A 56515-nucleotide genomic window follows, 5' to 3' on the forward strand; every position below is an offset into this window, starting at 1 on the left:
CAACCAGTCAAAACTGGCACAAAAACAAACCACACCCCCTAAACGGGAAAAAGAGAGCATGGCAAAAACAAAAACAACAAACAAAAACCACCAAACACACTATTGAGTTCTCAAACAACACACCCGTAAAACAGGCAACCCTGCCACTGTACTCCACGCGGTCAGAGACGTCAAACCCCGTCCGCCGATTGAAAACCGGGGCCGGTGGGCTTCTTACGTAAGACTACGCCTTCTCGGACGGGAGTCCCAAACCGGGTTCGACAAACTGACCCGACCTACACGACGCGTTCGATCTCGGCACCCAGGCTGACCAGGTTCTCCACGAAAAGCGGGTAACCCCGGTCGATGTGGAAGACGTCGTGCACCTCCGTGTCGCCGTCGGCGACCAGGCCGGCCAGCACCAGGCCCGCCCCCGCCCGGATGTCTGAGGACCACACCGGGGCGCTGGACAACTGCGGAAGGCCCCTGACCACCGCGTGATGGCCATCGGTCCTGGCGTCGGCCCCCAACCGGATCATCTCCTCGACGAACCGGAACCGCGCCTCGAAGACGTTCTCGGTGATCATCGAGGTGCCGTCGGCGATCGAGGCCAAGGCGATGGCCATCGGCTGCAAGTCGGTCGGGAACCCGGGAAACGGCAGGGTGGCGACGTTGATCGCCTTCGGCCGTTCGTACTGCACGACACGGAAGCCGTCGTCGGTCTGCGTGACGGTGGCCCCTGCGTCGTGCAGCTTGTGCAGCACCAACTGGAGGTGCTGCGGGTCGACACCGGTGACCGAGATGTCGCCTCGGGTCATCGCCGCGGCAATGCCCCACGTGGACGCAACGATCCGGTCGCCGATCACCCGGTGCTCCGTGGGATGAAGCCGATCGACACCGGTAATCGTCATCGTCGACGAGCCCGCGCCCTCGATCTGAGCTCCCATCTGGTTCAGCATCGTGCACAGGTCCACGACGTCCGGTTCGCGTGCGGCGTTGTGGATCGTGGTGACACCCTCGGCGACCACCGCCGCCATCAAGATGTTCTCGGTCGCACCCACCGACGGAAACTCGAGCTGAATCTCGGCGCCGCGCAGGTGATCTGCTTCGGCGACCACGCAGCCGTGCTCGATGTTGCAGCGGGCACCGAGCTGTCGCAGACCCGCCTGGTGCATGTCCAGTGGCCGCGACCCGATCGCGTCGCCACCGGGCAGCGCGACCTTCGCCCGCTTGCAGCGCCCGACCAACGGGCCCAGCACGCACACAGAGGCCCGGAACTGCCTGACCGCGGCGAAATCGGCGTCGTATTTGGGTTCGTCGGGCGATGTGATGCGAACCGTGCCGCCATCCAGTTCGACGTTGGCGCCCAGCCCGCGAAGCACCTCCGCCATCAGCGGAACGTCCAGAATGTCGGGGCAATTGGTGATCGTGCTGGTGCCCTCGGCCAACAGCGTCGCCGCCATCAGCTTCAGCACACTGTTCTTGGCTCCCCCGACGGCAACTTCGCCCGACAACCGGTTTCCACCGGTCACCACGAATCGCTCGCTCACGCCGGTTAGTTTAGTCAGCGGCGGGGGCAGTGTCCGAATCCTCGGCCAGGCTGCCCGGTACCGTTTGACCATGGCTGTACACCTGACTCGGATATATACCCGGACCGGTGACGACGGGACCACGGGGTTGAGCGATTTCAGCCGGGTTTCGAAGAACGATGCGCGGCTCGCGGCGTACGCCGACTGTGACGAAACCAACGCTGCCATCGGAGTTGCCGTCTCATTGGGTCACCCCGACGAGCACATGCTCAAGGTGCTGCGGCAGATTCAGAACGACCTGTTCGATGCCGGCGCCGACCTGTCTACCCCGGTCGTCGAGAAGCCCGAGCATCCGCCACTGCGAATCAGTCAGAGCTACATCGACAGGCTGGAGGCGTGGTGCGACGAGTTCAACGAGCCGCTTCCGGCACTGAATTCTTTTGTGCTGCCCGGCGGTACACCGCTGTCGGCCTTGCTGCATGTCGCCAGGACTGTCGCGCGGCGAGCCGAGCGGTCGGCTTGGCTGGCGATCGAGGCTCATCCCGACAGCGTCAGCGTATTGCCCGCGAAGTACCTCAATCGGCTCTCCGATCTGCTGTTCATTCTCGGCAGAGTCGCCAATCCCGGCGGCGACGTTTTGTGGCAACCGGGCGGATGAGCGCTTGCGCGAAGACCAATGGCGCGATGAGCGCTTGCGCGAAGACCAATGGCGCGATGAGCGCTTGCGCGAAGACCGTTTATTCAGTCCCGCTTCGCCTCATGCGGACCTGCGCCGTGCTCGCGACGACGGTCGCGACTCCAGCCAGGATTGGAACGCGGTCAGTGCGCCGCGGTCCAGCGCCACCTCGTAGCCGCGCTTGCGCTCTGGGCTGGTGTCACGCAGTTCGAGGATGACGATCTGGTCGGTCATGATGTCGAATTCGTCGCCACGAGGCGACCTCCGCGACACGATCTCGAGGCCTCGACGACTCAACCTGCGATCGGGCCACCACCGAAGGCTGGACAGTCGGTAGAAGCCGGCTTCGCCACCGCGGTAACGCATTACGCCGTGTCGCCACCCCTGGCCGCCGACGGCCGGGAAGTCGCGCAGGATAGCTGCGGTACCCCCGACCTGCCGCAGTTTCCAGAGTCGGTAAGTCAGGGCGATGACGACGAGCAGCAGCACGCCCACCAGCGCGACCATGATCAGCATGGACGCGCTCATCAGTCGCCCTAGTCGATCTGGCCCAGGGCGCGCAGCCTCGCACGGCCTCTGGCGGCGGTCGCTTCGTCCTCGGACTCGGAGTCGCGCTTGGCAGCGTCCGCGTCGATTTCCGACTCCAGTTCGGCGGACTCGGCGAGCACGATGACGCCTCCCTCGGTCACCGACATGAAACCGCCGTCGACGGCGATGCGCAGATCGTCCTCGCCCTCGCGCTCGACCCGCACCATGGCGTCATCGACGAGCTGCGCCACCAACGGAATGTGGTGGGGCAGGATGCCGATCTCTCCCGACGTGGTACGCGTGAACAGAAACGTGGCCTTCCCAGACCAGATTTCGCGTTCGACCGCGACAATGTCGACGTCCAGTTCAGCCATTTCTATTCGCTCTTGTCTTCGCCATCGTCCTTGGCGTCGTCATCCTTCTTGTCGCCTTCGGACTCATCCGACTGAGCCGGGGCGCCGTCGCTAGCGCTGTCGTCCATCTTGGCGCCCAGACTTTCCGCTTTCTTCTGCAGATCTTCCAGGCCACCGATCAGGAAGAAGGCCTGCTCCGGGAGATGGTCGAAATCGCCCTTCGCGAGCTTGTCGAACGCCTCGATGGTCTCCTTGAGCGGCACCGTCGAGCCGGGCTGGCCGGTGAACTGCTCGGCGGCCATCATGTTCTGGGACAGGAAGCGCTCGATGCGACGGGCGCGTTGCACCAGCTGCTTGTCCTCCTCGGCCAATTCGTCGATACCCAGAATCGCGATGATGTCCTGAAGGTCCTTGTAGCGCTGCAGGATTCGGATGACTTCCTGCGCGACCCGGTAGTGCTCGTCGCCGACAACGCTGGGGTCCAGAATCGTCGAGGACGACGCCAGCGGGTCCACCGCGGGGAAGATGCCCTTGGAGAACACGGCGCGGCTGAGCTCGGTGGTGGCGTCCAGGTGAGCGAAGGTCGTCGCCGGCGCCGGGTCGGTGTAGTCGTCGGCGGGCACGTACACGGCCTGCATCGAGGTGATGGAGTGGCCGCGGGTCGACGTGATGCGCTCCTGCAGCTCGCCCATCTCGTCGGCCAGCGTGGGCTGGTAACCCACCGCCGACGGCATGCGGCCCAGCAGCGTGGAAACCTCGGAGCCAGCCTGGGTGAACCGGAAGATGTTGTCGATGAACAGAAGCACGTCCTGCTCCTGCTCGTCGCGGAAGTACTCCGCCATCGTCAACGCCGAAAGCGCCACCCGCATACGGGTGCCGGGCGGCTCGTCCATCTGGCCGAACACCAGCGCGGTGTCCTTGAGCACGTCGGCGTCGGCAAGCTCGACCCAGAGGTCGTTGCCCTCACGGGTGCGCTCCCCCACACCGGCGAACACCGACGTACCGCCGAAGTTGCGCGCGATGCGGTTGATCATCTCCTGGATCAACACGGTCTTGCCGACGCCGGCGCCGCCGAACAGGGCGATCTTGCCGCCGCGGACATAAGGCGTGAGCAGGTCGACGACCTTCAGCCCGGTCTCCAACATCTCCGTGCGGGGTTCCAGCTGATCGAAAGGCGGCGGCTTGCGGTGGATCGACCACTTGTCGAAGTCCTTGCCGTAACCGGGCTCGTCGAGGCAGTCACCGAGCGCGTTGAACACGTGACCCTTGACGCCGTCGCCGACGGGTACCGAAATGGAGGCACCGGTGTCGATAACTTCCTCGCCGCGCACCAGGCCGTCGGTTGGCTGCAGGGAGATGCAGCGCACGAGGTTGTCCCCGAGGTGCTGGGCGACCTCCAGCGTCAGGGTCTTCGCGAGGTCCTTGTAGTCGATCTGTGCGTGCAGCGCGTTGAACAACTCGGGCACAGAACCGCGCGGGAACTCGACGTCGACGACGGGGCCGGTGACGCGCACGACGCGGCCCGCGGCATCGGTGCCGGTCTTCTTTTCTTTTTTCTCAACAGCAGCAGTCATTCGTCTCTTCGCTTCCTACGGGCTACTTCTTGGCGGCGTCCGCGAGCGCGTTCGCGCCACCGACGATTTCGCTGATTTCCTGAGTGATCTGGGACTGCCGTTCGCGGTTGGCCATCAAGGTCAGGTCCTTGATGAGATCGTCGGCATTGTCTGTCGCCGACTTCATCGCCCGGCGTCGGGATGCCGACTCGGATGCCGCCGCCTCGAGTAGGGAGGCGAAGATCCGGGTGGCGACATACCGCGGCAGTAGGTTGCCGAACAGGGTTTCCGCGTCCGGTTCGAAGGAGAACAGAGTGTGCGGACCGGTGTCCTCGTCGCTGTACTCGACCACCATCGGCGCGATCCGGCGGGCGATCGCCGACTGCGACAACATGGACTTGAACTCGGTGAACACGATGTGCAGTTCGTCGACGCCGAGGATGTTGTCAGCGCCGGGATCGTCACCCTCGTCGTCGATGCCTGCCGTGAAGGCGTCGACCAATGTCGAGGCGATCTCCTGCGCGTTCTCGTATGTGGGCCGCTCGGAGAAGCCGGTCCACGAATCTGTCACAGTCCAGTTGCGGAAGCTGTAGTAACCGAGGGCTTTTCGCCCCACGACGTATAGGACGGGTTCCTTGCCCTCCTCACGCAGCAGAGAGAACAGTTCCTCCGACCGCCGGAATATGTTGGCGTTGTACGCGCCGCACAACCCACGGTCCGACGTCACCACCAGCACGGCTGCCCGCCGGGGATTCTCTCGTGCGACCAGCAACGGGTGATCCAGTGCGCTGGCGCTCGCGAGTTCGGTGAGCATGTTGGTGATCTCACGGTCGTATGGCCGAGCCGCTTGGACTCGGGCCTGTGCCTTGGCGATACGCGAGGTCGCGATCAGCTCCTGAGCCTTGGTGATCTTCTTGATCGACCCGGCGGAGCGGATGCGGCCGCGTAGTTCGCGCAGTGTGGCTGCCACGGTTCGTCCAGCCCTACTTCTTCTTTGGCTTCGGCTTTTTGACCTTCACCGATTCTTTTTCGACGTCTGCTTCGTCCATTGCTTCGGCATGCTCGTCGGGAACGACCGAGCTGCCGTCGGTGGTGTCGAATCCCTTCTTGAAATCGTTCACCACTTTCTCGAGCTTCTCTTCGAGCTCCTCGGAGAGCTTCTTGCTCTCCCGAATCTCTTTGAGGATGTCTTCGTGCGAGCCCTTCACGTGCTCGAGGAACTCCCGCTCGAACTTCTGAACATCCTCAACCGGCACCGTATCGAGGTGGCCCCTGGTACCAAGGAAGATCGCGACGACCTGTTCCTCGACGGGCATCGGGCTGTTCTGCGGCTGCTTGAGCAACTCGACCAGCCGGGCGCCGCGATCGAGCTGTTTCTTCGATGTTTCGTCGAGGTCAGATGCGAACGCCGCGAACGACTCGAGCTCGCGGTACTGCGAGAGATCCAGTCGCAGTGAGCCGGCAACCTCTTTCATGGCCTTGATCTGAGCGGCACCGCCGACACGCGACACCGAAACGCCGACGTTGATCGCAGGCCGCACACCCTGGTTGAACAGGTCGGTCTCCAGGAAGCACTGGCCGTCGGTGATCGAGATGACGTTGGTCGGGATGTAGGCCGAGATGTCGTTGGCCTTGGTCTCGATGATCGGCAGACCGGTCAGCGAGCCGCCGCCGAGCTCGTCGGACAGCTTGGCGCAGCGTTCCAGCAGCCGGGAGTGCAGATAGAAGACGTCACCCGGGTACGCCTCGCGGCCCGGCGGGCGGCGCAGCAGCAGCGAGATGGCGCGATAAGCCTCCGCCTGCTTGGTCAGGTCGTCGAACACGATCAGCACGTGCTTGCCGTCGTACATCCAGTGCTGCGCAATGGACGAACCCGTGTACGGCGCAAGCCATTTGAAGCCGGCGGAGTCGGACGCCGGTGAAGCGACGATGGTGGTGTATTCCATCGCGCCACCCTCTTCGAGGGTCTGCCGCACGCTCGCGATCGTGGTGCCCTTCTGGCCGATCGCCACGTACACGCAGCGGACCTGCTGATCGGGATCGCCAGTCTCCCAGTTCTGGCGCTGATTGAGGATCGTGTCCACGCACACCGCGGTCTTGCCGGTCTTGCGGTCGCCGATGATTAGCTGGCGCTGGCCGCGACCGATGGGGGTCTGCGAGTCGATCGCCTTGATGCCTGTCTGCAACGGCTCACTGACGCCTTGGCGCTGCACCACCGACGGCGCCTGCAGTTCCAGGGCGCGTCGCTCGGTGTTTTCCACGTCACCGCGGCCGTCGATCGGCTGACCCAGCGGGTTGACCACGCGTCCGAGGAAGGCGTCGCCGACGGGTACCGACAGCACCTCGCCGGTGCGCTTGACCTGCTGGCCCTGCTCGATCTTCTCGAAGTCGCCGAGAATCACCGCGCCGATGTCGTGCTCGTCGAGGTTGAGCGCGACACCGAGCACACCGCCAGGGAACTCCAGCAGTTCCTGCGTCATCACCGACGGGAGGCCTTCGACGTGCGCGATGCCGTCGCCGGCGTCGATGACAGTGCCGATTTCCTCACGCTCGGTTTCGGCTTCGAAACCGGCGACGTACTCCTCGACGGCGCTCTGGATCTCGTCCGCTGAGATCGTCAACTCTGCCATGGCTTTTCGTCTTCCTACTTCGTGTGTGGGTCTGGTGTTTTCGGGGTCATTCGGGCAAGTGGGTTTCGGCGGACGCCAGCTTTGACGCCAGCGTTCCGTCGATCACCTCGTCGCCCACGGCGATCTTGAGGCCGCCGAGCAGCGCCGGGTCGATGTCCAGCTGAAGCGATACCGGATGACCGTAGATGCGGGTGAGCAACTCGATCAGTCGGTTACTTTGAGCGTCGCTGAGCTCGGTTGCGGCACTCACGTGTGCGACGACCTCGCCACGTCGGGACACCGCCAGATTCGCCAATTCGCGGACGGCGTCATCAGCGCGCTCGCCGTGCAGCAGTTCGATCGTCTGGCGGAGCAGATCTGCGGTGTTCTTGCTTGCCCTGCGCGCAAGCACGTTGTTCAACAGGCTGATTCGGCCGTCCAGCGGGGAGGTGTACTCGCTGAGCAGCGTGATCAGCCTTGGCTCGGAGTCGAGGATGCGACTGAACCTGAACAGCTGGTCCTCCACGTCCTCGATCTGGCCGTCGCTTTCGGCGCGCACCACTAAGGCAAGCCTGGCGATGTGTTGGACTCCGCGCGTCAAGTCCGAGGAGGACGACCAGCGCTGCGACACAGCGGTCTTGAGTATGTCGAGCGCGGAATCGGAGACCTTGCCTGACAGCAGTCGCTCAACCAGGTGGACTCTGGCGACGGAATCCGCGGAGGGGTCCGCGAGATGCCTGCCCAGAACCGGCTCGCGGCGCAGCAGTTTCACCGTCGAGGCCAGATCGTCGGACAACTTGGTCAGGCCGTCGGCGTCGAGGTCGGCGGCGACTCCGTCGAACTGTTCGACGACTGTCGCCACTGATGCGCGACTTGCGGCGCGCAGCTTCGCTGTGGCGGCGTCCTGGAAGACCGTGCTCGACGGCGCCATTTCATCCAACTCGTCGAGGAAGCGGCCAACCGTCCCGGCTTGCTCCCCCGGATCGGAAACGAAGTCGCGCACCATATCGCCTGCGCGATGCACGGACTCGGCGCCGAGACTCTGCCGAAGCTCACGGATGAGCTGCTGGCGCAACAGCTGAACCTGTTGCCCACCTTGGGTTTTGATGCGTTCGAGCTCAGAATCGGCGTGGGCGCGCAACTGCTCTGCGATCTTCTCGGCGTCGTGGCGGGCCTCCTCGATCACCTTCGCCGCCTCGGCCTTGGCCTCTTCCAGCGCCTTGGCATGCTCCTTGTCGGCGTCGGCGACCTTCTTCTCCGCGTCGGCGTGGTCGGCGAGCTGCGTGCGTACGGTCTCCTGTTGGTTCTTCATCATGGTGCGGACCGGCGGCACCACGTATTTCCAGAGTAGGAACACGATGACCGCGAATCCGATGAGCTGTCCGATGAAGGTCGACATTGACCGCTACCGCCCCTGTCCTGTTGCCGCCGGCACCGTGCGGCTCGTTACTTCGACACCGAGAACGCGGCTCGCGAGCTGCGACGCCAGCGCCTCGACCGAGGTCTGGAGATCTGCCGTCACCGCACGCGATTGCTCCGTCAGCTCCTCGGTCGCCTGCTGGAGCACAGACGAAACTTCGGCGTTGGCGCGGGCCTTCGCCTCGTCGACGATCTTGCGGCCGTCAGCGCGGGCTTGCTCGCGGACATTGGTCGCCTCACGGCGTGCCGTACCCATCACCTTCAGGTAGTCGGCGTCTGCGGCTGCCCGAAGCTGCGCGGCGTGCCGGTTGTCCTCGTTTGTCTTCTGCACCATCGCTTCGCGTTCGCGCAGCACCTTCGAGATGGGCGGCACGACCCACTTGGCGATCACGCCGAGCACGATCAAGAAGATCAGCAACACGAAGAAGAACGTGCCGTTCGGGATCAGGAAGTTACTCTGCCCGCCTTCTTCGGCCGCGAGGATCCTTACGTTGACGTCACCCATGACGCGAATTAGGCAACCGGGGTGGCGAACACGAACAGCGCCATGAACGCCAGGTTGATGAAGTACGCCGCCTCAACCAGACCGACCGTGATGAAGAACGGAGTGAACAGTCGGCCCTGGGCTTCTGGCTGGCGTGCGATGCCGGCGATCAACGCGTTACCCGCGATGCCGTCACCGATACCGGCGCCGATTGCACCACCGGCCATGATCAGTCCACCGCCAATGAGCGCGCCAGCAGCGATAGTGGGATCCATTCTTATCCTCCTTGATAACTGGTAGGTGTCCTACCAGGACGTGGGTCGAGCATGGTGTCGGTACTAGTCATGGTGTTCTTCATCGTGGAGTTCCATTGACTGGCTGAAGTACAGGATCGTCAACAGCGCGAAGATGAACGCTTGGATGGCACCGACGAACAAGTCGAAGCTCTTCCAGATCGCGTTGGGGGCCCACATGATCCACGGCGGGAACAGTGCGATCAGTGCGACCAGGATGCCGCCTGCGAAGATGTTGCCGAAAAGTCGGAGCGACAACGAGATCGGCTTTGCGATCTCCTCGACGAGGTTGATCGGCGCCATCAGCGCGACGTGGCCCTTGAGCAGCGCGATCGGATGGCCGAGTGGACCGCGCCGCCAGATGCCTGCCGCGTGGTAGCAGATGAACACGAACAGAGCCAGCGCCAGCACGAAGTTGATGTCGGACGCAGGCGGCTTGAGCAGTTCGTGGATCGCGCCGTCGCTGGTTGTGTACTGCACCGGCAGCACCGAGAGCCAGTTGGCGACGAGGATGAACACGAACAGCGTTACGGCAAGTGGAAGCACGAACGGCGCGATCTTCATGCCGATCGCTGCCTCGATCTGGTTGCGCAGCTGAACCGTGATCGCCTCCCAGAACAGCTGTACACCGTTGGGCACGCCGGTCGAAGTCACCTTGGCGCGCAAGAAGAATGCGAGCCCGAGCACGATCACCGCGGCGATCGCGGTCGCCAGCACCGTGTCGGTGTTCACCGTGAGCCCGAACCAGTTGGCCTCCGTGTGGTGGCCGACCTGAATGCCGGATTCAGCGGCAAGGATCGTCTCGGTCACTGCTCTCCTGCCTCCCCTTCGAGTCCATCACCGGCACCGGCCCGCAGCTTCTTCATGACGGGCAGCGCCGTGGAAATCACAAGCAATACTTGGAAAAGAGCCATGCCGAACACCACGCCGAGGCCCTGCGGGCGGAAGACGAACGCGATCGTCAGCCCGATCACCGTCATCGCCAGCAACCGGGTAGCGGAATTGACCGCCATCTTGCGCTTCAGCGGATGGTCTGCAGCGGTGATCGACTCCACCGAGCGCTGCACCAGAATCGCGTTGAGCAAACCGAGTCCGAGGCCGATGCCGAAGAAAACTCCGACCATGGGATAGCCCAGCAGAGCCGCCGCCAGCGTCACAAGGCCGGCGAATCCGACGCACACGGCGAGCAGCCGTAATGGCCGGAAAGCAACGGACGGAAACACCAACGGCGCGTCTTGCGCTGGCGTCGTCACGGCGTCACCTCAATCCCGCAGTCACGAGGGCTATCCCATTGATTCTGTGCGTGGCGCACCGAGCGTATCGGAGTGCGCGGGACGCGCTGGAATCACCCAAGGGGTAGCTCCCTTTGTCGGTCGTTTTTCCGTGCCGATCGGCGATGAGCCGGGCGGCGCGGGGGCCGGCAACCCGCGAGGTTTTTCGGGTTCTACCAGCACCGTACCACACAGCAAGCAGCCAGAAATCAGCTTCTACTACTTTTCGTCGTACAACCCGCCATAGGTCTCTTCGCGTCGTCTCAGGAGCGGAATCAACGTCACGACGATCGCCACAAGAATCGCCGCCAGCATCACCCCGCCGGTGTAGCGGGGGTCGAAGAAGATCGTGCTCGCCGCGCCCAACGCGACGATGCCCACCCACAGGTAGATCAGCAGCACCACCCTCCGGTGGGAATGGCCGATCTGCAGAAGTCGGTGGTGCAGATGCATCTTGTCTGGGCTGAACGGGCTGCGGCCGGCGCGGGTCCGCCGGACGATGGCCAGCAACATGTCCAGTGCAGGCACGAACATGACCGCTACCACCAACAGGAACGGCGACAGCAGAGCGAACACGTCGCGCGCGCCATACGCGCTCTGCGAAATCGGTCCGGCCGCCGTCGTGGACGCCGCGCCGAGCATCAGCCCGATCAGCATCGAGCCGGAGTCTCCCATGAATATTCGCGCGCGGTGGAAGTTGTGCGGCAGGAAGCCCAGACAGGCGCCCGCCAGCACTACCGAGATCACCGCGGGCGGGTAGAACAACACGTCGCCGCCGTGGTCGCGCAGCAGTCCGATGGAGAACATCGTGATGGCCAGCGCGGTGATCAGACCCAGGCCCGCGGCCAGGCCGTCGAGGCCGTCGACGAAGTTCATCGCGTTGACGATCGCGACCGTCAGCGCCAGCGTCAGCAGGATCGACGACACCTGGTCGAGCACGATGGTGCCGACGCCGCCGAACGGGATGTACAGCACGCTCCAAGCCACGCCCATCGTGACGAGCACACTTGCCGCGGTGATCTGGCCTGCGAACTTCGTCAGCGCATCAAGGCCCCACTTGTCGTCGATCAGGCCGATTGCCATGATCAGCCCGCCTGCAACGACGGTGGCGGGCAGGCCCGAGGAGTAGACGAAGCCGCGGGTCAGTGCGGGCAGCTGCGAGGCGAGCAACACCGCGGCCAGCACGCCGATGTACATCGCAAGGCCGCCCATTCGCGGCGTCGGCTTCAGGTGCACGTCACGTTCTCTGGGATAGGCCACGGCGCCGACCCGAGTGGCCAGCACGCGGACCGCGCCCGTCGCGAAGTAGGTGATGATCGCCGCGGTGAATCCGACAAGCGCCAGCTCGCGCAGCGGGACGCCCGCGCCTCGATCGGAGAGCGCAAGCAGCCCACTGGCCACGACATGCACTTCGCCCACCACTGGATGAACCGTACTTGACGAACTTGAGAGTGCCGGGTTGCGCGTCAGGTCACGGGCGCGAGGCTATCGGCGTCGACACCAAGTACTTCCGCGATCGCGTCGGCAGTCACCGGCCCCGGTCGGAGGACGCGGGGTTGTTCTCCGGTGAGGTCGACGATCGTGGAGGCCGCCTGCTGTTCGGACGGTCCGCCATCGAGGTAGACCGCGACGAGATCGCCGAGTTGGTCGCGGGCATCTTGCGCGCTGATCGCCGCGGGCCGCCCGGAGATGTTCGCGCTCGACACCGCCATCGGACCGACTTCGCGCAGCACTTCGATCGCGACCGGATGCAACGGCATCCGCAGCATCACGGTGCCCGCGGCATCACCGAGATCCCATTGCAGCGACGGTGCCTGCTGGACGACGAGGCTCAACGCGCCGGGCCAGAACGCACGAATGAGCTCGCGCGCGGCATCCGGCACGGCGTACACCAGGCCCTCGATCGTGTGCCAAGACCCGACAAGGACGGGCACGGGCATGTTGCGGCCGCGCCCCTTCGCTGAGAGCAGCGCGGCCACCGCCGTGCTGTCGAAGGCGTCGGCGCCGACCCCGTAGACGGTGTCGGTGGGCAGCACGACCAGCCGCCCGCCCTTGACCGCGCTGACGGCCGAAGCGATTCCGGTCGCGCGCGCATCGGCGTCGGAGCAGTCGAACAGTTCGGCCATGGTTCTACCCTCGTCCAGACCGCGTCGCCGTGACGAAGCGGGGTCGACCCGCCAGGTCCCGGTTCGCCGTCACGTCGATAAAGCGGCCCGCCATCGTGAAAGCTTCGACGGTAAGCGCCGATGTGGTGTCGTCGTGCTCGACAGCACATCGGCCGCCGGGTTTGAGCCAGCGGCCCGCCAACTCGGCGATCGCTTTGATTACTACCATCCCGTCCGGGCCACCGAACAGCGCGTGCGGCGGATCATGTTGCGCGACTTCGGGTTCTAGCATCGCGCCGTCGGGAATGTAGGGCGGGTTGGCGACCAGCAGGTCGACCTGTCCATCGAGTTCCGGTAGCTGGGTGTTGTCGGCGACGTCTGCTCGCACCAATTCGACAGGAGAGCCGGCGACGTTTCGGTACGCGTAATCCAACGCTTCGTCGGAGTCGTCGACGGCGATGACGCGTGCGTCGGGCCAGAACTTCGAAAGGGCGAGCGCCATTGCACCGGTGCCTGTGCACAGATCGACGAGCAGAGGTCGCGGCGGAAGGGGTTGCGCCGACGCCCATTCCAGCAGACCCTCCGTCTCCGGTCGCGGGATGAACACCCCGGGACCAACAGCAACGGTCACCGGACCGAGAGCGGCGGAACCGACAATGTGCTGCAACGGAATTCGTTGCGCTCGCGTGGCGACCAGATCGGCGTAACGGCCGCAGAAGTCGTCGTCGATCTCACCGAGCACCGACAACCGCCCCCAACTCGTGCCTGCGGCGTACGCGGCAAGTTCCTCGGCGTCGGACCGCGGGGATCCGACTCCCGCCTCGGCGAGGGCGGCGGCTGCATGCTCGATCTCGCGTCGCAGCCTCGCGGTCGGGGTCATGCCTGCTGCAGCCGCGACTGCTTGTCGGCGGCTGCAAGCGCGTCGAACAACGCGTCCATGTCACCGTCGAGGACCTGGTCGAGGTTGTGCGCCTTGTAGTTGATCCGGTGGTCGGCGATGCGGTTCTCCGGGTAGTTGTACGTCCGGATCCGTTCGCTGCGGTCGACCGTGCGGATCTGGCTGGCCCGGTCGGCCGACGCGTCGGCCTGCGCCTGTTCTTCGGCGAGTGCCTGCAGCCGGGCGGCCAGCACGTGCATGGCGCGGATCTTGTTCTGCAGCTGGCTGCGTTCGTTCTGGCAGGTGACGACGATTCCGGTGGGTAAGTGGGTGATGCGGACCGCCGAGTCGGTGGTATTGACGCCCTGACCGCCCTTGCCCGACGACCGGTACACGTCGATGCGCAGATCGGACTCGTCGATCTGGACCGCCTCGACCTCTTCGGGCTCCGGATAGACCAGAACACCCGCCGCGGAGGTGTGCACGCGTCCCTGTGACTCAGTGACAGGGACGCGCTGCACCCGGTGCACGCCGCCCTCGAACTTCAGCCGCGACCAGACACCGTCGGCGGAATCGCCCTTGCTTCTGATCGACAGGGTGGCGTCCTTGTAGCCGCCCAGATCAGAGGTCGTCTCACCGAGCATCGTCACCGTCCAGCCGTGCCGCTCGGCATAGCGGATGTACATGCGGGCGAGATCGGCGGCGAACAATGCGGATTCTTCGCCACCCTCGCCAGACTTCACCTCCAGCACGATGTCGTCCGCGTCGTGCGGATCGCGCGGGGCGAGCAGGTCGGTCAGATGGGTGTCGAGCTCGTCGACGGTCGTGGTGAGCTCATCCACTTCGGCCGCGAAGGAGTCATCGTCGGCCGCCAGTTCGCGGGCGGCCTCAAGGTCCCCGCGGGCCGCCTCCAGCTTGCGATGGGTCGACACAATCGGCGCCAACTGGGCGAATCGCCTGCCGACCTTGCGGGCCTTGTTCGCGTCCGAGTGCAGGTCGGGATCGGAGAGCTGACGCTCGAGGTCGGCGTGCTCGGCCAGGATGGCGTCGATGGCCGGCGCTTTGTCCGTCATCGCCCTCCTCGCGTTGTCCTTAGCGCACTCCGGCAGTTTTTTCGCATAACGCGAAGCGACGCCCGGCCTGCGCGTTGTGCGACAGATCGGGCGTCGTTCGGTCAGCTAGCTGTCGGCAGCCTTGTCGGCGCCGCTGGCCTTGCGCTTGCCGTAGCGCTTCTCGAAGCGGGCCACCCGGCCGCCGCTGTCGAGAATCTTCTGCTTGCCCGTGTAGAACGGGTGGCACTGCGAGCAGACCTCGACGTGGATCTGTCCGGTCTTCTTGGTGCTGCGCGTGGTGAACGTGTTACCGCAGCCGCAGTGCACGGTCGTCTCGCTGTAGTCAGGGTGAATGCCCGATTTCATGGTGTCCTCTTCATTCGTTGGCCGCCGGGTCGCCCTTGCCGTACCTGGAGCTTTGAGCGTGAACCGGAACCGAAGGTCAGCGGTCCATTATGCCAGGTCAACCGCCAGTAGCCTAAACGCGCCGACCGGGACGGCTATTCCACGGGCAAACCGGCCCGACGACCGGACAACGTCATGACGATGTCCTGGATGGGCCCGCGCACCACGTCACCGTCGCCGACGCTGAAATCGGCGTCCGTCGCGGCGAACGTGAGGTTCGGGAACCGCCTGCGCGCATTGAACGGAAAGCCCATCGTCCACAGCCGCTCGGCCGCGATCACCGCGGCGGGAACGGGCATCGTCCGCGGAATGCCGAGGGGCACCGCGATGTCCTGCCCGTGCACCAGCACGTCGACAAGGGGATCAGCCACCGCCGTGCCGGGCGGCCTGCGGCGACCGCCGACCATTGCCCGCATCGCCGCGGTGATCTCCTCGGGTCTGCGGTGGTCTTCGCGTGCCATCCGCAGCGTCAACGCGTTGAACCGAAACCCTGACCGCATGAGCTCGAATGTGACCCGCGTCCAGTTGGTCGTCGACTGGGTGACGTGGGCGGCCGCCTGCCGCACCGTCCATCCCTGGCACAACGACGGCGTCTCCCACTGTTCGGGGGTCAGGGTGTCGAGGAGGTCGGCGAGGTCGGCGCGCTGCTCGTCGATGTGGGCCCAGATCTGCGCGTCGTCCATGTCTGTCCGCCCTCCATTTTAGTAAGCCTTCCTGACGAATATAGACAGGGATCCGTACTAATTCAACCTATAATCGATGAATGGGCGACGAACCGACCTCCGCGCTGCTGATGTTCGTCGCGCACCGCGCCGCCGAAGCCCGGGTCTTCGAAGCTGTGCGGGCGGCCGGCTTCGACGACCTGACCCTCGCCCAGAGCCGCATCGGCCAGCGGCTCAACCGCGAGGGCATCCGCGTCACCGACATCGCCGAGCAGGCCGGCGTGACCAAGCAGACCGCCGGCGCGCTCGTCGACGAACTGGAAGCCACCGGCTACGTCACGCGCAGACCCGATCCGGCCGACGCGCGCGCCCGCCTCGTTGTGCTCACCGATCGAGGCGAGAAGCTCTGCGCCGTAGCGGCCGCCGAGATCGCGAAGGTCGAGGCCGAATGGAAAGCCCATCTGGGCACCAAGGCCTACGACGAATTGCGTGCGGCGCTGGTGTCCCTGCGCGAGGTCACCGATCCGTATCGCTGACCGTCACGCTTCCACAGCAGACCACCCGGCGGTGTTGTGCCGTAGGAGACCAACTCCCGCTTCAGGATCTTGTTGGTCGCCGTCGACGGCAGATCCTCGGCGATCCAGACATAGCGCGGCCAGGCCTTCGGCGACAGGTCTGCCTGGGCGGCGAGGAACTCTTCGAGCGCATCGGGGGTCAGCGTCGCGCCCTCGCGCAGCACGATGGCCGCCATCACCTGATCGCCGACGGCCTCATCGGGCACCGGATACACCGCGACGCGGCTGACCTCGGGAAGCCGGATGAGTATGCGCTCGATCGGTGCGGCGGCGAGGTTTTCACCATCGACACGCATCCAGTCGGCCGTGCGGCCTGCGAAGTAGATCCAGCCGTCGGCGTCGCGGTAGGCCAGGTCTCCCGACCAGTACATGCCGTGGCGCAGCCGGTGGTCGGTGGCGCCGTCGTCCTTGTAATAGCCGCGGAAGAGCCCGCCGCCGCTGGTGTTCACCAGCTCCCCCACCGCCGCCTCGCGGTTGATCAGATCGCCGCTGTCGTCGAACCTCGCGATCTCGCACTCCTGCAATGTGTCTGGGTCGTAGATCGCGACTCCTGGAAACCCCTTGCCGAGGGAGCCCTCCGGGCAGCCGTCGTCGCGCGTGATGATGACGGCGTTCTCGGTGGATCCGAAGCCGTCCCAGACCGTGCAGTCGAAGCGACGGGCGAACTCGGCGATGTCCCGATCGCTGGCCTCGTTGCCGAACGCGACGCGCAGCGGGTTGTCGTGGTCGTCGGGCTTTTCGGGGGTGGACAGGACGTAGGCGAGCGGCTTGCCGACGTAGTTCATGAACGTGACGCCATAGCGTCGGACATCGTCGAGGAATCGTGATACCGAGAAGACCGCGGGCACTATGGCCGCGCCGGTGACCATCGCAACACCCCAGCCGGCGTAGATGGAGTTCGAATGGAACAACGGCATCGACACGTAGCAGACGTCAGATGTGCCGACTGAATACCGTTCTGCCAGTGAGCTTCCCGCGAAGATCGGCATCATGTGTTGCACCTGCACGGCCTTCGGGTCGCCGCTGGTTCCCGAGGTGAAGATCATCACGAAGGTGTCGTCTGGGCCGACCTCGCGGTGCGGCGTCAACTCTTTCGGTTCGGTGGTGAGCGAGGCCCACTCCGCACTGGAGGTGTCCAGCAACCGGACACCTGGCAGGTCGAGTCCGTCGAGCAGATGACGATGCGCGGCGTCGGTGATCAGGATTTGACAGTCGACGAGGGCGATGTCGCGGGCCAGGCCTTCGCCCCTTCGGGTGTTGTTGATGCAGCACAGGACATAGCCGCCGAGTGCGGCGGCCGCCATGGCCGTCAACATCTCCGGGCCGTTGGCCAGCAGGACGCCGACGTGCATGGGCCGGTCGGGGTCGGCGATATCGATGAGCGCGGCGGCCTGGGCGCGTGCCTCGGCGACGTGCTCGCGCCACGTCCACGTGCGGTCGCCGTATTTGATCGCGATGGCGTCCTGCTCGGAACGCTCACGAAACAACTGCTGGAGTGTGTCCGCCATGGCTCACCTCGGTCCGTCGCGCTGAGTGAACAGATTTGCGAATCTGTCTACCATCCCCGGTGTGGCCGGATCTGGCCGCGTTCTGGCGGCGTGGCGATACGCGATGCCCGGTCGCAAGACCGACCCGGCACAGACGGTTTCCTAGTCGTTGTCCATCGAGCCCGGCGTGGTCTTGGAGACCTGCACCAGGAACTCGTAGTTGGTCTTCGTCTTGCGCAGCTGGCTCATCAGCAGATCGATGGCCTGGTGGGAATCCAGCCCCGACAGCACCCGGCGCAGCTTGTGCACGACCGCGAATTCGTCCGTCGAGAGCAGCAGCTCGTCCTTGCGTGTACCAGACGGGTTGACGTCGACGGCCGGGAACACGCGGCGCTCGGAGATCTTGCGGTCGAGCTTGAGCTCGGCGTTACCCGTGCCCTTGAACTCCTCGAAGATCACCGTGTCGCCGGTCGACCCGGTCTCGACCATCGCGGTTGCGATGATCGTCAGCGAACCGCCATGTTCGATGTTGCGCGCGGCGCCGAGGAACCGCTTGGGGGGATACAGCGCGGTCGAGTCGACACCACCGGACAGGATGCGACCCGACGCAGGCGACGCGTTGTTGTACGCGCGGCCGAGGCGGGTGATCGAGTCGAGCAGCACGATGACGTCCTTGCCCTGTTCGACAAGGCGCTTGGCCCGTTCAATGGCCAACTCGGCGGCCTGAGTGTGATCCGACGGCGGCCGATCGAACGTGGAGGCGATGACCTCACCCTTCACCGAGCGCTGCATGTCGGTGACCTCCTCGGGCCGCTCGTCGACGAGGACGACCATGAGGTGGCATTCCGGGTTGTTCTGGGTGACCCCGTTGGCGATGTCCTGCAGGATCGTGGTCTTACCCGCCTTGGGCGGCGACACGATCAGCGCACGCTGGCCTTTACCGATCGGCATGATCAGGTCGATCACGCGGGTGGTCAACCGGTCCGGAGTGGTCTCGAGGCGCAGCCGCTGGTTCGGATACAGCGGGGTCAGCTTGGTGAAGTCCGGACGGTTCCTGGCGTCCTCGACGGGGCCGCCGTTGACGGTGTCGAGCCGGACCAGCGGGTTGAACTTCTGCCGTTGGTTGGGCTGTTCTCCGTCCTTGGGAACACGGACCGCGCCGGTGATGGCGTCGCCACGGCGCAGACCGTTCTTGCGCACCATGTTCATCGACACGTAGACGTCGTTCGGTCCCGCGAGGTAACCCGAGGTGCGGACGAACGCATAGTTGTCGAGCACGTCGAGAATGCCTGCGACGGGCTGGACGACATCGTCCTCGCGCAGTTCGGTCTCGCCGCCGCCGCCATCGCCGCCGCCTTGGCGGTCACCGCGGCGCCTGCGGTCGCGGAAGCGCCTGCCGCGACGTCCGCCGCGGTCGTCGTCGTCCTGGTTGTTCTGGTTGTTCTGGTTGTTCTGGTTGTTCTGGTTGCGACCCTGCTGGTTGCCCTGATGGTCACCGCTGTCCTGCTGGTTCCTGTTCCTGCCGGCGCCCTTTTCCGAGTCGGCGCCGTCCTTGGCGTTTTGGTCGGCGTCCTGCTTGTTCTGGCCGGTGTCCTGCTTGTTCTGGTCACCGGCGGTTCCCGCGTCGCGGGAGGCGCCTCGGCGCTCACGACGCTGCCGGGTCGGCTGCTCGCCTCCATCGGCTGGCGCGCCGTTGTCGGTTGCGGTGTCTGCCGCGTTGTCCGCGGGTGCTGAACCGCCGTCGTTGCCGGCGGTATCGGCCTTCGGGGGCGCGGTGGTGTCGTTCACCGACTCCCCGCGGCTTTCCCGGATCGCGGCGATGAGTTCGCTCTTACGCATCCCGGAGGCGCCCTTGACGCCTACCGAATTGGCCAGGGCCCGCAGTTCGGGCAGCACCATGGCCGACAGCGATCTCTTCGAGGCATCCGTCGTGACATCGGCCTTGGGGGCCGGCTCGGCATCCGCCTTGGCGGCTGGAGCCGCATCCGGCGCTGGCTGATGTGTCACGTCAGGCTTCGCAGGAGATGAGAATTCTGTCGTCACGGTGTTGGGCAGGTCAGCCTGTTCGGCGCTGCCGCCAGCCGTGACGAGGTCCGTTTCAGTCACGGATTTCCTTTCTTTCCCTCGGTGATCACGTCACGAGGGTTCGTTGCAGTCAGCCAAGTGGCTGGCTGCGAAGCTGCCACCGTCGCACCTGCAACGGTGATTGCCGGGATTCGCGGCGGTAAGGCGAACCGTCATCCACGAGAAGAATTGGTGTGTGTCCTAGTGTCGGCGCAGGCGAAAACCATGCGATTGCTGGACGAGAGCGAGAATAGCCCGCATCGGTGCAGGAAGCAAGGACGGGCTGATTCGCGTGTGACGGCTGTCAACTCCCGACCTGCACACCTGGGGGTACCTCCCGCTTGTTCGGGAAGGTCCATCGAACGCCGTCGCCGACGGACATCTCGCTGACGGTGAATCCATTCGCGGCGCCGAACTCGAGGGCCTCTGCGGGCAGTTCCCGCTGCGTGCTCAGACCGATAACCGCAGGTCCAGCCCCAGATAGCACCGCTGCAACACCACAACGCCGCAACAGCAGCAGGTATTCCGCCGAGGCCCGCATCGCGATAGCCCGATAGGGCTGATGTAGCAGGTCCTCGGTGGCCTCCATCAGCAGGTCAGGACGCTCGGTGAGGGCCACGACCAGCAATGCGGCGCGGCTCAGGTTGAACCTGGCGTCGCCGTGACTGACGGATCGCGGCAGCAGCACGCGCGTCTCGGCCGTCAACGACCGCTGCTCGGGGATGGCGGGGAAAAGGTGGATATCGGGGTGGATCTGCAGCGGGGCGGCCGCATAGCGCGGCCCGGTCGCACCTGCCGATGTCCACGACACCACGCCGCCGCCGAGAACCGCGGCTGCGGCGTTGTCCGGATGCCCCTCGAACTCCGATGCGCGCTGGATCAACTCCGCTTCGGACATCGGCTTCATACCGGCCTGTGCGACAAGACCATTGACGGCTGCGAGCCCCCCGACCACAGCTGCGGCGGATGAGCCAAGTCCACGCGATTGCGGAATTCTGTTGCGGCAGTAGACATTCAGCCCGGCAACGGTGGACCCGACGGCGCGCATGCCATGCTTGATCGCCCGCACGACGAGATGCGTCGAGTCCAGTGGCACGTGCCCCGCGCCCTCACCCTCAACTTCGACATTGAGGCCGGATTCGGTTGTCTCGACGGCGATTTCGTCGTAAAGGCTGAGCGCAAGGCCGAGGCTGTCGAAACCGGGGCCGAGATTTGCACTGGAGGCCGCGACGACACTGGTCGCCGTCAATCCGGCAGGCAGGGTTTGGCTCACCTGATCGCCGTCAGACCAGTCCGAGCTCTGCGACGACGACGCCGGCGTCGACCGGGACCGGCGTGACCGTCGGCATGTCCCGCAGCGCGGTGTCGGGATCCTTGAGGCCGTTGCCGGTCACTGTGCACACCACTGTGGATCCCTTGGCCACCCAGCCGTCCTCGACGGACTTGAGCAGACCGGCGATGCTCGCCGCCGACGCGGGTTCGACGAACACTCCCTCACTGGCCGCGACCAGGCGATAGGCGGCCAGGATCTCGTCGTCGGTCGCGGCAAGGAAGCGGCCGCCGGACTGCTGCTGGGCCTCGACGGCCGAGGTCCACGAGGCGGGCGCGCCGATCCGGATCGCGGTGGCGATGGTCTCGGGCTCCTTGACCGGCTCACCCAACACCAGCGGCGCCGCACCCGCGGCCTGGGTGCCGAGCATCCGCGGCAAGCGGTCAGTCAGCCCGTCGCGGTGGTATTCGGTGTAGCCCTTCCAGTACGCGGTGATGTTGCCTGCGTTGCCGACCGGCAAGGAATGCACGTCAGGTGCCGTGCCAAGCACGTCGACGATCTCGAAGGCCGCGGTCTTCTGCCCCTCGATGCGGTACGGATTAACGGAATTCACCAGCGCGACCGTCGGGTAGTCGGTGGCCAGCTTGCGCGCGAGTTCGAGGCAGTCGTCGAAATTGCCGTCGATCTGCAGGATCTTGGCGCCGTGCATGACGGCCTGCGCGAGCTTGCCCATCGCGATCTTGCCCTGCGGGATCAGCACCGCGCAGGTGATGCCCGCACGCGCGGCATAGGCCGCAGCCGACGCGGAGGTGTTACCGGTTGACGCGCACAACACCACCTGCTGGCCACGGGCCACTGACTCGGTGACCGCAACCGTCATGCCGCGATCCTTGAACGAACCCGTCGGGTTGAGCCCTTCGACCTTCAAATGCACTGTGCAGCCGGTACGTTCGGAAAGCCGCTTGGCGTAGATCAGCGGCGTAGCACCCTCCAGCAGGGTGATCGGATTCCAGGTGTCCTCAACCGGCAGCCGGTCGCGGTAGGCCGCGATCAGGCCGGGCCACGGCTTGTGCACGGGGTCCGCGCGGGTGGCGCTCATTCGCTTGTCCCCTCAAGTCGCAGGACGCTGGCCACTTCCTGCACGACGTCGAGGTCGGCGAGCGCGGCGACGGTGTCCGAAAGCGCCGCGTCGGTGGCCTCGTGGGTCACCACCACGATCCGCGCACCGCAGCGCTGACCGCCGTCGTCGACGACGCCCTCCTGTCGTACTTCGGCGATGCTGACCTCTCGCTTGCCGAATTCTGCTGCGACAGCGGACAGTACGCCTGGCCGGTCTGCGACGTTCATGCTGACGTAGTAGCGAGTGGGGATGAACCCGATCGGCGAGATGGGGAGTTTGGCGTACTTGGACTCACGGGGTCCACGCCCGCCCTGCACCCGGTTGCGCGCGGCCATCACTAGATCTCCCATCACGGCCGACGCCGTCGGCGCTCCCCCGGCGCCCTGGCCGTAGAACATCAGCCGCCCGGCCGCCTCGGCCTCCACCACGACCGCGTTGAAGGCTCCGTTGACCGAGGCGAGGGGATGCGTCAGTGGCACGAGCGCCGGGTACACGCGTGCCGAAATCCGTTGCTGTCCTTCATCGTTGGTGAGACGTTCACAGATGGACAGCAGCTTGATCGTGCAACCCAGTGCGCGAGCCGTCACGAAGTCGGCCGGCGTCACCTTGGTGATGCCCTCGCGGTAGACGTCGTCGGCGGTCACCCGGGTGTGAAAGGCGATGGACGCCAGGATGGCGGCCTTGGCCGCCGCGTCGTATCCCTCGACATCGGCGGTCGGGTCGGCCTCGGCGTAGCCAAGTGCGCTCGCGTCGGCAAGCGCAGCCGAATACTCGGCACCCGTGCTGTCCATCTCCGAAAGGATGTAGTTGGTGGTGCCGTTGACGATGCCGGCAACCCGCAGAACCGTGTCGCCCGCCAGGGACTGCGTGAGCGGGCGGATGACGGGGATGGCACCGGCGACCGCAGCCTCGAAGTACAGGTCGACGTGGGCATGCTCCGCCGCCTGGGCGAGCTCGCCGGTGGACTGCGCCATCAACGCCTTGTTGGCGGTCACGACGGACTTGCCCTTTTCGAGGGCCGACAGAATCGCCTTGCGGGCGGGTTCAACTGGACCCATCACCTCGACGACGATGTCGACATCGTCGCGGGAGACCAGTGCGTCGATATCGCTGGTGAGCATGTCGACCGGTACTCCACGGTCGTCGGCCACCCGCCGCACGCCGATACCGCGCAACACCAGCGGCGCGCCGATGCGAGCGGTCAGGTCATCGGCGCTCTCCTTGATGATACGGACGACCTGGCTGCCCACGTTCCCAAGACCCAATACGGCCACGCCGACCGGTTTTTCGTTGCTCATGCCTTACCTCACTTCCAAACTCAACAGATCATCGACCGTCTCCCGGCGCAGGATCAGGCGGGCCTGCCCGTTGCGCACGGCCACCACAGCGGGGCGGCCGATCAGGTTGTAACGGCTCGACATGGAATAGCAGTACGCGCCGGTTGCCGCGACACCGAGCAGATCACCGGGCGCGATGTCATCGGAGACCCACGCGTCGCGCACGACGATATCGCCGCTTTCACAATGCTTTCCGACGACACGGCCCAGCGTCGACGCGCCATCACTGGTTCGGGAGATCAGTCGCACGTCGTATTCGGCGCCGTAGAGCGACGTCCGGATGTTGTCGCTCATGCCGCCGTCCACGCTGACGTAGCGGCGGTGCGCGGACGGGCTGACGGCAACATCCTTCACGGTGCCGACCCGGTACAGAGTGATGGTGCCGGGGCCCGCAATGGCCCGCCCCGGCTCGACAACCAGCCGCGGGGTGGGCAGGCCGACCGCCGCCGACTCGTTGTGCACGATCGCGCCGAGCTTGGCCGCGAGATCCTCGACCGGGGGCGGATCGTCCTGCGGCAGATACGAAATACCCAGTCCCCCACCGAGGTCGACGGTCGAGATCTGTGCGGTCTTGTCGACGCCGAATTCAGCGACCACGTCGCGCAGCAGACCGATCACTCGATGAGCGGCGATCTCGAAGCCCGCGACGTCGAAGATCTGCGAGCCGATGTGGCTGTGCAGCCCGACCAGTCGTAGGTGGTCGGTCTCGAACACCCGGCGCACGGCGGTCATCGCGGCGCCGCTGGCCAGCGACAAGCCGAACTTCTGGTCCTCGTGCGCGGTGGAGATGAACTCGTGCGTATGTGCCTCGACGCCGACGGTCACCCGCACCAGTACGTCCTGCACGACACCTGCCGCGGCGGCGATTTCGTCGAGGCGCTCGATCTCGATCATCGAATCCAACACGATGTGGCCAACCCCGGCCTTGACTGCCGCCGACAGCTCGTCCACGGACTTGTTGTTGCCGTGCAGGGCAATTCGGTCCGCAGGAAAGTCTGCATGCAGTGCGACGGCGAGTTCGCCACCACTGGCCACGTCCAGCGAAAGGCCTTCCTCGTTGACCCACCTGGCGATTTCGGTGCACAGAAAAGCCTTGGCCGCGTAGCGGACGTTCTCGCCGCCGCCGAATGCCGCGGAGATCTCGCGGCACCGCGACCGGAAGTCGTCCTCGTCGATGACGAAGACCGGCGTGCCGTACTCGTCGGCGATGTCGGTGACCTTGACTCCGGCGATCGACACAACGCCGTCGTCGCCCCGAACTGTGTTGCGTGGCCAGACATTCGGGGCGAGCATCAGCAGCTGGTCCGACGATTGCGGACGCGGCGGCGTGCCTGCGTGGTGGATCTCCTCGGCGTGCCGAGGGCCCGCGGGATGCGCCATTACATCCGCTCCGGTGCGGTGACGCCGAGGATTCCGAGGCCGTTCTCGATGACCTGGCGGGTGGCCTGGCACAGCGCCAGCCGTGCGGTGTTGAGCTCGTTAGGCTCTTCGTCGCCCTGCGGCAGAATCCGGCAGGAGTCGTAGAACCGGTGGTAGTCGCCGGCTAGGTCTTCCAGGTAGCGCGACACCCGATGCGGCTCGCGCAGCGCGGCGGCGGTTTTCAGCACGCGCGGGAATTCGCCGATGTTTCGGATCAGCGTGCCCTCCTTCTCGTGCGTGAGCAGCTCGAGATGGGAGGTATTAGGAATGAGGCCGAGCTCGGCGGCGTTGCGCGCCAGTGCCGAAAGCCGCGCGTGCGCGTATTGCACGTAGTAGACCGGGTTTTCGCTGGACGCCGACGACCACAGCGCCAGGTCGATGTCGATCGGTGAGTCGACCGACGACCGGATCAGCGAATACCGGGCGGCGTCGACGCCGATCGCCTCGACGAGGTCGTCGAGCGTGATCACCGTGCCTGTCCGCTTGCTCATCCGAACCGGCTGCCCGTCACGCACCAGGTTGACCATCTGCCCAATCAGCACCTCGACGGTGGCGGGGTCCTCGCCGAGAGATGAAGCGATTGCCTTGAGACGGGCGATGTAGCCGTGGTGGTCTGCGCCGAGCATGTAGATACACAGGTCGGCCCCGCGCTCGCGCTTGTCAAGGTAGTAGGCGATGTCGGCGGCGACATACGCCGGTTTGCCGTCGCTCTTGATGACGACGCGGTCTTTGTCGTCGCCGAAGTCGGTGGTGCGCAACCAGGTTGCGCCGTCCTTCTCGTAGATTTTGCCGACGTCGCGGAGCCTGGTGATGGCCTGATCGACGCGGCCGCTGGTGTGCATCGAATCTTCGTGGGTGTACACGTCGAAGTCGGTGCCGAAGTCGTGCAGCGACTGCTTGATATGGGTGAACATGAGGTCGACGCCGATCGAGCGGAACGTCTCGCGCATTTCGTCATCGGGCTGGCTCAGCGCGCCGGGCTCCTTGGCAAGCACCTGGTCGGCGATGTCGCCGATGTAGTCGCCCGCGTACCCGTCGTCCGGAGTCGGTTCGCCCTTCGCCGCCGCGATGAGCGAGTTCGTGAACCGGTCGATCTGGGCGCCGTGGTCGTTGAAGTAGTACTCCCTGACCACCTTGGCGCCTTGCGTTGCCAGCAGCCGCCCGAGCGCATCGCCGACGGCCGCCCAGCGGGTGCCGCCGATGTGGATAGGCCCGGTCGGGTTGGCGGAGACGAACTCGAGGTTGATGCTCTGGCCATCGAGCGCGTCGGAGTGTCCGTATGTCTTGCCCGCGTCGATGACGTTGTTGACGATGGCGCCCTGGGCGCTGGCGTCGATGCGAAGGTTGACGAAGCCGGGCCCGGCCACCTCGGCCGAGGCGATACCGTCGGCGTCGGTCAGCGCCGTCGCGAGCCATCCGGCCAGCTCACGCGGGTTTGCGCCGACCTTCTTGGCGAGCTGCAACGCGAGGTTGGTCGCGTAGTCGCCGTGCTCGGGGTTTCGTGGCCGCTCGACGGTGACCGTCGCGGGCAGCGCCGATGCATCCAGGTCGTGCTCGGCCAGCACCGCGGCGGCGACGGTCTTGAGCAGCTCGGCCAGGTCGGCAGGGGTCACGAGGGTCCATCCTATGGTCTGGGGTGGTCAGGCCCCGAATCGTTAAACCCTGGTTGCCGTCAGTCAGCGGCTCTGCGCTCTGATCCCGGTGATCACCACGAAAATGAGGACGACCGCCAGTGTGACGGCCGTGACCATCGGAGGAAGGCCGCCCGCGAAGCCGATCCCCGCGACGACAGGGATGGCGAGCGTCGGCCACGGCCATGCGGCCGACCACCGACGAGCCGTACCAGCCATGACGAGGGCCACGCCGATCAAGAACACCGCGGTGCCGCCACACAAGATCAGGCGGCCGGCGGCCGACAACCCGTCCCCGGGATGAAGAATGAACTGCTCGACCCCGATACCGACGGCAGTCAAACCCATGACGACCGGCAGGTGGCCGTAGACGAATCGGTCGTGGCTCGAATTGGACTGACTGTCCTCGTCGATCAGTCGCTGGTTGGCTGCGGCAGCTCCAAGTTCGAAGTAGCTCCACCACAAGGCGGCCGTGACGACGAAGACGACGACGGCCATCACGAAGGACATCAGCCGCCAATCGGTGTCATGCAGGCTGACCACCGTCGATGCGATCGATTCGCCGAGCACCAAGATGGCGAACAGGCCGAACCGTTCAGGCAGGTGCTCCTCGTGCAGGGGGATGCTGCCACCGAATCGGGTCGCGAGCAGCGGGGCAAACGCCTCGCACAGCACACCCAAGGCCCACAACACATACATCGGCGGCCCGGAGAACAGAAGCGACATCGACCACAAGCCCGCCCCGGCCACCGCGCCGGCAAGGTAGAACCTCATGGTCGGCCGGGCGTCGGGCACATGGCGATAGGCCCGGGCGTACAACACGAGCAGCACCACACGGGTCGCGACGTAGGCGGCAACGAAATACGCTGCGTCCCCGGCGGTGGCCCGGCTTGCCGCGGCCGCCATCACCACGATCGCGAAGGTCAGGCCGAGCTTGGCCAGTTTGTAGGGCACGTCGTTGGTGTCGAAGCGGTTGGCGTACAACGTCGTCGTCACCCACGACCACCAGGTGACCGTGAACAGGGCGCTGAACACCAGGAGTCCGTGCCACGTCAGATCTTTTGCGAACGCCGTGCTCAGCTCACCGACGACCAGCACGTAGGCCAGGTCGAAGAACAGCTCCAACCGCGTTGCCGTCCGATCCTCATCGGTACGCAAGCGCGGCGGCTCGATGAGCCGAGGCGGCTCGGGCCGTTCCTCTGTGTCGGTCACATGCTCCACCCCTCGGGCGACCCAGAGGCGTTCTCGCCGGTTCAGCCGCAGTCAGCAGATACCCGGGCGGGGCACGGTTATGCACGTCCCGTTCATTCGAAGCGTCAGCGCGATGGGTTAGGCTGTCGAAGCCCGAACGGCGCAGATTGTCATCAGCGCCCCCGTAGCTCAGGGGATAGAGCGTCTGCCTCCGGAGCAGAAGGCCGCAGGTTCGAATCCTGCCGGGGGCACCAGCATTCCCAGGTACTTGCCGCAATCGCGGCTACGTACCTCATCTACCCGCGCGGCGTGCACGAATTCTGTTCTCCTGGGTTCCGATCGGCGGACTCCAGTCGATTTCGGCCCGCAACTCATCGGCTGCGCCACGGACGACATCAAGAAGGCGCTGCGGTGTTCGCCGACACCCATGCCCGCGTCGGCATCCTGCCCTGGTCGCCGAACAGGGCATCGCAGATGGCAGACACGCGACCCGTCCCCCGATTGTGCGGGGTCATACGGGACGAGCCGGGCGGGTGGATGCATCCGCACAGTGACGCACGGCATTTTTGGGCGAACCAGCGGCCGTCCCACGATCACGAAGCTACGGCCCGTTCGTGAATCTCCTCTGCCGTGTCGAGCATCTGGCGAGTGCTGGTGAACCAGTCCTGCAGATTCAGATCCACGATGAGCTCGTCTGCGCCAGCCTCTGCAACCGTTCGGACGTCGTCCATGATCTGGTCGAGAGTGCCGACGAACGCCGATCGGTCCGGTCCCGCCGGACGGTCAGTGAAGGTGACGTTTCCCACCACAACCATCTCCATCCGGCTCGTGTCCCGGCCATACTCAGCGGCCATCTCTCTGATGCGGTCCCAGTTTGCGCGCAGTTCTGAGGCTCCAGCTTTCCCAGGTTTGCTGAGGACCGGCAGCCAGCCGTCCGCGCGTTTGGCAATGCGCTGCAGGGACTTGGAAGTGGTGCTGCCACCGCCGGCCAGCAACACGGGGATCTTCGAAACGGGCTTCGGCAGGACCGAGGCATTGTCGATGACTACGCGAGGGCTGCGGAAAGTCACCGGGTCCGGGCCCCACACGGCGTCGAAGACGTCCAGCGTCTCGTCGAGGAAGCGACCGCGATCCGCTCGGTTGGCGCCGGCGGCCTGGAATTCATCGGTGGACCAGCCGGTGCCCATACCTGCGATCACGCGGCCGCCGCTGATCTGATCCACCGTGGCCAGCGCCTTCGCCAGCTGGACGGGTGTGTGCAGCGCAGCGACCAGGAGGGCAACACCGAGGCGCACCTCTTCGGTCGCCACCGCCGCTGCGGTGAGGACTGCCAGGGGGTCGGCGGCCTGCCGCGAGTGTTCCGGCCACGGCACGTTGGGCAGTTCGACATATGGTTCGACGGGCATCTCCGGGAAGAGCAGTCGTTCATACGTCCACAAACTGGCGTATCCGGCCGCTTCGGCCGTTCTGGCTGCCTCGACCAAGTCGTGTTGTAGGTCCACTCCCAATCTCTGGGGCAGGCGAAGTCCGAGCTTCATTGGTGTCGGTCCTGTACTCATGCGGCGATGCTCCCGCCGCCGTCGACCCGAATGACCTGGCCGGTGATGTATCCGGCGTCCTCGTCGAGCATTGCGTGGATGGCATGGGCGATCTCGCGCGGTGACCCGACGCGATGCAGTGGGATGCTCTCCAGCAAGCTCGCTTCGCGCTCCGATCCGATCGGGCTGCGCTCGCGGTACAGCTCTGTCTCGGTAGGCCCCGGCGCAACGGCGTTCACCGTGATACCGGTCGCGGCCAACTCCTTGGCCCAGATCCGGGTGCAGGCTTCCAGCGCCGCCTTCGCCGCCGCATACGGCGTGCGTTCGGGCGTCCCAAGCGTGGTCAGACTGGTGACATTGACTATGCGGCCCCATCCCGCGGACAGCATTCCGGGCAGCGCCGCCTGCGTGACCTGAATGGCGACACGCACGTTGAGGTCGTAGGTGTCGAACAGGTGATCCAAGTCAATCGAGCCGATGCGGCCCATCCGCACGAAGCCGACGTTGTTCACCACGGCGTCGATCGACCCTTCCGCAAGGACCGCGTCCAACGCCTTGGCAGTTGCCGCACGATCGGCGAGATCGACCTCGTGAAACTCGCCGGGAAAGGTGGCCGGTCGCGTGCGCGCCAAGCCAACCGGGATGTTGCCCGCTTGTGCCACCCGGTCGCCGACGGCACGGCCGATGCCTTTCGATGCGCCGGTGATCAGCACTCGTCGTGGTGACATGGTGTCCTCCTCGTTAACGTCTTGCTGATCACTTCAACGTTCTGGCGGGACTAAAACGCATACCGACGCCGCTATGCCGGTATGCCGTTCATTGCATGTCAGGAGTGCCGATGCCGACGTTGCTGCAGCTGAAGTCTTTGTTGGCCGTCGTCGACGAGGGTGGTTTCACCGCAGCCAGCCACCGACTCGGGATGTCTCAACCGGCCATCAGCCGCGCCGTGGCGACCCTCGAGAAGGAACTGGGTTCACCGCTGCTGGTACGCGGTAACCGAGGCCTCGCGCTCACCGACGCCGGGTCGTCGGCGCTTCCCCACGCGCGAGAAGTATTGCGCCACTTGACACTGCTGCGCACTGAGGTCGCGACACTCGCCGGCGAGGTCACGGGAACACTCAGCCTGGCCAGCCTGCCGAGTGTCACTGGAACCCTGATCGCCCCGCAGTTGCAAGCCTTTGCCGCCCGCTATCCGGCGGTCACCATCCGGTTGCTCGAGGGCAGCGAGCAGGAGGTGCGGGACTGGCTGGATCAGGGCGCGGCCGAGGCAGGCGTGGTCAGCCTGCCGATCAAAGGCCTGGACTCAGCGGTGATCGGCGACCAGGACATGGTGGCAGTGCTGCCCGCGGACAACCGGCTGGCCGGCTGGGATGAGGTCGACTACGTCGAGTTGGCCAAGGAGCCGTTCATCCGGTCGACCGGCGGTTGCGCCGAAGTGTTCATGCCGATGGCGCGGCGGGTCGGGGTGGACTTCGACGTGGCCTTCGAGGCCCGTGAGATGTCGGCAGTCCTCGAGATTGTTCGGGGCGGCCTCGGCGTCAGCATCCTGCCCAGCGCCGGACTGCCCGCGCTGCCCGACGGGGTGGTGATTCGGCCGCTGGTACCCAGAACCATTCGCCAACTCGGCGTGGCGGTCTCGGCGAGCGCGGCGGCGCCCGCACGGGCGTTCCTGGAACAGATCGCCGCTCTCGCAGTAAAGCCCCAGAGCCCCTGACCGGCCTGTCGCAGGATCGAACCGATGTATTTAATCAACTGTGTGCGGGCGGCTCGGCCCTCTGGCACCGGCGATAGCGGGTAGACGTGTACCGCGCCGGCTTCCTCGTGATAGCGCAGTCGCCGGACCGGCAGTAGGTCGCGAAGCCGACGACAGTCTGCGACCGTGATGTCCCGGTCACCTACGTACAAGTCGATGGTTGGAAAGTTGGAAAGTCGTCGAACGCGGCATGGATCGGACTGACCTGGAAATCCTCGAGTGGCACCGAGCCTGCCCATGACTGCCCGCAGATCCGCATCCCAACTCGGGTCAGCCAAGGGTCGGAAGGTTCTATGACGTCTATTTCGGGGTTACTGAGCGTGACGTCGTGCAGCCTCGTGAACGCAAACATTCACAATCCGGCTGATTGTCTAGCGCCACCATGGATCGTCGCCCAACAAAACCCGTTGCCCCCGCCTTACTGCGGGCAGAAGAGGTCGCCGGGGCGGTTGCGTGGCTCGTGTGCGACACGCAGACGTTCATTACGGGAACCTCGGGGTTGCTCGACGCGGGATTTTGCTGCAGAACTAGCCGCGCCCGCCGAAGAAGACACGGGCGCCGGTGTGGTTGAGCCCCGAGCCTGCAGGTGACATATGTCACCCAGCCCCACACCCGCGCGCGAACTCTGCCCGAATCGCCCGACTTCACCGAAAAGTATTGGACTGCCGCCGATTTGAGAATGCGAACTTCGACTCGGTGAGCAGATTCACACCCCCTCACAGCAACTCTTCAGGAATATATAGGTTCCCTATGGTATTTCTTCTGATAGGGCGATCGCCCTGCTCAGAACGCTTGTTGAAGGAGAAGTTGAGATGTCAACTTCAGCCACTGCCCGCGACCTACGGCGCCAGCGCCGATTCGAGAGATTGACCGCAGGCGACGCGCAATTCGTTGCCGCCCAGCCCAATCCAACTATCAGAGAGACGCTCGAAGGTCCCGACGTCCTCCTTACCGACGCGATCCGCACGGTAATGGAGGGCTACGCCGACCGGCCCGCACTCGGCCAGCGCGCCGTCGAATTCGTCACCGACGCGGCCGGACGCACCGTCGCCGAGTTGCAACCCCATTTCGACACCCTGACTTACCGCGAAACCTGGGCACGCGTCCGGGCTCTCGCTGACGCACTGGCCGACAATCCTGTCCGGCCCGGCGACCGCGTGGCGACGCTCGGCTTCACCAGCGCGGACTACGCGATCGTCGACATGGCGTTGTCGCTGGTCGGTGCCGTCGCCGTTCCGCTGCAGACCAGTGCGCCGGTGCAACAACTGCACCCGATCCTCGTCGAGACCGAACCCGTCGCCGTCCTGTCCAGCGCCGACCACCTCCAAGACGCCGTCGAGCTCGCGCTCACCTCCTACACACCCAAACGTCTCGTGGTCTTCGACTACCACCCGCAGGTCGATTCCGACCGCGAAGCCCTTGAATCCGCCGCGGCTCGCCTCGCCGACCGGGATGTCCAGGTCGAGGCTCTCGACGACGTCATCAACAGCGCCCCTGCGCACTCCGCCGGTCCGGAGATCCACCGCGGCGACGCGCAGACACTGCGGTTACTGATCTATACGTCGGGGTCAACGGGAACCCCGAAGGGCGCGATGTACACCGATCGTCTGATGGCCAATTGCTGGCGGGGATGGCACAGGCCCAGCTTCGACCCCGGCGGCAAGCTACCGGCGATCACGCTGGACTTCATGCCGATCAGCCACATCATGGGTCGGCAGATTCTGTATTCAACACTGGGCGCAGGCGGAACTGCCTACTTCACGGCCCGCAGCGACCTGTCGACTCTGCTCGAGGATCTGGCGCTGGTCCGCCCGACCAAGCTCGATTTCGTCCCACGCCTCTGGGAGATGCTCTTCCAGGAGGTGCAGAGCGAGGTCGACCATCGCTGGACCGACGGGGCCGACCGTGAGGCCGTCGAACTGCAGGTGATGGCCGAGCAACGCGAGAACCTCATTGGCGGGCGGCACTTCTCGGCGCTGACGGGTTCCGCGCCCATTTCATCCGATCTGTTCGCCTGGGTGGAGAGGTTCCTCGACATCCCCCTGACCGAGGTCTACGGCTCTACCGAAGACGGCATCGTCATCGTCAACGGCGAGGTTCAGCGGCCGCCGGTGGTTGAGTACAAGTTGGTCGACGTGCCAAGCCTCGGCTACTTCGGCACCGACCGGCCCCACCCGCGCGGCGAGTTGGCGGTCAAGACACCGAATCTGATCCCCGGCTACTACAAGCGGCCCGAGGTCACCGCCGAACTGTTCGACGCCGACGGCTGGTACTACACCGGTGACGTGATGGCTGAGATCTCGCCCGACCGGTTGGTGTATGTGGACCGCCGCAACAACGTCCTCAAGCTCTCGCAGGGCGAGTTCGTCACCGTCTCCAAGCTGGAGGCGGCCTACGGCGGACACCCGTCAGTGCGTCAGATCTTCGTGTACGGCAACAGTTCCCGCTCTTACCTCCTCGCCGTCGTCGTCCCGACCGACGACGCGCTGACCACCGTCGGCGGCGACCCGAACGCGGTAAAGCCGCTGCTGAGCGAGGCGTTGCAGAGCGTCGCGCGAGAGGCGGGCTTGCAGTCCTACGAGATTCCGCGCGACTTCATCGTCGAGACGACACCGTTCACGCTGGAGAACGGACTCCTGACCGGCATCCGAAAGCTGGCCCGCCCCAAGCTCAAGGAGCACTACGGCCCGGCCCTCGAACAGCTCTACGCCGACCTGGCCGATGGGCAAGCCGACGTGCTGCGTGCCCTGCGCAGAGACGGAGCGAACCGCCCGACGCTCGAGACGGTGAGCCGGGCGGCCGGCGCGCTTCTCGGTGCCGACGCTGCCGACGTCGCGGCCGGTGTGGCGTTCACCGACCTCGGCGGTGATTCGCTGTCCGCGTTGACCTTTGGAAATCTGCTCCACGACATCTTCGACATCGATGTGCCGGTTGGCGTGATCGTCAGCCCGGCCAGCGACCTGGCAGCTATCGCGGCCTACATCGACGCGCAGCGTGCCGGTGGGACCAAGCGGCCGACCTTCGACGCCGTGCACGGTCGCGACGCGACCGAGGCGCACGCCCACGATTTGACGTTGGACAAGTTCCTCGACGACGCGACGCTGACCGCCGCACGGTCTCTGCCCGGCCCGAGCCAGGAGGTCCGTACCGTCCTGCTGACCGGGGCCACCGGGTTCCTGGGGCGCTACCTCGCGCTGCAATGGCTCGAACGCATGGATTTGGTCGACGGCAAGGTGATCCTGCTGGTGCGCGCCAAGGACGACGCCACCGCCCGGCACCGCGTCGACTCCACGTTCGACAGCGGCGATCCCAAACTGCTCGAGCACTACCGATCGCTGGCCGCCGACCATCTCGAGGTCATCGCGGGCGACAAGGGTGAGGCGAACCTCGGCCTCGACGAGGCCACCTGGCAACGATTGGCCGACACCGTCGACCTGATCGTCGACCCCGCAGCGCTGGTCAACCATGTGCTGCCCTACAGCCAGCTGTTCGGACCCAACGTCGTTGGCACCGCGGAGCTGATCCGCATCGCCCTGACCACCCGGATCAAGCCGTACATCTACGTCTCCACCATCGGTGTCGCTGACCAAATTGAGCCGGGAAAGTTCTTCGAGGAGGCCGACATTCGGCAGATGAGCGCGACCCGCCAGATCAACGACGGTTACGCCAACGGCTACGCCAACAGCAAGTGGGGTGGCGAGGTGCTCCTGCGCGAGGCCCACGACCTGTGCGGCCTTCCCGCCGCGGTCTTCCGCTGCGACATGATCCTGGCCGACACCACCTATGGCGGACAGCTCAACGTGCCCGACATGTTCACCCGGATGATGCTGTCCTTGGTGGCCACCGGCATCGCACCGTACTCGTTCTACGAATTGGACGCCGAGGGCAATCGGCAACGGGCGCACTACGACGGGTTGCCGGTGGAGTTCATCGCCGACGCGATGTCGACACTGGGCGCCAACGTGGTCGCGGGCTACGAGACCTACCACGTGATGAACCCGTACGACGACGGCATCAGCATGGACACCTACGTCGACTGGCTTGTCGAGGCGGGCTACCCGCTCACCCGGGTGCCCGAGTACGCAGACTGGCTGGCGCGCTTCGATACCGCGCTGCGCAGCCTGCCCGACAAGCAACGTCAAGCGTCTCTGCTGCCGCTTCTGCACAACTACCAAAGGCCCGAACACCCGATCAACGGATCGCTCGCGCCTGCAGATCACTTCCGCGCGGCTGTGCAGGACAACAAGATCGGCCCCGACAAGGACATCCCGCATGTCTCCGCCGAGGTGATCGTCAAGTACATCAGCGATTTAGAGTTGCTCGGCTTGCTCTGACCGACGGCCAAACTCAACGCGTGCCACATGCGCAGAATCGGCGGGTCAGTCGAGCAGTGCGGGCAGGGGTACGTGCATCAAGGCGCAAGCCGCGCGCAGCATTTCGGCCTCCGCCGCTGTCACGGTGCCGTCGTGAACCACCGACTGCACCATCGCCTCGACGAGCGCCTGTTTGGCCTTCGGCGCCAAGGCGTCCAGCGCAGCCCAGCCGCCGTCGAGCGTCTGCTGCCAGCTGTGCCGACGCGGGCTGTCCGGCGTGGCGGCATCGCCGTACAGGCGGCGCAGCGCACCGTGGAACGCGTGCGCCGAGGTGTCCGGGTCGCCGCCGCTGGCGACGGCGAGCGTGGCGAGCAGGGTTGTCACCACCGGTCGCACGGTCTGCAGCAAGCCATTGCCCACCTTGCTGCGGCGGTACGGGTCGGCGCCGTCCAACAGGTAGCTCCACACCAGGCGGGTCAGGCAGTACTCGAACATCGTCACCGTGCCGTCGGCGACGGCGAGATCGTTCAGCGCTGCGACCAACCGGTCCTGGTCGTCGCGGGGATGGGCCGCCAACTGCGGCAGAGCCAGCGCGACGAACGGCATGCGCAGATCTTGCGGCAGCCTCGCCATCTGCGCTGCAAGCGCCGCCGCGTCTCGCGCCTGCGCCGGCCCCATTCGCGCAACCACCGAGGCAAGCTGGCGGGCTTGCAGCGCCTCGCCGGGTGGCGCGAGGAGCAAGGCGATGACGGCCGCAGGCGCCGTCGTCGGCTGGGTGGCGAGCTGTCGGATGTCGTCGGGCAGTCGCGCGTGCAGGGCGGCACCGTATTTCAGGTCGGCCGGGGTGAAGGTGCCTGCGCGGGCGACGACCTGCTCGGCGGTGATCGCATGTCGACCGGGTGCCGGGATCGGTTCCGGGGTCGGACGGCCCAATGCCGTTCCGGCGGGCGCAAATCCGGCGGCGATGTCCTCGGCCAACCCATCGGGTGCCTGCTGGGCGTAACGCTGTTTCAGTTCGTCGATCTCGCGCGGGTCGAAGCTGGGGTTGAGTGCCCTGATCCGTTCCGTCAGCGGCGGATGCGTCGCCCACAACGAGGAGAACGAACGGCGCACTCCCTCGCCGAACAGCATGTGGCTGACCTCCGCCGCGTTCCTGGAGTCGCGCAGTCGCGAGCCGGTCGGTATGCCACCGATCTTTTTCAGCGCGCCCTCGAGCCCATCGGTCTGCCGGGTGAACTGCACGGCCGACGCGTCGGCCAGCCACTCGCGCTGCCGGGACACCGCGGCCTTGATCAGGTTCGCGAAGAACACGCCGATGAATCCGAGCACCATCATCGCGAACGCGACGGCCACGAGCGGCGCGCCGGACTTACTGTCGCTGCCGCGGCCGCCGCCGAACTGCAGGAAGCGCAGCCCGATCATGCCGATCAGCAGGATTCCGGCGAGAAGCCCGATGAGACGGATGTTGAGCCGCATATCGCCGTTGAGGATGTGACTGAACTCGTGCCCGATCACACCTTGCAACTCGTCGCGGTTCAACTGGGCCAGCGCTCCCCCGGTGACCGCGATGGCCGCGTCGGCCGGAGTGAATCCAGCCGCGAATGCGTTGATGCCCTGCTCGCGGGGCATGACGAACAGTCGCGGCGTCGGGACCCCAGAGGCAATCGACATCTCCTCGACGATATTGACGAACCTGCGCAGCTGCGGATCGGTGGTCGTGGGATCGACAGGCACCGCGCCGACAGACGCGGCGACGGCTGCTCCGCCCTGCCGCAACGAAATCGTCTTGAAGAGCATGCCGCCCGCGATGACCAACAACGTGACCACGCTGACGACGATGACCACGGGGACAATCGTCGAAACGCCGAAGTTCTCGTACGCCAGCGCGAGTGCGGCGGCAGCGTCGACGCCTGCGACGAGCGCGACCACGGCGGCCACGAAGAGGAACACCAGCTTTAGCGTGGAGCCCTTGGCCGCCCGCTGGTGGTCGAAGAAGTTCATCACCGCCGGTCGATCAGAACTGGACCTTTGGGGCGTCACGCATCTCGGGGTGCTCCGGCGGGATCTCCAGCAGCGCCGCAGGGGCGAAGTTGAACATGCCCGCGTACACGCTGCCGGGGAATGTCTCGCGGCGGTTGTTGTAGTTCATCACCGCGTCGTTGTAGGCCTGCCGAGCGAAGGCGACCTTGTTCTCCGTGGAGGTCAGCTCCTCGGACAACTGCATCATGTTCTGGTTCGCCTTCAGGTCGGGGTACTGCTCGACGACCACGTTGAGCCTGCTCAACGCGCCGTCGAGGGCCTGCTGCCCGGCGGCCAGCTGCTGCATCGCCGCCGGGTCACCGGGATTGGCCTGCGCAGCGGCCAGGCCGTTGATAGCGGCACCGCGCGCCGCGACGACGGCCTCCAAGGTCTGGCGCTCGTGCGCCATGTAGGCCTTGGCCGTTTCGATCAGGTTGGGAATCAGATCGAACCGGCGCCGCAACTGGACATCGATCTGCGCGAAGGCGTTCTTGTAGGCGTTGCGCGCACGGACCAGGCCGTTGTAGCCGGCGATGACAAAGACAGCGAGTAACAGGAGAACGACGACGACGATGATGCCGATGACGAGCCCCATGTGGCATACCTCCAAGAGTCGCGGGACTGCCGCTCTATGCGGTTTGCCGAAGCGTAGCCGCTGACCTCGCACGACGCGATGGTTCTCCGGTGATGTCCGCCGTATCAAGGGTGTCGCGGGAACGCGCGACGAGACAGCAGCATCACCGCAAGGCCGCACACCATCAGCAAAGCCCCGGGCCAGGCCAGCGACGACAACCCCGCCGTGTGGAGCAGACCGGCGCCGATGGCGGCCCCGCCCGCGATCCCGATGTTGGCGGTGGAGTTGATCCATGCCCCGGCCAGTTCGGGCGGCATCGCCCGTGCTCGCACTGCGCACGTTTGGTAGATCGACGGCACACCGCCGAATGCCGCACTCCAGATCGCTGTCGCGAGAAGCACTCCTACGAGCGTCGGCCATGTGGCACCGAGGCCGACGACCGCGCAGATGATCAACACAAGCACGACCACCGCGGTCTGTCGCGGATTTCGGTCAAGACCGCGGCCGGCGTACCACAGGCCCAAGAGCCCACAGGCGCCGCACGCGAGCAGAACCGGGCCGACAAGCGCCGGACTGACTCCACTGCCGAGCAGCAACAGGGCGACGAACGTGTAGACCGTGAACTGCCCGAGGAACACCAACGTGTTCGAGGTCGCGACCGCCGCGAGTTGACGCCGGCCGCCCGACCAACGACGGGCCGAAATCGGTTCGTGGTCAACACTCGGCAGCAGCCGTGCCACGAGTAAAAACGTGAGGACGGAAAGCACAGCCAGCGCGGTGAACGACGCCCGCCACCCCGCTGCCGTACCCAGCGACGTCAACAACGGCACTCCGAAGACCAGACCGACCGATGCGCCGCTGCCTGCGAGCGCAAGTGCGCGGCCAACGTGCGCGCCCGACACCAGTCGTGGCGAGTATCCGATCACCAGGGAGAAGAACAGCGCGTGCGTTACGCCACCGAGCGTCCGTCCGACGGCGACGACGGCGAACGACGGCGCTACGGCCACCAACGCATTGCTCAGCGCGTAGCACGTCAAAGTCGCCAACAGCAGCGGCTTGCGTGAAAAGCGCGACGTCGCAACGGTCAGAGGAACCGCGAGCGTGGCGACCATCACCGCGTACAGGCTGACCAAGAGCCCGGTCACCGAATCGGCCACCGCGAACGTCGCACCGATTTCCGGCAGCAGACCCACCGGCAGCATTTCGGTGCTCACCGCGACGCATGACGCAAGGGCCAGCGACAGCAGTCCTGGCAGGCTCTCGCGAAGGCCTGCGGTGGGTGCGCGCTCGGGGGCCAGCGTCATACAAATTGAATATACTCGGCACTCGAGCATATTCAAGTGAGATACTTCCCGGCGATGGCACACGATCAACGGCAAGCCGCCAATATGCGCTGGTTGGGCGCCGCTCAACTTGTCGAGGTCGTGCGATCCGAGCCAGGTATCACCCGCGCCGCCGCGGCACAGCGCCTCGGCATCGGCAGCGGTGGTGCCACCGAGCTGGTTGCGCGGATGCGGCAGGCGCTGCTGCTCGACGAGACCCCGGCGCCCGCGCAGGGACGGGGTAGGCCCACGACGGTGCTGGGACCACACGCAAGGGGGCCGTTGGTGCTCGCGGCCGACCTGCGGGCGACGGACTGGCGCCTTGCGCTGGCAGGAATCGACGGCGTGCCCAAGGTCGTCACCCAGGCGGATTACGCGGCTGAACAGTTGGGGCCCGTGCTCGGCCAGTTGGCGGATGCGATCGGCAGGATCTATCGACGGAATGCCAAGCGACTGAGGGCGATAGCGGTCGCGGTCGCAGGCACCGTCAGCGATGCCAAGCTGGTTCAGTTCACGTCGCGAGGTTGGAATGACGTCGACCTGTCGGTGCTCGCCGCAAAGATTCCCGATCGCGCAGGCATTCCGCTGTTACTTGGCAACGACGCCACGCTGGCCGGACTGGCGGAGGCGCGGTCCGGCGCAGCCCGCTCCGCTGCGACCGCACTTTGTTTGATCGTCGCGCAGGGCATCGGCGGGGCGCTGATCGTCAACGGTGAACCGCTCAACGGTGCACACGGCGCCGCGGGTGAATACGGCCACATCCCCTTCGGCGACCAGGCGCTGGACTGCCCGTGCGGCTCTCGCGGCTGCTGGGACCTCACCGTCGACGGGCGTGCCCTGGCCCGGCACCGAGGCGACGCGCCCCCAGAGGATCCGGTCGCATACGTTCACGACCTGAACGCACACGCCGGGCGGGACGGGGCAACTCGTCGGGCGTTCGAAGCCGTGGCTACCTCGCTGGGCCGCGGCGTCGGCGGGCTGGTGAATCTGCATGACCCAGAGGTCGTGACGCTTGGCGGCGTCGCGTCCCTGCTGAGAGCGAACGCGGCGAAAGCCTTCGATGATGCATACAGGGAAGGCCTGATGGCCTTCCGCAAGGATGCCCCTCCGCCGGTGCGCGACGCGCAGCACGGTGAGGACGGACCGTTACACGGTGCCGTCGCCCGCGCGCTTGACCACATCACCTCAGCTGCAGGGTTGGCGGACTGGGTTGAGCGGCAGCGTGTTTGACAGCGGGTCAGGTGCGCCCTGCAGCGGCGAGCGAAGCACCCCTCTTCACGACGTTGCGCGCTGCCTGCCGGACCGTCGACGCGACGTTACGCAACGGGCGTGAGCCGGGCTCGGCGTCGGTGTGTCGGCCCGCGGTGACCACCTTGCGCGAGGGCTTCACCCCAAGGTTCGCGGATGTTGTTGTGGCAGAAGATTTTTGAGTGACTCGTATCGCGTTTCGGATGTCGTCGGCCGCGGTGACGACCGACCGCGCGACGACGTTCACCGCGGCCGATGCCGACCCGACGGCCGCGTCGGCACCCGCGACAGCGGCCCTGGCCGGGTCGCCGGACACGGCCAGTTCCTGAGCAGCGGCGTCGGGAACTCCAACCGTGGCCTGCAGGGCCTCGTTGAACGCAGGAAAGACGACGGCTTCGCCCACCCTTATCGCGCCCAACGTCGCCACCTGCACCACTCCGTTCGGCGTGACCGTTGGCCCGGTCACCGGGATCGGCAGGTTGAGCGCCTCGAACGTTTCTTCGCGGGCGGCCGCAATGGCATCGCCGATCGCGGGCAGGCCGCCAGCAGCAGCGGGCACGATGTCGAGCAGGCTGATCACGGCGACCTCGAACGCGTTTGACGCCTTGGGGACCGCCACCGTGGTGTCGGCATCTATGGCCTCACCAAGGGCCGCGTTCGTCGGCCCGGTCACCGACGCGGCCGTGATGCCGATCGCCTTCACGATGTCATTCGATTGCACGGCGGCGACGAACGCCAGCGGTGACTGCAGTGTTGTCACCACGGCCGTCACGCCGGTATTGATCAACGGCGGGCAGATGGCCGAGCAGTAGCTGACCTGGTTGCCAAGAAAGCTGGTCAGCAGCCCGCCTGGCGGAACTTCGGTGGCAGCCAACCTGACATCGCGCGCTGCCGAGGTAAGGGGCTCGGCGACTGGAGCCAACGTCGTTGCGGCCACTGCGGCGATACCAGCGATGGCTATCCCCGTGGTTGCCGCGCCCGCGCGCGGACGTGTTCGTACATACATGGCGCCCCCAATGTGTCGACGGTAATACTGATCGCACGGATTGGGAGCGCGTCGGGTTCAATCCCCGCTTGCGGTCGACCTCACCCGACCCATGCCGTCGGACGCCGTTCGGCCCAGGGAACGGCCCCCTCGAGTTGGGCGGCGAGTTGCAGAAGCACCGTCTCGTCCGGCGCCATGAGTTGCACGCCGATCGGCAGGCCGTCGCCGGTGCTGCCGAGCGGAAGCGAAATCGCGGCCCACCCCGTGACATTCGCCAGCGAAGTCCACCCGGTCGTGGCGAATTCCACATCGAAGAACGCTCGGGTGGTGCCTCGGGGCTGGTCAAGCAGCGCGTACGGGGGTGGGGGCGTCAGCAGGGTCGGCACGAGCAGCGCGTCGTAGCCCGCCATCCCGGTCGCGAAGCGGCGTGTTTGGGCGTGCACCGCGTCGATGGCACCGGCGTATGCGGCGCCCGTGGTGGTGAAGCCTTCGCGGATCATCACCCAGGTGCTCGGTTCGAACTCGTCCTCGGTGGGCTCGCGGCCGAGGACGCTCGTCGCCAATGCGTGAAGGGCGGTGTTGCTGACGGTGTGCAGAACCGCGATCGCGTCGGCGACGACGTCTGGATCGATTGTGGGCGAGCCCGACTTCACGGTGTGCCCGAGGTCGCCGAGCAGGCTTCCGATGTCTTCGACCGCGTCAACGACGGCCGAATCGGTCGAGGTACCAGGAAACGGCGAGTCTGTGGCCATCAAAATGCGTTGTGCAGCAGGTCTTTCGGCTATCGCATCCAGGTACTTGCTGGTCGGCGTCGGAGCGGCGTAGGGATCGCCGGGGACGGTGCCCGCTATGACGTCGAGCAGGGCGGCACTATCCCGGACAGTGCGGGTGAGCGCGTGCGCATTCACCAAACCCTCCAGCGAATGGCCAGACCCCGGCGCGAAGGAGCTCCGACCGCGGCGCGGTTTGAGCCCCACCAGCCCGCAGCACGACGCGGGCACGCGGATGGAGCCGGTGCCATCACCACCCGACGCCGCGGGGACAACGCCTGCGGCCACGGCTGACGCCGATCCCCCGCTTGACCCGCCCGGCGTGATCGACGGCGACCAGGGATTGACCGTCGCGCCGAATAGCGACGGCTCGGTGGTGCAGTGGTTGCCCCACTCGGGGGTATTCGTCTTTCCGAACACCACAAGCCCCGCCGCCAGGTACCGGTCCACTATCCACGCTGTCTCCGTCGCCACATGGGTGCGCAGAGCCCGTGAGCCCATCGCCTCCGCGGTGCCCGCGAGCGAGGCACCGAGGTCCTTGAGCAGGAATGGCACCCCGGCCAACGGCCCCGATTCCTGGTCGCGTGCGCGGCCCGAGGCGTCCAGCTCGGCGGCCTGCGCACGGCCGCGGTCGAACAGGTCACAGATCACGGCGTTGAGGTCGCGGGCGGCCTCGAGCCGGATGATCGCGGCGTCGAGCAGCTCGGCAGCCGTTATCTCACCTGCGGAAACGAGGGCGGCCTGCCCGACGGCGTCGATTTCGGCCAGCTCGAAAGCTTGTGCGGAGTCCATAGATCGAAGAATCCTCGCGCCTCACCGCGAGACCGGCAACCGGCGGCGCGATAACAGTCTGTTAAGCGCTGCGCGACGGCCCGCGCTGCCCCACACTGATGGCTGTGTTCTCGCTCGTAGGAAAGTCCGTTGTCGTCACCGGCGGAAGTAAAGGCATCGGTCGCGGGATCGCCTCCGTGTTCGCCGAGGCGGGTGCGAATGTGGCGGTCGCCTCGCGGTCAGCGGCCGACATGGACGCCACCGTCAGCGCCCTCGACGGTGTCGGCGACGGCAAGGTGATCGGAGTGACAACCGACGTCAGCGATCCCGCCTCCTGCACGGCCATGGCTTCCGCGGTCACCGACGCCTTCGGCGGCATCGATGTGCTGTGCGCCAACGCAGGCATCTTTCCCGAGGCGCCGCTGGCCACGATGACCCCGCAGCAGCTGGCCGAGGTGCTCGACGTCAACGTCAAGGGCACCGTCTTCTCGGTGCAGGCATGCTGCCGTCGCTGATCGCCTCCGGCCACGGGCGCGTGATCCTGACGTCGTCGATCACGGGACCGATCACCGGGTTTCCGAACTGGTCGCACTACGGCGCGTCGAAGGCGGCCCAGCTCGGTTTCATGCGTACCGCCGCGATCGAGCTTGCCCCGCACGCCATCACCGTCAACGCCGTCCTGCCGGGCAACATACTGACCGAAGGCCTCGCCGACCTGGGTGAGGACTATCTGGCAGGCATGGCGCGCGCGATTCCGGCGGGCGCATTGGGCAAGCCCGCCGACATCGGTTACCTCGCGGCGTTTCTGGCCAGCGATGAAGCCGGCTACATCACCGGTCAGGCGATCGCGGTCGACGGCGGCCAGGTGCTGCCCGAATCACCGGACGCCGTCACGCCGTAGCTGTTCCCGACCGGTGTCCGCCGAAGGCGTCACCCCGCAAGCGCCAGCACCTCGTTGAACCCCTCAACGAGGCAGTCTCGGAATGCGTCGAAGTCCGCAATGGCCCCGGTGTCGACGTTGATGCCGAAGCTGCAGACGTCGACGTAGCTGAGCAGGGTGATGTTGACGGCCGCGCCGATCGTCGGCCCCCACGCGTACTGAGCCTGTACCCGTGCCCCGCCGAGAAACACCGGTACGGGGATGCCGGGCACGTCGCTGGCGACGAAGTCGACGTGTCGCAGGATCGACCCGATGTACCAGCGCGGCATCATATTCAGTGCCCCGGCTATCAGTTGTGTCAGCGGCAACGAGCGCTCGTGGCGCACTCTGGTTGCCCGGCGGTGTATTTCGGCGATCCGCTCGACGGGGTCGACGACATCTACCGGAATGTCGAACCGCATCAGGGTGATCCGGTTGCCGCCGATCTCGTCTTGGTCGGTACGCAGGCTGATCGGCATCGAGATGTGCAGGTCGTGAAGGGAGACGCCGTGCTTCTCGTGGTAGATGCGTAGGCCACCGGCCACACCCGCGACGAACGCGTCGTTGAGGGCTCCCCCGCCACGGTGTGCGGCTTCGCGCAGCTGCGAGGTCGGAACGTCGTGCACGCCGAGGCGACGGATCAGGCTGCGGCGCGTCATCAGCGATGAGCCGGTGCGGTTGACCGGCCGCACGGTGCGGTATATCGACGCGGCCGTCTCGACGGCCCGTCCGGCGGTGTCCAGAGGGCGCCGAATTCCGTTGTACAGCAGCGCAGGTGCGTTCTTCGCCGCGGCCACGACCGCGTTGCCTGCCACCTCCGCCTCCCAGCGCAAGATGTCGCCATAGCCGCCCAGCCACGAGGTGATCACCGGGGTCGGTTCGTCGGGCAGCGGGTCGAGCGGCCGAAGCTGTTCATTCAGGTCGAACAATGTCATCGCGATCTGGACGCCGCCAACGCCGTCGGTCAGCGAGTGATGGAATGTGCACAGAAGCGCCGCACCGCCGTCGGCCATCCCGTCGACCAAGGTCACCTTCCAGAGCGGCCGGGCCCGATCGAAGTCCTCCATTTGGGCCAACCGGGCCATCTCCAGGATGGTGTCCAGCGTCGCAGGAGGCGGCGCCGACACCCGCCGGATGTGGAAGTCCAGATCGAAATCGTGGCAGTCCTTCCAGCGAGGAGGGGCAGGTGAGAGTGACGGCACGACCCGCTGGCGGAAGATCGGTAGTCGCCGGCTGAGTAGATCGAACCGGCGCCTCAACGCAGTCCAGTCCGGGGCCTTGTCGAGCATTGCCACCGATACCACGGTCGACCGCAGGCGTGGATCGCTTTCCATCGCCCAGGTGAACGCGTCGGTGCTTCGCATGAACTCAGTCATTGTGTGCTCCCGACCACACCGTATGACCGCCCGGCACCCGCCGTCACGACCTATCGCCGCACTAAGGGCTTTGTGCCTTCGAAGTCACGACCGAGGTCACACAGCCACTATCAGTGCACGCCGTCCATCTCACGGCTGATCCGGGCGATGATGCCGAAGTTGGCGGATTGCCTCGGGCGCAAGCTTTGTCGTGTGCGCCCGGCCGGTTTTTCGTCCGCCCGTCCCACGGTTGTCATGTGGGCCAGCTTTACCACGCGCGTGCGCACGGGTTATGCGTTTCGACGGCATCGCAGGTAGGCCGTCCGGGTGCGGGGACGGCGTCATGCAAAACTGGCGACCATGGCGTTCAAGGTGCGGTTCAGCGGGCAGGCCCACCCCCAGGACTACGGCGAGGATGACGGCTTCGAGTTCCTGGACGGCGGGGTGCTTGCCATTCACTTCGGCGACGAGGAGAAGTGGGCCGAGTATTACCCGCCCGCGAAGTGGGACCAGGTGACCGCCGACCCCGACCACTTGGCTGGGTTGAACACCCCGTACGTCGACGAAGACGAAGAGGACGACGACGAGGACTACGAAGACGAGGACTACGAAGACGAAGACTACGAGGACTACGAGGACTACGAGGGTGAGGACGACGAGACCGACGGGGACGACGAGGCGAGCAAGGCCTAGTCGGCCCGCCGCTTCTTCCCCTTGCGGTGCGACGCGACGAACTCGGTGTCATAGAACGGTGACGACGTCGGCGCCTTGGGTCGCTTGCGCTTTTCTGTGCGGCGCTGCAACAGTTCGATCAGCTCTACCGGTTTGACCCAGTCCGCCGGCTCAACAGGGGCGACGGCCTGGTCTTCGTCCGGCGTCGGATCGGGGTCGCGGGCACTAGTCATGGCCCGTGTCGCCGGGGTAGGGAACATCCGCCCAGGCCGCTGATGCGCAAACCAGCGCAGTGCTGCCCGCGATTGCGATTAGTAGCTTGGTCATCGCAAACTTCCTGTTCAGAGCTTCGCTTCTTGAGCTGTGGCAAAGCTGCTAGCTAAGCATAATTGACACCTGCGATGATTTCTATGAATTCCGGCGGGGAGTTGCCGGCTCAGTACGAGTCGTGCAACCGCATCCAGCCGTACGGCGGCTGCTGGGGCCAACCGGCCGGTGAGTCCTCCCAGGTCTCCTGCCGTCCGTACGGCGTGAGGTCGAGGAAGTCGAACACCAACATGAACGGCTCCTCTCCGCGGGCGAACGTCGACCACGTGTGAAAGACACGGTCGCCATCGCGCAGAAATACGCTGATCGCCTGCCGCTCCTCACCATCGACCGTCGCACCGAAGTCCTCATTGAATGTGGTCGCGACCGACGACACCCACGGCAACGTCCATTCCATGCGGTCGCGGAAGGCCAGCAGTTTGGTCAACGGGGCACGCGAAATCAGCACCAGAGAAGTGTCTTTCGCGTGCAGGTGCGAGAGCGGACCGATGTGGTCGGCCATCATCGAGCACCCGTCGCAGCCCTCGTTCCAATCGGGTCCGAACATGAAGTGCTGAACGATGAGCTGCCTGCGGCCGTCGAAGAGATCCCAAAGCGTCCTCGGGCCGTCCTCGGTGTCAAACGTGTACGACTCGGTGATCTCAACCATCGGCAGCCGTCGCCGCTGCGCGCTGACCGAGTCCTTCAACCGGGTCAGCTCCTTTTCGCGTGCCAGCAAATCTGCACGCGCTCTCTGCCATTCCGATCGCGACACGACTGGAGGCATCGCATGTGCGTCAGTCATGACTGCAGCCTGCCACCGCGCGTCCTGTGCACAGAGTCAACGCGGAAGACAGCTACCCGAAATCCTTGACGACTTCGGCGACCCTGCGCACCTGTTCGACGTCCGAACTGGTCGGGATGAGATGAACCTCGTCGGTCCCGATGTCTTCGAATTGTTTCAGCACGTTCAACAATTCGTCCTCATCGCCCGCCCACCCGGTGCCGGCTGCCATGGCATCCACGTACTCGGCCGGTATCCAGTTCATGTAGCGGCGCAGATGCCGGTGCACCTGTGCGCGCGCGTCGTCGCCGTCGCCGAGCGCGAACCAGAACGAGGTGGCCAGAAGCGGTTTGGGCTTGCCGGCCTTGGCCCACGCCGTTCGTGCGACGTCATACAGCTCGTTCTGCTTTGCGATGTCGAGATCAAGCGTGGTGCCCGCCAGGCCGTCGGCCCATGCGGCAGCGGACCGTACCGTCTTGGGGCCCATCGTCCCGACCAGTAGCTGTGGGCCACCCGCCTGCACCGGCGCCGGCCCAACGGGCACGACGGAGTCGGTCACCTTGTCGCCGGCCCATATCCGCTTCATCACCGCGACCAGCTCGGCCATCCCCCGCATGGTCTGCGTCGCGGGGTCGGCGTTGACCGCGTCGTAGTCCTCGCGCCGTCCGCCTACTCCGAGGCCGACGGTGAGCCTGCCGCCGCTGAGCAGGTCTCCGGTCGCGAGCGCCTTGGCGAGCATCACAGGGTCGTGCAGCTGGGGCACCAGCACTGTTGTTATCAGCCGCACGCGATCCGTCCATGCCGCCAGCGCCCCGAGCAGCGTGATCGCCTCGGGGTTGTCGAATGCGATCCGCTCACCCCAGCACAACGATGAGAACGGTCCGTCGTCGATCGTCCTGGCCCAGGCCCGGAGGACCGACGCATCGAGGTCGGGCTCCATCACCGGCATCGTCATCCCTACCTGCACGACGGCGATTGTGGCACGCCGCCGTTGCGAGCCCGGCGCCGGTCAGTCGCCCGGTACCCGCACGGGCCGCCAACCCCCGACCGACCCGATCGCGGGTGCTGGCAGCATCAGGGCATGCCAATCAACACCAGTTCCGTTGCGCATATCCGGTTGACGGTCACCGATATCACGCGTTCGCGCGAGTTCTACGAGAGCGTTTTCGGCTGGCCGATAAACCTCGAGGTACCTGCGGATGCCGACGCCGAGACGCGTGAACGGCTCGCATTCCTGTTCGGCGGCGTCATCTACAACGTCGGTGACTCGCGCGTCGGCCTGCGCCCTGGTGCCGACGACAGGTTCGACGAGGACCGCACCGGCCTCGATCACCTCGCATTGCGGGTCAGCAGCAGGTCCGAACTGGAGGACGCGGCAACCCATCTCGATTCACTCGGCATCACCCACGAGCCGGTCAAGGACATCGGGGTGATGTACATCCTGGAGTTCCGCGATCCCGACAACATCGCGCTGGAGCTCGTCGCCCCCAAGTAGGTGTGGGGGTTTTCCCCCGCCAGGGTCTCGGGAAAACGCCATGTCGCCCGGCCCGCGATCTCCATAGGTTGTAGGCATGGTCGCAGTCACCTCCAACCCCGCTCCACCCGCCGCGGTCGACACGACGCACACCACCGTCGCGGCGCCCACACCGGCCCGCCGCATCGGCCTGGTGCCGACGGCCTCGATGATCACGGGCGCGGCGGTCGCTGTGGTGTGGCTGTGGATTCCGTTGACGATCCTCGTCGTCGGCATTTCATCTATCCCGTCGGTCATCGGCTTCGCGATCTGCGTCGTCGTGTTCGTGTATCTGATGCGCGGCGTGGAATGGCTGGAACGGATCCGCAGCGAGGCGGTGTTCGGCATGGGCATCGGCGTCCCGTGGCGCAACATGTCCCCCCACAGCGGGTTTCAGCGCTGGCTTCATCAGCTCTGGCTCGACATCAGCAGTGCCCGGTTCTGGAAGGGGTCGGCGCATCACCTGCTGCGCGGGATCTACGACGCCGCAGTGACCGCCATCGCCTTCGCCCTCCTGGCTTTCGCATTCATCGGACCCGCCGCCGCGATCGCGATCAGGCAGAGCGACGACGATGCGGGCCTGTCATTCCTGTCGCCACCGGTCGCCTTTGTGCTGGCGTTCATTGCGCTGCTTGCCGCGGTCGCGATTCTCGTTCTCGCGCCTGTCCTCGACGCTGCAATCGATCGGTGGCTGCTGTCGCCGTCTCCGACTGCGGCGCTGAAATACCAGGTCAACGTGTTGTCCGACGCCCGCAAGGGTGCGGTGTCCTCGGCTCAGACCGAACGACACCGCATCGAGCGCGACCTCCACGACAGCGTGCAGCCGCGACTGGTGTCGCTGGCAATGACGATCGGCCTGGCCCAGACCAAACTCGACAACGATCTGCCAGAAGCCAAGATGCTGATCGCCGAGGCGCACGAGGACGCCAAGAGCGCGCTCGTCGAGCTGCGCAATGTGGTGCGGGGCATCGCACCGACCATCCTGGCTGATCGTGGTCTCGACGCCGCGCTGTCGTCGGTCGTCCAGCGCACCGAAAACCTCGGCGTGCCTGCGACTCTCGACATTCATTTGCCACGTCGACTGCCCGAGGAGACGGAGTCGGTTGCCTACTTCGTCGTCGCCGAGGCCCTGACCAACGTCGCCAAGCACGCACAGGCCACGCAGGCCGTCGTCACCGTGCGACTCGACGAGGCGACCAACCAGCTGCACGTCTCGGTGTTTGACAACGGTCGCGGCGGCGCGGCGATCACGAATAGCGACGAGGCCACCGGCCTGCGCGGGCTCGAGGAGCGGGTGCGAGCCGCCCGCGGCGCCTTCACCGTCTCCAGCCCAGCGGCCGGTCCCACCATCATCACGGCGGTCCTGCCATGCGGATTGTGATCGCCGAGGACTCCGCCCTGCTGCGGGCGGGCATCGAGCGCATCCTCACCGATGCGGGCCACGACGTGGTCGCCGGCGTGCCCGATGCGACCAATCTGCTGCGGCTGGTCAACGACACCAGGCCGGACCTGGCGATCGTGGACGTCCGGATGCCGCCCACCTTCACCGATGAAGGCATCCGGGCCGCCGCCCTGCTGCGCAGCCAGAACCCTGAGTCTGCGGTGCTTGTGCTCTCGCACTATGTCGAGGAGCGCTACGCCGCCGACTTGATCGCCTCGGACGCAAAGGGTTTCGGGTACCTGCTCAAGGACCGCGTGGCCGACGTGCCTGCCTTCCTCGACGCCGTCGAGGTGGTCGGCGGGGGCGGTACCGTGCTCGATCCCGAAGTGGTGTCGCAGATTCTGGTGCGCTCGCACCGACGGGCAGTGCTCGAGCAACTCACCCAACGCGAACACGAGGTGCTGCAACTGATGGCAGAGGGCAAGACCAACTCCGCGATCGCCGCCATCCTGCACGTCTCGACGGGATCGGCCGAGAAGCACATCGCCTCGATCTTCACCAAGTTGGACCTGGCTCCCGACGAGAGCGAGAACCGTCGCGTGCTGGCTGTCCTGCGCTACCTCGAGTCCTGATCAACCGAAAGGCTTTTCACCGTGACGACCATCGCCCCTCCCCCGTCCGCGCCGCCTGTCAACCCGTCACCGGCATCGCCGCCGCCGCTTTCGCCAGGCGGACGCACCGCGATCCGGGTGCTGCTCATCGCTGCGGCCGCGGTGCTCGTCATGGGTAGTCTCGGCTCCCTCGGTGTTGCGGCATGGGGGCTGTCCACCTTCCGTGTGGTCACCGACAGCAAGCCCCTTCCGTCGACGATGCGTTCGCTGGTCGTCGACACCGGTCAGTTGCCGGTGGCGGTCCGCATCACCGCAGAACCTGGCGCCACGCAACCACGCGCCGACATGCGCATGGTCAACTCCGCCCGCGCCGGTTCGCATCCGTTGACCGTGACGAACGATTCGACGGGCACCCGGCTGACGATCGGCGGCGAGCCGTCGCCGTTCCTGCAGTGGGGTCGCGCCGGGGAGATCACTGTGGTGCTGCCGCCGGAGGTGGCTCGCCGGCTGACGGTCACCAGCCAGCAGAGGACCGGCGTGTTGATGACGCAGGCCGATCTGGACCAGGTGACGGCGCGGATGACGCACGGGGCGGTGCTGCTCAGCGGCGCCGCCCGGCGCATCGACGTCGACAGCGTGGATGGCGACGTGGTCGCTCGCACCGCCGTCTCGGTGACAGAATCGTTTCGCGCCACCACCGCAAACGGCGACATTGAGGTGGACTTCAAGACCGCGCCGCGCACGGTCGACGCGACCACCGACAACGGCGACATCCGCATCGCGCTGCCGCCCCGCGGACCCTACGTCGTGAACGTCAACACCAGCGACAGCAGCGGTGACACTGTGGTGCGCGTTCCGCAGACCAGCGACCGCAAGGGCGCCACGTCGGTGGTCACCGCGCGCTCGGACACCGGCGACATCGTGATCGACGAGCTGCCTTGACGCTCGCCGTCGGTCTGACCGGCGCATATATGAGCCTCATATGAGACAGATGTGCGGTTGGCGAGGCGCAGGAACAATGTGTGAATGACGACATTGCAGGTTGGTGGAACGCCACGGCGGGAGCCCGTGCTTGGCAAGCTCCCCCGGATGCACCGCGCCGACGGATCACCCATCCGAGTGCTGCTGGTCGACGACGAACGCGCGCTGACCAACCTGATCCGGTTGGCGCTGCACTACGAGGGGTGGGAGATCGACGTCGCCCACGACGCATCGGAGGCGGTGTCGAGGTTTCGGGCCAACCTGCCCGACGTGGTGGTGCTCGACATCATGCTGCCGGACACGGACGGATTCGGGGTGCTCCAGCAGCTTCGCGACAGCGCGAACTACACGCCGGTCCTGTTCCTCACCGCGCGTGATTCGGTGCACGACCGAGTGGTCGGACTGACTGCAGGTGGGGACGACTACATGACCAAACCATTCAGCCTCGAGGAGCTCGTCGCGCGCTTGCGCGGGCTTCTTCGACGATCGGCGTACCTGACGCCCGCAAGCGACGAGACGTTGACCGTCGGCGACCTCGAACTCGTCGGCACGAGTCGCACGGTGAGCCGCACCGGCGAGCCGATCTCGTTGACGTCCACCGAATTCGAGCTGCTGCGCTATTTGATGCGTCATGCCCGTCGCGCCATCGGCAGGCAGGAGATCCTCGAACGCGTCTGGAACTACGATTTCGGTGGCAGGTCGAGCATCGTCGATCTGTATGTGTCGTATCTGCGCAAGAAGATCGACGCCGGACGCGCGCCGATGATTCACACCGTGCGAGGCGTCGGATACCTTCTACGGCCCGCCGGATGAGCGTGCTGTCGGTGCGCAGTTGGCCACTGCGCACGCAGCTCGTCGTCGGCGTGAGCGCGGTGGTGATGGCCGTGCTGGTCGTCGTCGGCACGATATCCGTGCTGACTCTGCGGGCGTCGGTGGCCGGCATCGTAGACACCCAGTTGACTTCTGCCGCTGATGCTTTCAGCCAGTCGATGACGAAATACCGCAGCACGCCGCTGCCCGGCGGCGGCCTTCCGCCGCCGGACGCCATGAAGCCGTTGAGTCAGCTCATCGGTCAGGCGCCTGGGAACATCGTCGTGCTGATTCGCGACGGCCGGGTCGTGGACTCGGCCCTCTTCGGCGATGGCGACGCGACCAGCGTGCCACCCGATACGCTCGCCGGCATCCTCGAGCACGCTGACACGCCGAGTCAGTCGGAGACCGAGTGGCTGGACGGACTGGGTATGTACCGTTTCACCGGCCGTCCCGGCGGGCCGGGCGAAATCCTGGTTACGGGAGCGTCGCTGCGTCAGGCGAGTGCAGCTGCCACCCGCGAAACCATCGTCGTCACGGTGCTGACGGCGTTGGCTCTGATCGTCACGGCATTCGGGACACTGGCCATCGTGCGGATAGCGCTGCGCCCGCTCGCCCGGGTGGCCGCGACTGCAGGCGAGGTGGCGACCCTGCCGTTGAATCGCGACCAGTACGCAATCACGCCGCGGGTACCCGCGGGCGACACCGACATGCGCACGGAAGTAGGGCTGGTGGGCGACGCACTCAACCGCCTGCTCGATCATGTCGAGCGGGCACTTACCGAAGTCGCCGCCTCCGATCGGCGCATGCGCCAATTCATCACCGACGCCAGCCACGAGCTCCGGACTCCGTTGGCGGCGATTCATGGCTACGCGGAACTGACGCGCCAAGACAGCACACTGCTACCGGAAGTCACCGAATATTCGCTGGCGCGCATCGAGGCAGAATCGGCCCGGATGAACTCACTGGTATCCGATTTACTGTTCTTGGCCCGCCTCGACGAACGTCACGATCTCGAGACCGCCGACGTCGACCTCGCGGAGCTTGTGGTCAATGCCGTCAATGACGCTGCGGTGTCAGTGCCTACGCATCAGTGGGTTACCGAAGCCCCCAACCAACCGGTTTGGGTGCGCGGCGATCGGGCCAAACTGCATCAGGCCGTCGCCAACCTGTTGGCCAACGCTGGGGCACATACCCCTGAAGGAACCGTTGTCACCACAGCGGTGTGCGCTGACTCGGCCACGTCATCTGCCGGGCTGACGGTAACCGACAACGGCCCCGGCATCGACGATCGACTACTTCCACACCTCTTCGAACGGTTCGTGCGAGCCGACAAGGCGCGTTCCCGCGAGGCCGGCCACTCGGGCCTCGGCCTGGCGATCGCCGCGTCGATCGTGCAAGCCCACGGCGGGGTCATCGGTGTCGACTCGGAGGCCGGCGCGACGACCTTCGCGATCAGGGTGCCGCTAACTCCGGCCGACAAGGCTGAGTTCGAAGATGAATTGGCATCTGCCAGCAAACAATTATTTTTCGGCTTTCGCTAACGCACAAAACGGGAGCGCAGTGTGGAATTCACCTGCACTCCCGTCTGAGCCAAATTAACTCAGCACGCTAGATCGACATAAACTGTCTCTGCCACGATCGTCTCCGACGGTGTGCTGCTTCCGCGAGAGTCAAACGTCTTGTGGGTCTGGCCGGGCCGGACCTCCTTCACTGTGCAAGACGACAAAGGCGCAGCGCCCGTTCTATTCAGAACGACGTTATAGCCGCTGGCTTCCAGGGTTTTCACTGTCTCTTCCACTTGGGTCGGTCCGGTTGGAGCAGCGGTCGCGGCACCTGCAAGCGCAAGCGTCGCCGCTGTCATCCCGGCGCCGATCAAGCCGGTCATCATATAGTTCTTCATGGTGTCTTCTCCTCAGAAGGTCGAAAGCTGCGTAGCTTTTCGAATCATTCGACACCATCCACGCTAATCGGATTCCGCGCGCATTCCAGATGCTCATAGGAAACGCAAACAATCGTGCACTCGGTGCGACAGCAAAAGGATTTATAAGCGGTTAGAGGGTGAGGCAAAGCGTCAGGCCAAGGTGGCCATGATCTCCGCGACCGACCCCGATCTGATCGACTTGAAACCGGTGCCCGCCCACACATTCGTGCCGTGCGGGTCGCCTGCGCGCACCGCACCCGCCCGCAGCGGCCCGGTCAGATAATGGACCTCGGGGTATCCGAACGGCGCCTGCGCCTCGTGTTCGTCGATGAAGCGGTTATGGAGTCCCCGCGCATATCGACCGGAAAAAGACTTCGTCACAACGGTTTCGGTGAACTTTGGGTCTTGCAGCGCTGCGCGGTGTACCGGACTGCTGCCCGCTTCGTCTGCGAGCAGGAACGCCGTGCCGAGCTGTGCCGCGACCGCCCCTGCCTCGATTACGCGCTCGACGTCGTCGGCGGTGACCAGACCACCGGCGGCGACGACAGGGACACTGACCCGGGCCACCGCGGCGGCGAGCAATTCGGACAGCGGTTGCGAGTTGGGCTCTGCGACGGGGTCGAACGTGCCGCGGTGCCCGCCGGCCGACGGGCCCTGCACTGCGATGGCGTCGACACCGCAGTTCGTCGCGGCCTCCGCCTCGTAAACCGAGGTCACCGTGCCGACCGTGGCGATGCCCGCATCGCGCAGCCGCTTGCACTCCTCGACACTCGGCAGCCCGAAGGTGAACGACGCCACCTCGGGCCGCAGGTCGAGCAGAACCTCGATCTTGGCCTCCCAGGCGTCGTCGTTGTAGACGGGCTTGCCCAGTTCGGCCCCGTATCGCTGCACATCTGGGGCCAGCGCGGCGGCGTACTTGTCGATCGCCTCCCGAGTCGCCGCGCTGGGTTGTGGAGCGAACAGGTTGACACCTAGCGGACCGGACGTCAGCTGTCGGGCGGCGGCGATCCGCTCCGCGAGAGCGTCGGCGCTCAGATAGCCGGCCGCGACGAAACCTAGGCCGCCGGCATCGGTGCCCGCGGCAGCGAGCTCGGGTGTCGACGGACCACCGGCCATCGGCGCGACGATCACCGGAACCGCGAGGCCTCGTAGGTCAAACCCGTTCGGCATCATTGCCTCCCATCGGCTCAATGGCTCATTCGTACCACGCGTAGTCGGACTGCACGACGGCGGCATGTTCTCCGAAAGCGATGGCTGCGAGCGGTTCATGGGACGGTTTCACCAGCACATATGTCGTCAGTCGCTTGTAGTGGTTCACTGGCGCTACATGAGCGTCAAGTTGAATCACACCATCGTCGGCGCGAAGGACAAATTGGAGTCGGCGACCTTTCTGACCGAGCTGTTCGACCTGCCGGATCCGGAACCGTTCGGGCATTTCCTGGTTGTCGCTGTCGCCAACGACGTCAGCCTCGACTACGCGGAGGTGCCCGGCGGGCAGGAGATCCACCCGCAGCACTACGCGTTTCTGGTCTCCGAGGACGAGTTCGACTCGATCTACGGCAAGATCCGCGACCGCGGCATGCAGCACTGGGCGGATCCGCGGGGCAGCCGGCCGGGCGAAATCAACCACAACGACGGTGGCCGCGGGGTCTACTTCCAGGACCCGGCCGGCCACTACCTGGAAATCCTCACCCGCCCGTACGGGTCGGGAGGCTGAGCCGCGCCTCGAGTACGGCGACACCATCTCCGCCCAGACGTGGCAGCACCTTGCGCCGGTTGCCGAGCACCGACACGAGTTCGGCGGCGCGACCGTCGACCACCGGCCCCCGCTCACCATGGCGCCACGCGGTGTCGGTCGCCCGCAGCCGCAACCCCCTGGCGTTGCCGAACGCGGGAACGAACGGATTCGGCACAGCCACTTGAGTGTTCAGCACCGCGACCAGAACCTCCGACGGGATCTGTGGCTCTACGTCAAGGGCGAAAAGCATGTCGAGTTCATGTGTGACGTGATCGCCCAGGAGCAGTCGCGGCGGGAAGTAGCGCCCAATTCCCCGCGGTTCTCGGCTCAACCGCTCGA

53 protein-coding genes, 1 tRNA gene and 1 pseudogene (1 of these 55 cut by a window edge) are annotated in these 56515 nt (G+C 65.7%); 15 read left to right on the plus strand and 40 right to left on the minus strand.

All coding sequences use genetic code 11. The features are described from left to right. Window positions 1–275 precede the first annotated feature (275 nt). Window positions 276–1529, minus strand: coding sequence for a UDP-N-acetylglucosamine 1-carboxyvinyltransferase (gene murA / locus D6M19_RS29190; RefSeq protein WP_123028783.1), 1254 nt, complete (start codon window positions 1527–1529; stop codon window positions 276–278). Window positions 1530–1599: 70 nt separating this feature from the next. Between murA and D6M19_RS29195 the strand changes: the two genes are divergently transcribed. Beyond that, the gene (locus D6M19_RS29195) at window positions 1600–2166 is read left to right on the plus strand and encodes a cob(I)yrinic acid a,c-diamide adenosyltransferase (RefSeq protein WP_123028784.1); all 567 of its coding nucleotides are present in this window, start codon (window positions 1600–1602) and stop codon (window positions 2164–2166) included. Between the two features lie 99 nt (window positions 2167–2265). On the opposite strand, the gene D6M19_RS29200 is transcribed toward D6M19_RS29195, so the two are convergent. The 16 genes from D6M19_RS29200 to D6M19_RS29275 form a co-directional block, all read right to left on the minus strand. Then, window positions 2266–2712, minus strand: coding sequence for a DUF2550 domain-containing protein (locus tag D6M19_RS29200; protein WP_164478754.1), 447 nt, complete (start codon window positions 2710–2712; stop codon window positions 2266–2268). An 8-nt stretch (window positions 2713–2720) separates the two neighbouring features. Continuing rightward, window positions 2721–3086: a F0F1 ATP synthase subunit epsilon gene (locus D6M19_RS29205; protein ID WP_123028785.1), complete on the minus strand. Its 366-nt coding sequence runs from the start codon at window positions 3084–3086 to the stop codon at window positions 2721–2723. 2 nt (window positions 3087–3088) lie between these two features. Next, window positions 3089–4639: a F0F1 ATP synthase subunit beta gene (atpD, locus tag D6M19_RS29210; protein WP_123028786.1), complete on the minus strand. Its 1551-nt coding sequence runs from the start codon at window positions 4637–4639 to the stop codon at window positions 3089–3091. Window positions 4640–4661: 22 nt separating this feature from the next. Next, complete coding sequence (locus D6M19_RS29215) at window positions 4662–5588, minus strand: F0F1 ATP synthase subunit gamma (protein ID WP_123028787.1); 927 nt, start codon at window positions 5586–5588, stop codon at window positions 4662–4664. A 13-nt stretch (window positions 5589–5601) separates the two neighbouring features. Next, window positions 5602–7248 carry a F0F1 ATP synthase subunit alpha gene (gene atpA, locus D6M19_RS29220; protein ID WP_123028788.1) on the minus strand — a complete coding sequence of 549 codons (1647 nt, stop codon included), beginning with the start codon at window positions 7246–7248 and terminating at the stop codon, window positions 5602–5604. A gap of 46 nt (window positions 7249–7294) precedes the next feature. Next, window positions 7295–8626 carry a F0F1 ATP synthase subunit B/delta gene (locus D6M19_RS29225; protein ID WP_123028789.1) on the minus strand — a complete coding sequence of 444 codons (1332 nt, stop codon included), beginning with the start codon at window positions 8624–8626 and terminating at the stop codon, window positions 7295–7297. Window positions 8627–8632: 6 nt separating this feature from the next. Continuing rightward, on the minus strand, window positions 8633–9151 hold the full coding sequence (locus tag D6M19_RS29230; protein WP_123028790.1) for a F0F1 ATP synthase subunit B: 519 nt from the start codon (window positions 9149–9151) through the stop codon (window positions 8633–8635). Between the two features lie 8 nt (window positions 9152–9159). Then, window positions 9160–9405, minus strand: coding sequence for a F0F1 ATP synthase subunit C (locus tag D6M19_RS29235; protein ID WP_011561261.1), 246 nt, complete (start codon window positions 9403–9405; stop codon window positions 9160–9162). A 63-nt stretch (window positions 9406–9468) separates the two neighbouring features. After that, window positions 9469–10233: a F0F1 ATP synthase subunit A gene (gene atpB / locus D6M19_RS29240; RefSeq protein ID WP_123028791.1), complete on the minus strand. Its 765-nt coding sequence runs from the start codon at window positions 10231–10233 to the stop codon at window positions 9469–9471. Further along, a complete protein-coding gene (locus tag D6M19_RS29245; protein WP_123028792.1) occupies window positions 10230–10676 on the minus strand; it encodes an ATP synthase subunit I in 447 nt (148 codons plus the stop codon). Before D6M19_RS29245 ends, atpB begins: the two co-directional genes overlap by 4 nt. Window positions 10677–10913: 237 nt before the next feature. Then, window positions 10914–12116, minus strand: coding sequence for a glycosyltransferase family 4 protein (locus D6M19_RS29250; RefSeq protein ID WP_234835109.1), 1203 nt, complete (start codon window positions 12114–12116; stop codon window positions 10914–10916). A gap of 44 nt (window positions 12117–12160) precedes the next feature. Next, window positions 12161–12820: an L-threonylcarbamoyladenylate synthase gene (locus D6M19_RS29255; RefSeq protein WP_123028793.1), complete on the minus strand. Its 660-nt coding sequence runs from the start codon at window positions 12818–12820 to the stop codon at window positions 12161–12163. Between the two features lie 4 nt (window positions 12821–12824). Next, window positions 12825–13679 carry a peptide chain release factor N(5)-glutamine methyltransferase gene (prmC, locus tag D6M19_RS29260; RefSeq protein WP_123028794.1) on the minus strand — a complete coding sequence of 285 codons (855 nt, stop codon included), beginning with the start codon at window positions 13677–13679 and terminating at the stop codon, window positions 12825–12827. After that, window positions 13676–14749 carry a peptide chain release factor 1 gene (gene prfA, locus D6M19_RS29265; RefSeq protein ID WP_123028795.1) on the minus strand — a complete coding sequence of 358 codons (1074 nt, stop codon included), beginning with the start codon at window positions 14747–14749 and terminating at the stop codon, window positions 13676–13678. The genes prmC and prfA overlap by 4 nt, the downstream gene beginning before the upstream one ends. Window positions 14750–14854: 105 nt before the next feature. After that, complete coding sequence (rpmE, locus tag D6M19_RS29270) at window positions 14855–15094, minus strand: 50S ribosomal protein L31 (protein ID WP_123028796.1); 240 nt, start codon at window positions 15092–15094, stop codon at window positions 14855–14857. 134 nt (window positions 15095–15228) lie between these two features. After that, entirely contained in the window at window positions 15229–15816 is a 588-nt protein-coding gene (locus D6M19_RS29275; RefSeq protein ID WP_123028797.1) for a maleylpyruvate isomerase family mycothiol-dependent enzyme, read from the minus strand. 80 nt (window positions 15817–15896) lie between these two features. Here D6M19_RS29275 and D6M19_RS29280 point away from each other — a divergent pair, with 80 nt between their 5' ends. After that, complete coding sequence (locus D6M19_RS29280) at window positions 15897–16331, plus strand: MarR family winged helix-turn-helix transcriptional regulator (protein WP_123028798.1); 435 nt, start codon at window positions 15897–15899, stop codon at window positions 16329–16331. Here D6M19_RS29280 and fadD1 read toward each other — a convergent pair. The 8 genes from fadD1 to D6M19_RS29320 form a co-directional block, all read right to left on the minus strand. Further along, on the minus strand, window positions 16271–17878 hold the full coding sequence (fadD1, locus tag D6M19_RS29285) for a fatty-acid--CoA ligase FadD1 (protein WP_123028799.1): 1608 nt from the start codon (window positions 17876–17878) through the stop codon (window positions 16271–16273). The genes D6M19_RS29280 and fadD1 overlap by 61 nt on opposite strands. Before the next feature lie 141 nt (window positions 17879–18019). Then, window positions 18020–19963, minus strand: coding sequence for a transcription termination factor Rho (gene rho, locus D6M19_RS29290; RefSeq protein WP_206428670.1), 1944 nt, complete (start codon window positions 19961–19963; stop codon window positions 18020–18022). Between the two features lie 262 nt (window positions 19964–20225). Next, the gene (thrB, locus tag D6M19_RS29295) at window positions 20226–21194 is read right to left on the minus strand and encodes a homoserine kinase (RefSeq protein WP_123028800.1); all 969 of its coding nucleotides are present in this window, start codon (window positions 21192–21194) and stop codon (window positions 20226–20228) included. Window positions 21195–21204: 10 nt separating this feature from the next. Next, window positions 21205–22290 (minus strand): threonine synthase, encoded by a 1086-nt coding sequence (gene thrC, locus D6M19_RS29300; protein WP_123028801.1) that lies wholly within the window; start codon window positions 22288–22290, stop codon window positions 21205–21207. Further along, window positions 22287–23609, minus strand: a complete 1323-nt coding sequence (locus D6M19_RS29305) for a homoserine dehydrogenase (RefSeq protein ID WP_123028802.1) — start codon at window positions 23607–23609, stop codon at window positions 22287–22289. The genes thrC and D6M19_RS29305 overlap by 4 nt, the downstream gene beginning before the upstream one ends. A 3-nt stretch (window positions 23610–23612) precedes the next feature. Then, window positions 23613–25028, minus strand: a complete 1416-nt coding sequence (gene lysA / locus D6M19_RS29310) for a diaminopimelate decarboxylase (protein WP_123028803.1) — start codon at window positions 25026–25028, stop codon at window positions 23613–23615. Beyond that, window positions 25028–26680, minus strand: a complete 1653-nt coding sequence (argS, locus tag D6M19_RS29315) for an arginine--tRNA ligase (protein WP_123028804.1) — start codon at window positions 26678–26680, stop codon at window positions 25028–25030. Before argS ends, lysA begins: the two co-directional genes overlap by 1 nt. A 63-nt stretch (window positions 26681–26743) precedes the next feature. Then, window positions 26744–27910, minus strand: a complete 1167-nt coding sequence (locus D6M19_RS29320; RefSeq protein ID WP_234835110.1) for a low temperature requirement protein A — start codon at window positions 27908–27910, stop codon at window positions 26744–26746. Window positions 27911–28067: 157 nt separating this feature from the next. Between D6M19_RS29320 and D6M19_RS29325 the strand changes: the two genes are divergently transcribed. Further along, a tRNA-Arg gene (locus D6M19_RS29325) sits at window positions 28068–28143 on the plus strand. A gap of 339 nt (window positions 28144–28482) precedes the next feature. On the opposite strand, the gene D6M19_RS29330 is transcribed toward D6M19_RS29325, so the two are convergent. Together D6M19_RS29330 and D6M19_RS29335 are read right to left on the minus strand one after the other, a co-directional pair. Beyond that, window positions 28483–29448 (minus strand): TIGR03619 family F420-dependent LLM class oxidoreductase, encoded by a 966-nt coding sequence (locus tag D6M19_RS29330; protein ID WP_234835111.1) that lies wholly within the window; start codon window positions 29446–29448, stop codon window positions 28483–28485. After that, a complete protein-coding gene (locus tag D6M19_RS29335; protein ID WP_123028807.1) occupies window positions 29445–30155 on the minus strand; it encodes an SDR family oxidoreductase in 711 nt (236 codons plus the stop codon). The genes D6M19_RS29330 and D6M19_RS29335 overlap by 4 nt, the downstream gene beginning before the upstream one ends. Window positions 30156–30265: 110 nt before the next feature. Between D6M19_RS29335 and D6M19_RS29340 the strand changes: the two genes are divergently transcribed. Together D6M19_RS29340 and car are read left to right on the plus strand one after the other, a co-directional pair. Further along, window positions 30266–31141, plus strand: coding sequence for a LysR family transcriptional regulator (locus D6M19_RS29340; RefSeq protein ID WP_123028808.1), 876 nt, complete (start codon window positions 30266–30268; stop codon window positions 31139–31141). A gap of 851 nt (window positions 31142–31992) precedes the next feature. Next, complete coding sequence (car, locus tag D6M19_RS29345; RefSeq protein WP_123028809.1) at window positions 31993–35514, plus strand: carboxylic acid reductase; 3522 nt, start codon at window positions 31993–31995, stop codon at window positions 35512–35514. 45 nt (window positions 35515–35559) lie between these two features. Here car and D6M19_RS29350 read toward each other — a convergent pair whose 3' ends face one another. The 3 genes from D6M19_RS29350 to D6M19_RS29360 all read right to left on the minus strand — a co-directional run bounded on the left by D6M19_RS29350 (window position 35560) and on the right by D6M19_RS29360 (window position 39390). Continuing rightward, entirely contained in the window at window positions 35560–37494 is a 1935-nt protein-coding gene (locus D6M19_RS29350) for a M48 family metallopeptidase (RefSeq protein ID WP_123028810.1), read from the minus strand. A gap of 13 nt (window positions 37495–37507) precedes the next feature. Further along, the gene (locus D6M19_RS29355; RefSeq protein WP_123028811.1) at window positions 37508–38107 is read right to left on the minus strand and encodes a LemA family protein; all 600 of its coding nucleotides are present in this window, start codon (window positions 38105–38107) and stop codon (window positions 37508–37510) included. A 104-nt stretch (window positions 38108–38211) separates the two neighbouring features. Then, window positions 38212–39390 (minus strand): MFS transporter, encoded by a 1179-nt coding sequence (locus tag D6M19_RS29360; protein WP_123028812.1) that lies wholly within the window; start codon window positions 39388–39390, stop codon window positions 38212–38214. A gap of 54 nt (window positions 39391–39444) precedes the next feature. Here D6M19_RS29360 and D6M19_RS29365 point away from each other — a divergent pair, with 54 nt between their 5' ends. Continuing rightward, entirely contained in the window at window positions 39445–40638 is a 1194-nt protein-coding gene (locus D6M19_RS29365; protein WP_123028847.1) for an ROK family protein, read from the plus strand. 7 nt (window positions 40639–40645) lie between these two features. Here the strand turns inward: D6M19_RS29365 and D6M19_RS29370 are convergent, their stop codons facing one another. Both D6M19_RS29370 and D6M19_RS29375 read right to left on the minus strand, forming a co-directional pair. Then, on the minus strand, window positions 40646–41662 hold the full coding sequence (locus D6M19_RS29370; RefSeq protein WP_164478755.1) for a hypothetical protein: 1017 nt from the start codon (window positions 41660–41662) through the stop codon (window positions 40646–40648). Between the two features lie 80 nt (window positions 41663–41742). Continuing rightward, window positions 41743–43203 carry an amidase gene (locus D6M19_RS29375; RefSeq protein ID WP_123028814.1) on the minus strand — a complete coding sequence of 487 codons (1461 nt, stop codon included), beginning with the start codon at window positions 43201–43203 and terminating at the stop codon, window positions 41743–41745. A 98-nt stretch (window positions 43204–43301) separates the two neighbouring features. Here D6M19_RS29375 and fabG point away from each other — a divergent pair. Then, a pseudogene (fabG, locus tag D6M19_RS29380) lies at window positions 43302–44083 on the plus strand (3-oxoacyl-ACP reductase FabG). Between the two features lie 29 nt (window positions 44084–44112). On the opposite strand, the gene D6M19_RS29385 reads toward fabG, so the two are convergent. Then, window positions 44113–45477 (minus strand): wax ester/triacylglycerol synthase domain-containing protein, encoded by a 1365-nt coding sequence (locus D6M19_RS29385; RefSeq protein WP_123028815.1) that lies wholly within the window; start codon window positions 45475–45477, stop codon window positions 44113–44115. 339 nt (window positions 45478–45816) lie between these two features. On the opposite strand from D6M19_RS29385, the gene D6M19_RS29390 reads away from it, so the two are divergent. Continuing rightward, entirely contained in the window at window positions 45817–46149 is a 333-nt protein-coding gene (locus tag D6M19_RS29390; RefSeq protein WP_164478756.1) for a hypothetical protein, read from the plus strand. On the opposite strand, the gene D6M19_RS34425 is transcribed toward D6M19_RS29390, so the two are convergent. The 3 genes from D6M19_RS34425 to D6M19_RS29405 all read right to left on the minus strand — a co-directional run bounded on the left by D6M19_RS34425 (window position 46146) and on the right by D6M19_RS29405 (window position 48173). Next, window positions 46146–46361, minus strand: coding sequence for a hypothetical protein (locus D6M19_RS34425; RefSeq protein ID WP_164478757.1), 216 nt, complete (start codon window positions 46359–46361; stop codon window positions 46146–46148). The genes D6M19_RS29390 and D6M19_RS34425 overlap by 4 nt on opposite strands. 203 nt (window positions 46362–46564) lie before the next feature. Next, complete coding sequence (locus D6M19_RS29400) at window positions 46565–47239, minus strand: DUF899 domain-containing protein (protein ID WP_123028818.1); 675 nt, start codon at window positions 47237–47239, stop codon at window positions 46565–46567. Window positions 47240–47291: 52 nt separating this feature from the next. Then, window positions 47292–48173 carry an LLM class flavin-dependent oxidoreductase gene (locus D6M19_RS29405; RefSeq protein ID WP_123028819.1) on the minus strand — a complete coding sequence of 294 codons (882 nt, stop codon included), beginning with the start codon at window positions 48171–48173 and terminating at the stop codon, window positions 47292–47294. A gap of 126 nt (window positions 48174–48299) precedes the next feature. On the opposite strand from D6M19_RS29405, the gene D6M19_RS29410 reads away from it, so the two are divergent. From D6M19_RS29410 to D6M19_RS29435, 6 genes are all read left to right on the plus strand, one after another. Continuing rightward, entirely contained in the window at window positions 48300–48713 is a 414-nt protein-coding gene (locus D6M19_RS29410) for a VOC family protein (RefSeq protein WP_123028820.1), read from the plus strand. 76 nt (window positions 48714–48789) lie between these two features. Beyond that, window positions 48790–50112: a sensor histidine kinase gene (locus D6M19_RS29415; RefSeq protein ID WP_164478758.1), complete on the plus strand. Its 1323-nt coding sequence runs from the start codon at window positions 48790–48792 to the stop codon at window positions 50110–50112. Continuing rightward, window positions 50100–50744 carry a response regulator transcription factor gene (locus D6M19_RS29420; RefSeq protein ID WP_123028821.1) on the plus strand — a complete coding sequence of 215 codons (645 nt, stop codon included), beginning with the start codon at window positions 50100–50102 and terminating at the stop codon, window positions 50742–50744. Before D6M19_RS29415 ends, D6M19_RS29420 begins: the two co-directional genes overlap by 13 nt. 21 nt (window positions 50745–50765) lie before the next feature. Then, window positions 50766–51665 (plus strand): DUF4097 family beta strand repeat-containing protein, encoded by a 900-nt coding sequence (locus D6M19_RS29425; RefSeq protein WP_123028822.1) that lies wholly within the window; start codon window positions 50766–50768, stop codon window positions 51663–51665. Window positions 51666–51749: 84 nt separating this feature from the next. Further along, a complete protein-coding gene (locus D6M19_RS29430) occupies window positions 51750–52517 on the plus strand; it encodes a response regulator transcription factor (RefSeq protein ID WP_123028823.1) in 768 nt (255 codons plus the stop codon). Further along, complete coding sequence (locus D6M19_RS29435) at window positions 52514–54058, plus strand: sensor histidine kinase (protein ID WP_234835112.1); 1545 nt, start codon at window positions 52514–52516, stop codon at window positions 54056–54058. Before D6M19_RS29430 ends, D6M19_RS29435 begins: the two co-directional genes overlap by 4 nt. Window positions 54059–54117: 59 nt before the next feature. Here D6M19_RS29435 and D6M19_RS29440 read toward each other — a convergent pair whose 3' ends face one another. The 3 genes from D6M19_RS29440 to D6M19_RS35150 form a co-directional block, all read right to left on the minus strand. Further along, window positions 54118–54417, minus strand: coding sequence for a hypothetical protein (locus D6M19_RS29440; RefSeq protein WP_123028824.1), 300 nt, complete (start codon window positions 54415–54417; stop codon window positions 54118–54120). Window positions 54418–54588: 171 nt separating this feature from the next. Next, entirely contained in the window at window positions 54589–55608 is a 1020-nt protein-coding gene (locus D6M19_RS29445) for a nitronate monooxygenase (protein WP_123028850.1), read from the minus strand. Between the two features lie 25 nt (window positions 55609–55633). Further along, the gene (locus D6M19_RS35150; RefSeq protein WP_268812345.1) at window positions 55634–55756 is read right to left on the minus strand and encodes a hypothetical protein; all 123 of its coding nucleotides are present in this window, start codon (window positions 55754–55756) and stop codon (window positions 55634–55636) included. A 9-nt stretch (window positions 55757–55765) separates the two neighbouring features. Here D6M19_RS35150 and D6M19_RS29450 point away from each other — a divergent pair, with 9 nt between their 5' ends. Further along, window positions 55766–56155 (plus strand): VOC family protein, encoded by a 390-nt coding sequence (locus D6M19_RS29450; protein ID WP_123028851.1) that lies wholly within the window; start codon window positions 55766–55768, stop codon window positions 56153–56155. Here the strand turns inward: D6M19_RS29450 and D6M19_RS29455 are convergent. Continuing rightward, window positions 56127–56515 carry the 3' portion of a maleylpyruvate isomerase family mycothiol-dependent enzyme gene (locus D6M19_RS29455; RefSeq protein WP_123028825.1) on the minus strand. It continues 268 nt past the right edge of the window, so the window shows 389 of its 657 coding nt (coding positions 269–657); the start codon falls outside the window, past its right edge; the stop codon is at window positions 56127–56129. The two genes, D6M19_RS29450 and D6M19_RS29455, sit on opposite strands and share 29 nt — an antisense overlap.

Origin of the sequence: Mycolicibacterium stellerae, assembly GCF_003719305.1 — a bacterium.
Lineage (GTDB): Bacteria > Actinomycetota > Actinomycetes > Mycobacteriales > Mycobacteriaceae > Mycobacterium > Mycobacterium stellerae.

Excerpts from the sequence above, each read along its gene's own strand:
- thrC (WP_123028801.1), bottom strand. The coding sequence starts at position 22,290 with ATGAGCGCCACCCGCGCGGACCCCGTGCACAAGCCGTGGCCCGGCCTG.
- prmC (WP_123028794.1), bottom strand. The coding sequence starts at position 13,679 with ATGACCCCGACCGCGAGGCTGCGACGCGAGATCGAGCATGCAGCCGCC.
- D6M19_RS29370 (WP_164478755.1), bottom strand. The coding sequence starts at position 41,662 with ATGTATGTACGAACACGTCCGCGCGCGGGCGCGGCAACCACGGGGATA.
- prfA (WP_123028795.1), bottom strand. The coding sequence starts at position 14,749 with ATGACGGACAAAGCGCCGGCCATCGACGCCATCCTGGCCGAGCACGCC.
- D6M19_RS29390 (WP_164478756.1), top strand. The coding sequence starts at position 45,817 with ATGGCGTTCAAGGTGCGGTTCAGCGGGCAGGCCCACCCCCAGGACTAC.
- rpmE (WP_123028796.1), bottom strand. The coding sequence starts at position 15,094 with ATGAAATCGGGCATTCACCCTGACTACAGCGAGACGACCGTGCACTGC.
- D6M19_RS29420 (WP_123028821.1), top strand. The coding sequence starts at position 50,100 with ATGCGGATTGTGATCGCCGAGGACTCCGCCCTGCTGCGGGCGGGCATC.
- atpA (WP_123028788.1), bottom strand. The coding sequence starts at position 7,248 with ATGGCAGAGTTGACGATCTCAGCGGACGAGATCCAGAGCGCCGTCGAG.
- lysA (WP_123028803.1), bottom strand. The coding sequence starts at position 25,028 with ATGGCGCATCCCGCGGGCCCTCGGCACGCCGAGGAGATCCACCACGCA.
- D6M19_RS29360 (WP_123028812.1), bottom strand. The coding sequence starts at position 39,390 with ATGACGCTGGCCCCCGAGCGCGCACCCACCGCAGGCCTTCGCGAGAGC.
- D6M19_RS29410 (WP_123028820.1), top strand. The coding sequence starts at position 48,300 with ATGCCAATCAACACCAGTTCCGTTGCGCATATCCGGTTGACGGTCACC.
- D6M19_RS29280 (WP_123028798.1), top strand. The coding sequence starts at position 15,897 with ATGGGCGACGAACCGACCTCCGCGCTGCTGATGTTCGTCGCGCACCGC.
- D6M19_RS29255 (WP_123028793.1), bottom strand. The coding sequence starts at position 12,820 with ATGGCCGAACTGTTCGACTGCTCCGACGCCGATGCGCGCGCGACCGGA.
- D6M19_RS29235 (WP_011561261.1), bottom strand. The coding sequence starts at position 9,405 with ATGGATCCCACTATCGCTGCTGGCGCGCTCATTGGCGGTGGACTGATC.
- D6M19_RS29415 (WP_164478758.1), top strand. The coding sequence starts at position 48,790 with ATGGTCGCAGTCACCTCCAACCCCGCTCCACCCGCCGCGGTCGACACG.
- D6M19_RS29355 (WP_123028811.1), bottom strand. The coding sequence starts at position 38,107 with ATGGGGCTCGTCATCGGCATCATCGTCGTCGTCGTTCTCCTGTTACTC.
- D6M19_RS29305 (WP_123028802.1), bottom strand. The coding sequence starts at position 23,609 with ATGAGCAACGAAAAACCGGTCGGCGTGGCCGTATTGGGTCTTGGGAAC.
- D6M19_RS29440 (WP_123028824.1), bottom strand. The coding sequence starts at position 54,417 with ATGAAGAACTATATGATGACCGGCTTGATCGGCGCCGGGATGACAGCG.
- D6M19_RS29225 (WP_123028789.1), bottom strand. The coding sequence starts at position 8,626 with ATGTCGACCTTCATCGGACAGCTCATCGGATTCGCGGTCATCGTGTTC.
- D6M19_RS29375 (WP_123028814.1), bottom strand. The coding sequence starts at position 43,203 with ATGGACTCCGCACAAGCTTTCGAGCTGGCCGAAATCGACGCCGTCGGG.
- atpD (WP_123028786.1), bottom strand. The coding sequence starts at position 4,639 with ATGACTGCTGCTGTTGAGAAAAAAGAAAAGAAGACCGGCACCGATGCC.
- D6M19_RS29365 (WP_123028847.1), top strand. The coding sequence starts at position 39,445 with ATGGCACACGATCAACGGCAAGCCGCCAATATGCGCTGGTTGGGCGCC.
- D6M19_RS29200 (WP_164478754.1), bottom strand. The coding sequence starts at position 2,712 with ATGAGCGCGTCCATGCTGATCATGGTCGCGCTGGTGGGCGTGCTGCTG.
- D6M19_RS34425 (WP_164478757.1), bottom strand. The coding sequence starts at position 46,361 with ATGACTAGTGCCCGCGACCCCGATCCGACGCCGGACGAAGACCAGGCC.
- car (WP_123028809.1), top strand. The coding sequence starts at position 31,993 with ATGTCAACTTCAGCCACTGCCCGCGACCTACGGCGCCAGCGCCGATTC.
- fadD1 (WP_123028799.1), bottom strand. The coding sequence starts at position 17,878 with ATGGCGGACACACTCCAGCAGTTGTTTCGTGAGCGTTCCGAGCAGGAC.
- D6M19_RS29195 (WP_123028784.1), top strand. The coding sequence starts at position 1,600 with ATGGCTGTACACCTGACTCGGATATATACCCGGACCGGTGACGACGGG.
- D6M19_RS29330 (WP_234835111.1), bottom strand. The coding sequence starts at position 29,448 with ATGAGTACAGGACCGACACCAATGAAGCTCGGACTTCGCCTGCCCCAG.
- D6M19_RS29445 (WP_123028850.1), bottom strand. The coding sequence starts at position 55,608 with ATGCCGAACGGGTTTGACCTACGAGGCCTCGCGGTTCCGGTGATCGTC.
- D6M19_RS29435 (WP_234835112.1), top strand. The coding sequence starts at position 52,514 with ATGAGCGTGCTGTCGGTGCGCAGTTGGCCACTGCGCACGCAGCTCGTC.
- D6M19_RS29430 (WP_123028823.1), top strand. The coding sequence starts at position 51,750 with ATGACGACATTGCAGGTTGGTGGAACGCCACGGCGGGAGCCCGTGCTT.
- D6M19_RS29405 (WP_123028819.1), bottom strand. The coding sequence starts at position 48,173 with ATGACGATGCCGGTGATGGAGCCCGACCTCGATGCGTCGGTCCTCCGG.
- D6M19_RS29350 (WP_123028810.1), bottom strand. The coding sequence starts at position 37,494 with ATGAACTTCTTCGACCACCAGCGGGCGGCCAAGGGCTCCACGCTAAAG.
- D6M19_RS29385 (WP_123028815.1), bottom strand. The coding sequence starts at position 45,477 with ATGACTGAGTTCATGCGAAGCACCGACGCGTTCACCTGGGCGATGGAA.
- D6M19_RS29230 (WP_123028790.1), bottom strand. The coding sequence starts at position 9,151 with ATGGGTGACGTCAACGTAAGGATCCTCGCGGCCGAAGAAGGCGGGCAG.
- D6M19_RS29205 (WP_123028785.1), bottom strand. The coding sequence starts at position 3,086 with ATGGCTGAACTGGACGTCGACATTGTCGCGGTCGAACGCGAAATCTGG.
- D6M19_RS29340 (WP_123028808.1), top strand. The coding sequence starts at position 30,266 with ATGCCGACGTTGCTGCAGCTGAAGTCTTTGTTGGCCGTCGTCGACGAG.
- D6M19_RS29400 (WP_123028818.1), bottom strand. The coding sequence starts at position 47,239 with ATGACTGACGCACATGCGATGCCTCCAGTCGTGTCGCGATCGGAATGG.
- D6M19_RS29275 (WP_123028797.1), bottom strand. The coding sequence starts at position 15,816 with ATGGACGACGCGCAGATCTGGGCCCACATCGACGAGCAGCGCGCCGAC.
- D6M19_RS29450 (WP_123028851.1), top strand. The coding sequence starts at position 55,766 with ATGAGCGTCAAGTTGAATCACACCATCGTCGGCGCGAAGGACAAATTG.
- D6M19_RS29335 (WP_123028807.1), bottom strand. The coding sequence starts at position 30,155 with ATGTCACCACGACGAGTGCTGATCACCGGCGCATCGAAAGGCATCGGC.